We start from the raw sequence: 54,636 nt of genomic DNA, 5'->3' as shown, positions 1-54,636 counted from the left end.
TGCACAATGACTTCCCAATATATCGTACTATTCTGGTTTTTTTCAAACAGAAGACGGACTAAGATGTTGAGGCCGGTCTTGCGGGCTCGGAGATGGGTATCAGAGACAGGCTCAGAATGTCACCCACGGACTTTACCGGCATGGCATGAAAGGCGCGGTCTATTCGCTCCACCTTGTCCCAGGCTCGTTGGTTATCGGCGCTGGCAGCGAGCCACCGGTGCCAGCGTTCCCGGTCCTCGTCACTGACATCGCCATCACCGAGAAGGGCGAACCAGCGGGCGGCGTGCTCCAACGCCTCCTCTGAGACTTCGGCGTTGCTCACGGCAGCAGCCCCGGATCCGCCTTCAAGCAGTGAAACATGGCCTGCTCGATGTAATTGCGCACCGTCCTTTCCGACACCACCAACCGCGCGGCGATATCGACATAGCGCATGCCATCCAGGCGGGACATCAGGAAAGCCCGCCGCACCCTGGAAGGCAAGGCATCCAGCAATACGTCAATGCGATAAAGGGTCTCGACCACCAGGTAGCAGGCTTCCGGCGATATCGCGACAGGCTCGGGCTGTTGCTGGAGCGTCTCCAGGTAGGCCTGCTCAATGGCTTTGCGGCGCCAGTAATTGGCCAGCAGTCCATTGGCGATACGGCCAAGAAAGGCCTTCGGTTCGCGGATAGCGGCAATGTCGTCTTCACGGCGCAGCAACCGCGCGAAGGTATCCTGGGCCAGGTCGGCGGCCAGCTCGGAGCAGCCCGAGCGCCGGTACAGCACCGCTCGCAGCCAGTTATGATGATGCCGGTAAAGCGTCTCCAGTGAAGGGTCGGACATAGGCAACCGGGCTGCCGCATGGGCAGAATGGGAAACTGGACGACGAATGGAAATGATAACCATCATCAATTATCGATAACAAGAGCTCCGATGTGTTTTTCTGTATACCGTGGCGGACTCAGTGCTCCGTAACAATCGCCGTCGCCGGGCATCCAATTCATGGAACCGATAAAGGAAGACAGCAATGAGAGACGAGGTTCAGGATTATTACGGCAAACACCTCTCCGGCAGCGACGATCTGCAAACCAACGCCTGCTGTGATCAGACGCCGCCGGAACATCTGAAACCGCTGCTGACACGGCTCCATGACGAAGTGATCAGTCGCTACTATGGTTGTGGCCTGGTGGCACCGGCCGCGCTGGAGGGGACCCGGGTGCTCGATCTGGGCTGCGGTTCCGGCCGTGACGCGTATCTGCTTTCCGCCCTGGTCGGCGAGCGGGGTTCGGTGGTGGGCGTGGACATGACCGAGGAACAATTGGCGGTAGCCCGCCGCCATCAGGATTTTCACCGTGACCAGTTCGGTCATGGCCACAGTAACGTTATGTTTCTTAAGGGCTTTATCGAGGAACTGGATCAACTGGATCTGGAACCCGGCGGGTTCGACGTGGTGGTTTCCAACTGCGTGATCAATCTCAGCACCGACAAGGCCAAGGTGCTGACCGACCTGAAACGGCTGCTGAAACCCGGCGGCGAGTTCTATTTCTCCGATGTGTACGCGGACCGGCGAGTGCCGGCGGCACTCACCCGGGACCCGGTACTCTACGGCGAATGTCTGTCGGGCGCACTGTACTGGAATGATTTCCTCAATCTGAGCAAGGACTGTGGTTTCGCCGATCCCAGATTGGTGGAATCGCGCCGCCTGACCATCGACAACCCGGCCATCGAAGCCAAACTGGGCGACATTCGCTTTTACTCGGCCACCTACCGGCTGTTCAATCTCGACGGCCTGGAACCGGCTTGCGAAGACTATGGCCAGGCGGTGGTCTACAAGGGCACGGTGGCGGAACAACCGCATGGCTTCCTGCTGGATGGCCATCACTATCTGCCCACCGGCAAGGTTTTCCCGGTATGCGGCAACAGTTGGCGCATGTTGGCGGAAAGCCGCTTCCGTTCCCATTTCGACTACATTGGCGATTTCAGCACTCATTACGGCATATTTCAGGATTGCGGCCTGAATCCGCCCTTCAACGACACAACCCCATCTTCCGGCGGCGGCTGTTGCTGAGGATCCCGACGAGGTGACGATGAACCTGAAAAAAGGACTCCTGCTGTTTCTGATCACGGCGCTGGTGGCGGCTTATTTTCTGCTGGATCTGGGCCAATATCTGAGCTTGGATTATGTGAAAGCCCAGCAGGCCGCCTTCCAACAATTGCTGCAGGATCATCCGGTAACGGTGCTTGGCGGGTTCTTTGTCTTGTATGTACTGGTCACGGCTCTCAGCTTACCGGGTGCCGCCATCCTGACGCTGGCGGCGGGGGCCTTGTTCGGGTTCTGGCGGGCGCTGATCCTGGTTTCCTTCGCTTCCAGCCTGGGGGCCACCCTGGCGTTCCTGGCTTCCCGTTTTCTGTTCCGCGATTCCGTGCAGGCCCGCTTCGGCGAGCGGCTGAAGAAGATCAACGCGGGCATGGAAAAGGACGGCCCCTTTTACCTGTTCACGCTGCGTCTGATCCCGGTCTTTCCGTTCTTCATCATTAACCTTCTGATGGGTTTGACAGGGATTCGCGCCGCCACTTTCTACTGGGTCAGCCAGCTGGGCATGCTGGCGGGCACCGCCGTGTATGTGAATGCTGGCACTCAGCTCGGCCAGCTGCAAAGCCTGTCTGGCCTGTTATCTCCGGGCCTGATCGGCGCCTTCGTTCTGCTTGGTCTGTTCCCCTGGCTGGCACGTGGACTGATCCAGCGCTGGCAGGCACGGCGGGTTTACCGGGACTACCGCAAACCCCGTCACTTCGACCGCAACCTGATCGTGATCGGTGGCGGCTCCGCCGGTCTGGTCAGTGCGTATATTGGCGCCACGGTGAAGGCCAAAGTCACCCTGGTGGAGAAACACCAGATGGGTGGCGACTGCCTCAACACGGGCTGCGTACCCTCAAAAGCGCTGCTGAAGAGCGCCCGGATCGCACATCTGGCCCGGCAGGCCGACCACTATGGCTTCGACCAGATTCAACCCCGCTTTGAGTTCGCCAGCATCATGGCGCGCATCCGGCGGGTGATTGGCGACATCGCACCGCACGACTCGGTGGAGCGGTACACCGGACTGGGGGTGGAGTGTCTGCGGGGAGAAGCCCGTCTGTTGACCCCGTGGGAAGTGGAGATACAGGGCGCGCAAGGCCGCCAGCGCCTCACCGCCCGCTCTATCATCATTGCCACCGGCGCCTCGCCCTTCATCCCACCCATCGCGGGCCTGGATCAAGTGGACGTGGTCACCTCGGACACACTTTGGCAACGTGACCACTTGCCCGAACGCCTGCTGGTCCTGGGCGGCGGCCCGATCGGCTGTGAACTGGCGCAGGCCTTCGCCCGGCTCGGCAGCCGCGTGACTCAGGTGGAGATGCTCCCGCGCCTGATGCCAAAGGAAGATGAAGACGCCGCCACCCTGGTGAAAGCCGCTCTGGAAGACAGCGGCGTCAAGGTGCTGACCGGCCACAAGGCGCTGCGCTTTGAAGTGGAAGACGGCCAGTCCATTTTGTATGCGGAACACGACGGGGAGGAAATCGCCCTGCCCTTCGACACCGTGCTGGTGGCCGTGGGGCGCCGGGCTCACACCGAGGGCCTGGGCCTGCCGGATCTGGGCATCCCCACCGGGGCCAACGGCACCGTCGCCGTGAATGAGTACCTGCAGGCCCGCTTCCCCAACATTTATGCCTGCGGAGACGTGGCCGGCCCTTATCAATTCACCCATACCGCCGCTCACCAGGCCTGGTACGCGGCGGTGAACGCGCTGTTCCGCGGCGTGAAGCGTTTCAAGGTGGATTACCGGGTGATCCCCTGGGCCACCTTCACCAGCCCGGAAGTGGCACGGGTGGGACTGAGCGAAGAGGAAGCCCGGCAACAGGGTATTGAATACGAAGTCACCCGCTACGGAATTGATGACCTGGACCGGGCCATCGCCGACGGCGTCGCCCAAGGTTTCGTCAAGGTACTCACGCCCCCGGGCAAGGATCATATTCTCGGCGTCACCATCGTCGGCGAGTCCGCTTCCGATCTGATCAGCGAATATGTACTGGCGATGAAGCACGGCCTTGGGTTGAACAAAATTCTTGGCACTATCCACATCTATCCGACCCTGTCGGAAGCCAACAAGTACGCCGCCGGAGAGTGGAAGAAAAACCACAAACCGGAGCGTCTTCTGCGTTGGGTGGAACGCTTTCATGACTGGCGGCGTTGACGGAGGTATTGATGCGACCGTTACTCACCATCGCCCTGGTTCTGTTCACTCATACCGCCATCGCCTTCGACCATGGCGACTGGGACACGCTGCTGAAAAAGCACGTGCACTGGGTACGTGGCGGCGTCGCCTCACGGGTGGATTATCAGGGCATGGCCGCCGACCGGCCCCGCCTGGATCGCTATCTGGATGATCTGAGCACAGTGTCCGAGCGCCAATTCCAGGACTTCGACCGCAATCAACAGCTGGCCTTTCTGATCAACGCCTACAATGCCTTTACCCTGCGACTGATCCTGGACCAGACGCCCCACCCCGATTCCATCCGCGATATCGGCGGCCTGTTTTCCGGGCCCTGGGATCAGCGCTTCTTCACCCTGCTGGGAGAGCGTCGCACCCTGGATGAGGTGGAGCACGGCCTGATTCGCGACAATCCGGACCTCATGGATCCGCGCATTCATTTTGCCGTGAACTGCGCTTCGATAGGCTGTCCGGCACTGCGACCGGAGGCCTACACCAGCGAGCGGCTCGACTGGCAACTGGAGGACAGCACTCACCGCTTCCTCTCCGATCGCAGCCGCAATCAGTTCGATCAAGAAAGCCGACGCCTCTCGGTGTCCTCGATCTTCAAATGGTACCGCGACGACTTCGCCAATGCCGCCGGCGACCTGGGAGCCTGGCTTGCCGATTACTCCGGCCCTCTCGGGCTGACCACCAGGGATGCTGATCTGCTGCGTGACAATCGGCTGGCTATTCGGTTTCTACCGTACGACTGGTCACTAAACGGGCTTCCAACCGATCAGTAACCCGCCGCAGGCTGGACGGGCGTCAATCAAGCGGGGCACTCCCCCCCCTGCTTTGCTCTTGGAGCTTCATAGAGCGGCTTTAACCATTTCGCAATAGACAACGATTCTCATTTCTCTTAGTGTCGCCTCACCCTTACAAATCATACATAACGATTACCAACAAAATGGAGAACGCCCATGCGCCCTCCGCGCCTCGGCTTGCCTGCTGCCTTACTGTCACTGACCATGACCACCGTGGCCATGGCACAAAACGATCCTCACAAACTGGACGCCGTCACGGTCACCGCCAGCCGCTCCCAGGAAAAGGTCGGGGAAACACCTCAGAAAGTGACCATTATTACCCGTCAGCAACTTGATGAGCAGCTCGCCATCACCGGTGATCAAGCTCAGGTCCTCAGCAATCTGATCCCATCCTTCAGTCCCAGCCGGCAAAAGCTCAGCGGCGCTGGCCAGACGCTCCGTGGACGCGCCCCCCTTTATATGGTCGACGGCATTCCTCAGTCCAACCCTCTGAGGCCGGGGTCGCGGGACGGCTATACCCTGGACTTATCTCTGGTGGAGCGCATTGAGGTGATTCATGGCGCCACCGCGGAACATGGACTGGGGGCGACCGGCGGCATCATCAACTTCGTTACCCGTCGTCCGCAGGGCACTCAAACCCGGCAGCATGCCGGCGCCATGCTCACCTCCCCCGATGATTTCGATTCAGACGGGCTGGGTTACAAACTCAATTATCGTCTCGAAGGCCTTCACGACAACTGGGATTTCCTGGCGGGTGTCACCTATCAATCCAGGGGAATGTTCTACGACGCCGACGGCAAAACCATCGGTGTGGACAATGCCCAGGGCGATATCATGGATTCGCAAAGCCATGACGTGATGGTGAAGGTCGGTTACTGGATCGATGATAACCAGAATGTGGAACTGAGCATTAATCGCTTTTTCCTGGAAAGCAATCACGATTACCAGGAGGTCCCGGGGGACCGCGACATTGGCATTCCCACTACCTCCCGAAAGGCGGCAGGCCTCGGAGATCCGGTCAACAATGATGTATGGACCTCCAGCCTGTCGTACAAAAATATGAATTTTCTTGGCAACAACATTCAGGCTCGGCTCTACACCCAACGTTTCCGGGCTCGTTATGGAGCGGATACCACCTACCTGCAAGATCCGAACATTGCGCCAACTGGAACTCTGGTGGAGCAATCACAAAATGAGTCCGACAAAGTGGGCGCCAAATTCACGCTGATTCGGGACGGTTTGCTGGATGACCGGCTCAAGCTCACCACCGGTCTGGATCTGTTGCAAGACGAAACCCGTCAGCGCTTGATTCAGACTGATCGCGACTGGGTTCCGGAGACTCAATTCCGAAACATCGCACCTTTCCTGCAAGCGCAGTACAAGGCCACTGACCGTATTACGATTCATGGCGGCGCCCGTTACGAATACGCCAAACTGAATGTGGATGACTTCACCACCATTTATCAATACAACGCCACCAACCCTCCAGCAAGCAAGCCGGGAGTGGCCGTTGAGGGCGGCAACCCCAGCTTTGACGATACCCTTTATAATGCCGGCGTGACGTTCCAGATCACCGAAGCCGTTCAGCTCTTCGCCAATTATTCCGAAGGCTTCGGCATGCCAGATGTGGGACGGGTTCTGCGAGCCATTTCGGTGCCCGGTCAAAGCGTCGACACTTTCCTCGACCTTCGCCCTATCGTCACCGACAATAAGGAAGCGGGCATAAGGGTGGTTCAAGGGCCAGTGGACTTCGAAGCCAGTTATTTTCGCTCCGATGCTGATCTCGGCTCGCGCCTGTCCGAAAACCCGGCCACTGGCGTGTTTGAGGTGCAGCGACAGAAAACGGAAATTCACGGTGCCGAAGCCAGTCTGGGCTGGGCATTCCGTGAAGGCCATCGCCTCGGCGCCAGCTACGCCCACGTTAGTGGCAAGTATGACAGCGATGACGACAACCACGTCGACACGCGCATGGGAGCACGTGACATTCCCCCCGATCATCTCACTTTGAGCTGGCAGGCACGCTGGACAGACCGCTTCAGTACCTACCTTCAGGGCACCCGTTATTTCAGTCTCGATTTCAATGACCCGGAAAAAAAGTTCGACGGCTACAACCTGTTTGACCTGTCGCTGGCTTATCGTCTGCCCAAAGGGCAACTCAACGCCGGCATCGAGAACTTTCTTGACCAGGACTACTTCACCTACTTCTCGCAAAGTGCCACCACCCGGTCCGACCAATATTTCAAAGGCAGAGGGCGAGTCTTTACCATAGGCTACAATCTGGATTTCTAAGGGCCATAACCTGTTATGCGCAGGCTGATCTTTTCCCTGCATCTGTACGCCGGTCTGGGGTCGGGCCTGTTGCTCGCCCTGATCGGCATCACCGGCAGTCTGCTGGTGTTCTACCCGCAGTTGGACCAATGGCTGACGCCGGCACTGACCACGCCGGCCGGCCAGTCCTCTCTGCCCCTCAACCAGATACTCGCTAATGCCAGCGAGGCAGCGGACGGCGCCGAACCCCGTCGGCTCTATCTGCCCGGCACCAGTGGCGATTACCATATGGTCCGTTTCGATACCCCAATGGACGCGCCAGGACCGCTGCAAGTCAATGTGGATCCCTACACCGGCGAGGTCGCCACCGTGCGCGCCTGGGGTGCGTATCCGATGACCTGGATCTATCGGCTGCACTACACCCTGCTTGGCGGCACCACCGGCAAGTACGTGGTCGGTGCATGCGGCATTCTGCTGGCGCTGTTCGCGATTACAGGGGTGTATCTGCGCTGGCCCAAACGCGGCCGCTGGCGGCGCGCCCTCGCCATTGAACGTGGCAAGGGCCGTTTCCGCTTCTATTTCGACCTGCACGGCGCACTCGGTTTGTACCTGTTTCCAGTGCTGCTGGTGGTGGCGCTGTCCGGGGTGTTCATGGTGTTTCGCGCACCGATCACCGCTGCCGTCGCCGCGCTGGCCACGGTGACGCCGACACCTCAACCGCAATCGACGCCATCAGGCTCCGCTCCGGTGGACCTGGACCAGGCGGTTGCCGCCGCCGCCCCGGTCTTTCCCGGAGCCCGGTTGAGCCGGGTCTACCTGCCACGTTCCGAGCGAGACAGTTACCGGCTGGCCTATGTTCTGCCCGAATCCAACTGGCAGCGCTACGCGCCCAGCTCGGTCTGGGTGGATCAGTACAGCGGCGATGTTCTGGAGGTGTGGGACGAACGCAAACTGGGCGCCGCCGATACCGTGCTGGCCTGGCAGTTTCCACTGCACAACGGCGAGGCCCTGGGGCTGCCCGGGCGCTGGCTCGTGTTGGTATCCGGTGGGTTACCCGCCCTGCTGTTCGTCACCGGCGTTTATTTGTGGTGGCGTAAACGGCGGCTGAAGTGACGCTGAATCATTGGCCGTGCCGTTATATCAATTCGCCCAGTATTCGCTGCCAAGGCAGCTTCCCACAAAGCGTTATGGAACCGACCGCTTAGGGAAGCCAGCTTGCTGGCGAATACGGATGGGCAGAGAGCCTCATTAACCAATCTGCACATGGTCCTCGACGTAGCGCAATTTCGGTGTTTGTGGCCGTGCCAACGAGAACGCCAGAGCCAGTGGCCCAATGCGGCCCATGAACATCAGCAGCATAAGCACACACTGCGACGGCCAGGACAGTTCCCCGGTAATCCCCCGGGACAGCCCCACCGTGGAGAACGCCGAAAACGCCTCGAACAACACGTCCATCACTGGCAGCGCCGGCTCCAGCACCACCATCAGGAATCCGCTCAGCACCACCGCCAGCAAACTCAGCATGACCACGGTCTGGGCCCGAAACACCGACTCCACGGCAATGGCGCGCCGGAACACCGTGGGCCGTTGACGCCCACGCAAGAACGCCCGCGTGGCCAACAGCATCACCATGAAGGTGCTGACCTTGATACCGGAAGCGGTGGAGTTGCTGCCGCCGCCGATGAACATCAGGAACATGATCAGCAATACCGTGGGCGCCATCAGACTGCCCATGTCCACGGTATTGAAACCGGCGGTGCGGGGGGTCACCGCGGTGAACCAGGCGGCCCAGAGCCGGCCGGATTCCGGCAGTTCTCCAAAAGTGCGGGCGTTGTTCCATTCGAAACCGATTACCAGAAACCAGGCACCGAGGCACAACACCAGGGTACCGGCCAGAGTCAGTTTGCTGTGCAGGGAGAGCGTGCGCCATTGCCGCTTGCGCCACAGATCCAGTAACACGGTGAACCCCAGACCACCGATGATGAACAGCGCGGTGATCACCAGGTTGACCATGGGATTGGCGGCCCACCGTGACAGGCTGTCAGGCAGTAAGGCGAAACCGGCGTTGTTGAACGCGGAGACGCTGTGAAAAATGCTGAACCACAAGCCCCGCGCCACCCCCAGCTCCGGAATCCAGACCACGCTCAGCAATCCGGCGCCAATGGCCTCCATGATCAGCGCCAGCAACGCGGTATGCCTGACCAGCACCAGCATGTCCGCCGGCGACGTCTGGTCGGTGGCCTCGCGCACCAGGCGCTGCCCGCGCAGTCCCAACCGGCCGCCCAGCGCCATCAGCGTCAACGCGGCAAAGGTCATCAGGCCGAGGCCGCCCAATTGCATCAGGCCCAGCACCACCGATTGCCCGAACGGACTGAGATGCGAGCCGGTATCCACCACCACCAGACCGGTGACGGTGACCGCCGAGCAGGCGGTGAACAGAGCCTGGAAAAACGTCAACGGTGGCGTGCCGGAGACCGGCAGCCACAACAGGACGGTGCCGATCGCGATCAGCAACAGGAAACTGCCGGCCAGAATCGCCGGCGGACTGTAACGCCAGGGATGACGCAGGGACAGGACCGACTCGGTGCGGGCGCGCAGGCCGGGAAACCAGGTTCTCATAAACTCTCGGAGAATCGACGCAAGGCCGGTTCTTCACCCAGCAGTACCAGGTGATCGTTACGCTTGAGCCGTTGATGCGGACTCGGTTGCAAATCCACGTTCTGACCATGCTTGATGGCCAGCAGGCGCACACCGATCTCCTCGATCTTGAGGTCCGATAGCGGGCGGTCTTCCAGCACCTCGCCGGGACGGATCTCGATGACGAAGTAGTTATCGCCCAGGCTGATGTAATCGAGCATATTGGGATGCGCCATGGTCTGGGCGGCGCGCAACCCCATTTCGTATTCGGGATGCAGAACACGGTCGGCACCGAGCTTTTCGACGATGCGGTGGTGGACCGGCGTAATCGCCTTGACCCACACTTCCTTCGCCTCCAGGGATTTCACCGCCATGGTGCAAAGGATGCTGGCTTCGATGTTCTCGCCGATGGCCACCAACACGGCATCGAAACTTTCCAGGTCCAGTTCGCGCAGGGCGTCCTCGTCGGTGGCGTCAGCGATCACCGTCTGGGTCAGTTTGTCGACCAGGCGATTGGCCTGGGCTTCCCGATTATCGACTCCCAGGACCTGATGCCCCAGACGCATCAGTTCCAGCGCCACCGCCTCACCAAAGCTGCCCAATCCGAGCACGGCGAATTGCTTTTTCATAACGGCTCCCTTGTCGGACCGGACGCCGGAGCGCCGACGCCGGACGGCTCATTACAATTGTTCCAACGCTTCCGCCAGAGTGCTCACGGCGATCAGTTCCACCCCTTCCGGCAGGTTGCGCGGCTGATTGGATTTGGGGATCACGGCGCGGCGGAACCCATGTTTGACCGCTTCGTACAACCGCTCCTGGCCCTGCGGCACCGGGCGTATCTCGCCGGACAATCCGATTTCGCCGAAGACCACCAGATCCCGCCCCAAAGGCCGGTCACGGAAGCTGGAAACAATGGACAGCACCAAGGCCAGATCGGCGGACGTTTCTCCGATTTTGACGCCGCCCACCACATTGGCGAACACGTCCTGGTCACCGACCTGGATACCGCCGTGGCGGTGCAGCACCGCCAGCAGCATGGCCAGCCGGTTGGCCTCCAGACCGACACAAACGCGACGGGGATTGCCGAAGTGACTGGCGTCCACCAGCGCCTGCAATTCCACCAATAATGGCCGGGTGCCTTCCCACACCACCGTGACCAGAGAGCCGGGGGCGATCTCCTCCGCGCGGTTGAGGAAAATCGCCGACGGATTCTTCACTTCCTTGAGCCCCTCGCCAGTCATGGCGAACACGCCCAGCTCATTGACCGCGCCGAAACGGTTCTTCAGGCCACGCAAGGTACGGAAACGGGAATCGGAAGAGCCCTCCAGCATCAGCGAGCAGTCGATCATGTGCTCCAGCACTTTCGGGCCGGCCAGGGTGCCGTCCTTGGTGACGTGCCCCACCAGCAGCAGCACGGTGCCGGTTTGCTTGGCGAAGCGGGTCAGCGCCGCCGCGCACTCGCGCACCTGAGCCACGGAACCCGGCGCCGATTGCAGGCCGGCCAGATACATGACCTGAATGGAATCCACCACCAGCAGGCGCGGCTGCTCCTTGCGCGCCAGCTCGATGATGCGCTCCACATCGGTTTCCGCCGCCAGACGCAGTTTGTCCTTGGGCAGCTTCAAACGATCGGCGCGCATGGCCACCTGGGACAGCGACTCCTCGCCGGTGACATAAAGACAGGAATGAGCATGGGCGAGCCGGCACAGCGTCTGCAACAACAAGGTGGACTTGCCGGCACCGGGATGTCCGCCGATCAGGATGGCGGAACCGGGCACCAGCCCCCCGCCGAGCACCCGATCCAGCTCGCCCATGCCGGCGCTGATGCGCGGGGTTTCCTCGAGGACGATCTCATCCAGGTTGCGCACTTCCGCCAGTTGCCCGCTAAAGCCACCGCGGCCGGCGGAGCCACCGGCACGGGACGGGGCGCTGTCCACCACGAATTCCTGCAGGGTATTCCACTGACCACAGGCCGGGCACTGGCCCTGCCACTTGGGGAAATCCCCACCGCATTCGGTGCAGACAAAAGCGGTTTTCTTCTTCGCCAAAAGAGGCTCCTTTTCTTACCGGGCCAGACGCCGGACGCTTAACCCGGTGCGGAAACCGTCGCGGTGCTTCCTGCCGCCGGAGGGAAGACACTGACGGGAGGCAGGTAACACCACCCCATGCGGGTTAAGGGCTCCGCGCCTGGCGTCCGGCGTCCACCACCCGCTCCGGCCGGCTGGTGACCTGACAGAATAACTCGTAGCTGATGGTACCGCAGGCGGCGGCCACGTCATCCACGGAAACAGTGTCACCCCACAGCTCCACTTCATCGCCGACGCGAGCCTCGAGGCCATCCAGTCTCACCGTGATCATGTCCATGGAGACCCGGCCGACCAGCTCGGTGCGCCGGCCATTGACCGCCACCGGCGTGCCATTGGGAGCGTGGCGCGGGTAGCCGTCGCCGTAGCCCACCGCCACCACGCCGATGGTGCCGTTTTCCGGCGCGGTCCAGGTGGCGCCGTAGCCCACGGTCTGGCCAGCGTAAATGGGATTCACGGCGATCAGGCGGGCACTGAAACGCTGGGTCGGGCGCAGCCCCAATTCGCCGGCGGAGCGCCACGGGAACGGCGACGACCCGTACAGCATGATGCCGGGCCGGACCCGCTGCTGGCGCGCCGCCGGATAACGGATCAGAGCGGCGGAGTTGGCGGCGGTGACCGGCAATCCCAGCTCCCCGGACAGTGCCAGCACCGCCGCCAGTTGCTGCTCACTGAACGGATCGTCCTGCTGATCGGCGCAGGCAAAGTGGCTCATCAGGCCGAGCAGCCGCACACCAGGGATGGCCCGCAGTATCGCCGCCTGTTCCCGTGCCTGCTCCGGCACCATGCCCAGCCGATTCATGCCGGTATTGATTTTCAACCATACGCCCAGGGGCGCCGGCCGCTTGCGCAGCAGCGCCACCTGCCAGGGCGCATGCACCACCACTTCCACGTCCAGGCGGGAGGCTTCCGCGATCTCCTCCTGGTCGAAGAACCCTTCCGCCACCAGGACCGGCTCACGGACGCCGTGCTCACGCACTGCCCGGGCCTCGTCCAGCAACGCCACGCCCAGGCCATCCACCTGCCCGGCCAGGGCATCGGCGGCCAACGTCAGGCCATGGCCGTAGCCGTTGGCCTTGATCATGGCGAACACCTGGGCGCCGTCCGCCAGGGTCCGGGCCACGCCAGCGTTATGGGCCAGAGCCGCTGGCCGTATCTGTAACCGGGTACCGCGCATGGTGCTCTCTCCCGCCCCGGTTATTCGTTGTCCTGGTATTGCTGGTAGTACTCCGGCGCCAGATCGTCGAAGCGGGTGAATTCGCCGCGGAACGCCAGCCGCACGGTACCGATGGGCCCGTTCCGGTGCTTGCCGATGATGATCTCGGCGATGCCCTTCTCCGGCGTGTCCTTGTTGTAGACCTCGTCACGATAGAGGAACACGATCAAATCCGCGTCCTGCTCGATCGCCCCGGATTCCCGCAGGTCGGACATCACCGGCCTTTTGTTGGGGCGCTGTTCCAGGGAGCGGTTCAACTGCGACAGGGCGATCACCGGGCAATTCATTTCCTTGGCCAGTCCCTTGAGGTTCCGGGAGATTTCCGAGATTTCGTTGACCCGGTTGTCGGCGCCGGGGACCTGCATCAGCTGCAGATAGTCGACCATGATCAGGCCGATCTCTCCGCCACATTCCCGCGCCACCCGGCGGGCTCTGGCGCGCATTTCCAGCGGGCTGAGCGCGGCGGTATCGTCGATGAAGAATTTCTGCTCGCTGAGCATCTGGATCGCCGAGGTGATGCGCGGCCAGTCATCCTGCTCCAGGCGACCGGAGCGGATCGCGCCCTGGTTGATGCGCCCCAGGGAGGACAGCATCCGCATCACGATGGCGTCGGCGGGCATCTCCATGGAGAACACCAGCACCGGCTTGCCGGCTTTGATCGCCACGTTCTCGCACAGGTTCATGGCAAAGGTGGTCTTACCCATGGAGGGCCGCCCCGCCACCACCACCATGTCCGACGGTTGCAGCCCGGCGGTCATCTTGTCCATTTCCTCGAAACCGGTGGTGACCCCGGTCAGGGAATTCTTGGTGCGGTACAGCTCGTCGATACGGTCCACCGCTTTCTTCAACACCGACTTGATATTCTGCGGACCGGAACCCTTCTTCTGCTGTTCCGCGATCTCGAAAATCGACGACTCGGCGGTATCCAGAATTTCCAGGGAAGGCTTGCCCTTGGGATTGAACGCCAGATCCGACACCTTGTGCGACACCTGGATCAACTGCCGCAAAATACTGCGCTCGCGAACGATCTCCGCATAGGCGTTGATATTGGCGGTACTCGGCGTGTTGCGGGCCAGCTCCGAGAGATAGGTGGCTCCGCCCACGTCGTCCAATTCGCCGCGGTGCGTCAGAGCCTGGGAAACGGTCACCAGGTCACTGGGCTTTTCTTCCTCCACCAACTGACCGATAACCTGGAAGATCAGCCGGTGCTCTTTACGATAGAAGTCCTTCTCGCCGACCCGTTCGGCGACATCATCCCAGGCTTCATTGTTGAGCAGCAGTCCCCCCAATACCGCCTGTTCCGCTTCCACGGAATGGGGCGGGATACGCAGGCTGTCGGGAAGATGGTCGTCCAACGCAAGAGACTCGTTCATGGTGGGTCCGTCAGATGGTATGCAAAAAGGCCAGGAGGCGATCATAACAAAAAATCGCCAGGAACGATTAGTGCCCCACCATCCGCTGGCACGCAACACGCCTGCACGCCAAAGCCAAGGCCCGCTTGCCGGCCTTGGGGACACGAATTCAAAGCAACTCCGTCATGCCGGACTTGATCCAGCATCTCCTTCCACGAAGCCATGCGCCCTGTAGAGGGAGATCCTGGGCCACACAACGGTGCTTAGAGCACCGTTTGGACGCCCCGCAGGGCGCCCCGAAGGGGGAGTTCGATGGTCTTAAGCCAGGGAACTCTCTACCCCGGGATGCCCGAGTGTTTTCAAAGCGTGTTGGCGTGCCGGCGTGTTGCGTGTTAGCGGCCCGTTCCACAACGGTGGGACAGTAATGGCCAGGAACGATTTTCGACGTCGCTTTAGCGACGGCCTGCAGGGTGGCCGCCATGGACGGCGGCCACAAAAAAGGCACCGCCCGATGGTCGGACAGTGCCTTGATTGTGTCACCGCGCCCCGGGGAGGGGCAAACCGGTGCGGGATAGCGGCCGTGATTACTCGGCCGGTACCACCGCCAGCTTGATGGTCACGGTCACATCGGCGTGCAACGCCAGGTCGATTTCGTACTCACCGGTTTGACGCAGCGCGCCGTGCGGGAGTTTCACTTCGGCCTTGGACATTTCCACACCAGTTTGCTCGGTGATGGCGTCGGCGATGTCGCGGGTGCCGACGGAGCCAAACAGCTTACCTTCGTCACCGGACTTGGCGCCGATGGTCACGGACGCTTCGGCCAGCTTGTCGGCACGCTCCTGGGCAGCCGCCAGTTGCTCGGAGGCTTGTTTTTCCAGTTCCGCGCGACGGGCTTCCACTTCGGCCAGGTTGTCCTTGGTCGCCGGCAGGGCTTTGCCTTGCGGGATCAGGAAGTTACGGCCATAGCCGGGGCGAACGTCCACCACGGAGCCCAGATCACCCAGGTTCTTGATGGTTTCCAGCAGGATCACTTGCATGACGGTCCCCTCGGCTTAATTGTCGTGGCTGTCGGAGTACGGCAGCAGCGCCAGGAAGCGGGCCTGCTTGACCGCGGAGGCCAGCTGGCGCTGATAACGTGCTTTGGTGCCGGTGATACGGCTGGGCACGATCTTGCCGGTTTCGGTGATGTAGGCTTTCAGGGTGTCGAGATCCTTGAAATCAATGTACTCAACACCTTCCGCGGTGAAGCGGCAGAATTTGCGACGGCGATAAAAACGGGCCATGGTTTTCTCCTCGATTCCTAGTCCAGGGGCTCCAGTGTTTCCACGATCAACTGCAAACGGTCCCGGGCTTCGCCCTTGTAGCCCGCGCGGCTGAGAAAGCCGCCGACTCTGACCCGTTGTCCTTCTTTCAGGTGCTTCGCCAGGGCGGTCTTGCCGCCGGCGAGTACCAACCCGATGCGGGCCTGGACTTCACGGGGATGGCCGTCTTCAAGCTGCCGGGACCGGTGCTCCAGCCAGAGACGCTGGCGGGGCACGCCACCCGGCGTTACGGCCACCTTTTCAAGGGTGACGACGATGCCGGTGAGCTCGCAGTGATTACGCTCGGAAATCAGCTGGCGGCCTCCTCCTTCTCGTTGGTTTTCGCCAGCGGGGACGGCTCGGTGATGGCCTTTTCGCGACGAATCACGAGGTGACGGATTACGGCATCGTTGAACCGGAAGGTGTTTTCCAGCTCGGCGAGGGTTTCGCCGTCACATTCGATGTTCAGCATCACGTAGTGTGCTTTGTGGATCTTGTTGATCGGGTAAGCCAGTTGGCGGCGGCCCCAGTCTTCAAGACGGTGGATCGTGCCTTTGCCATCGGTAACGATCGCGCTGTAACGCTCGATCATGGCGGGCACTTGCTCGCTCTGGTCCGGGTGAACCAGGAACACGATTTCGTAGTGACGCATTGTCGGCTCCTTACGGATTGGGCAGCTTCCCGAATATCGGTGAAGCAAGGAGGTCCGCCCGCCACCGGACCGGCGACAGGCGAAGGGCGGGGATTCTAGCTCAGAAGGCGCGCGGGCTCAAGGCCAAAAGCCTTGGGGTCCATGGGCCACTGGTGTCCCGTAATTCGCTAGCACGCTGGCACGCCAACCCCAAAACCCTTGGAAACGTCATGCCGGACTTGATCCGGCATCTCCTTCCACGAAGCCATGCGCCCCGAAGCGGGAGTTCAATGGTCTTAAACCATGGCACTCTCTACCCCGGGATGCCCGAGTGTTTTCAAAGCGTGTTGGCGTGCCGGCGTGGTGCGCGTATGCGAGCCGCCCCAAATCAGCCCCCATCCCGGGCGCGGATATGAAACAGCATCACTCCGGTGGCCACCGACACGTTCAGACTCTGCACGTCACCGGCCATGGGGATCGACACCAGGTCATCGCAACGCTCCAGGGTCAAACGTCGCAGCCCCTCGCCTTCGGCGCCCATGACCACCGCCAGGCCCGGATCGGGCTGGTAGTCGAACAGCGACACACTGCGCCGGTCCAGCGCCGCCCCGGCCACACGGATGCCGCGCTCCCGGAGCGCTTCCAGCAACTGGGCCAGATTGCCCACTTCGAAGTAACGCAGCGACTCGGCGGCGCCGGCGGCACTGCGGCAGGCCACCGGCGTCAGGCCGGCGGCGTGGCGGCGTGGCACAATCACGGCATCGACACCGGCGGCGTCGGCGCTGCGCAGGCAGGCCCCCAGGTTATGAGGGTCCGTGACGCCTTCCAGGATCAGCAGCAACGGCGGCCGCCCGAGACCATCCAGCAAGGTCGCCAATTCGGCTTCCCCGCCCGGCACGCGCGGCCGGGCCCGGGCCACCACACCCTGATTCTGCGGCCCCGCCAGTTTCTCCAGCGATTCCCGGCGCGCCGACTGCACCGCGATGCCCTGCGCCAGCGCCTGTTGCATCAACGCCTCCAGGCGGGCCTCGCCACGTTCGGCCCGGCGGTCCAGGACAAACAGCTCCAGGACCGCTTCCGGCCGATGCCGCAGCAGCGACTCCACCGCGTGGATACCGGAGTACATCACCGGCTTGTCCATGGCACCTTTACGGGACCCCGATTTACCCCGGGGCGGGCCGGAGGGACGCTTGCTCATCCGCGGCGACGCCCCCGGCGAGCGGATTTGGACTTGGGCTTACGCTTGCCGTCCTTGGGAATCTCGCCCTTGGCCAGTTTTTCACGAGTGCCACCGCCCCTGGCGGCCGGCTCGGCGGCCTGTTTCGATGACTGGGCGGCCTTCTTGCCCTTGCCGGAACGGCCCTTCTTGCCCGGCCGGGCGGAACTGGAACTGATCAGTTCCAGGTCGATCTTGCGCTCCTCGGTGTGCACTCCGGCCACCTTCACGCAGACCGCGTCCCCCAGACCATAACGGCGCCCGGAGGATTCCCCCACCAGCACCATGTTGACGTCATCGAAGCGGTAGTAATCACTGTCCAGGTTGGCCACGTGCACCAGACCATCAATATGCAGATCGTTGATCTGGACAAACAGCCCGAACGCCGCCACGCCGCTGATCACCCCGTCGAATTCCTGCCCCAGATGCTCCTCCATATACTGGCACTTGAGCCACTGCACCACGTCACGGGTGGCATCATCGGCACGCCGCTCGGTCATCGAGCAGTGCTCGCCCATGGTCACCATGTCCGCCGGACTGTAAGGCAGGATGCGTTCGCGCGGAATCGCCGGCAGTTCGCCGGGATTGTCCACATGAGGGCTCTCGGCACCGGAGCGGATCAGATAACGGATGGCCCGGTGCACCAGCAGATCCGGGTAACGGCGGATCGGCGAGGTGAAGTGGGTGTAGGCGTTGTAGGCCAGACCAAAGTGCCCTTTGTTGCCGGCCTCGTATTTGGCCTGGCTCATGGAGCGCAACATCATGGTCTGAATCACCTGCCGGTCCGGCCGGTCGGCGATATCCTCGCCCAGCGCCTGGAACACGCTCGGCAGAATCGCCCCCTCGGACCAGGCCAGACTCAGCCCGAGTCCGCCGAGGAACTGCTGCAGGTTGCTCAGGCGCTCTTCCTTGGGCGGCTCGTGATTACGATAGAGGGTTGCCACCTCGGATTTCTCCAGCAGGCGGGCGGCACAGATATTGGCCGCCAACATCGCCTCCTCGATCATGATGTGCGCCACATTGCGCACCACCGGCACGATGGCGCGGATCTTCTGGTTCTCATCGTAGAGAATCCGGCTCTCGTCACTGTCGAAGTCGATGGCGCCCCGCAACTCCCGGCGGCTGCGCAGGGCCTGGAACATCTCATGGAAGGACCAGATCATGTCGATGGACTCGTCGTCCAGCGACGCCACCGTTTGCTGCGCCAGCTGGGATTCCGGCTCCTCGATCATCGCCCCGACCTTGGTATAGGTCAGTCGGTGACGGGAGCGCATCACCCCTTCACGGAACACGAAACGCGACACCCGGCCGTTGGCGGAGACCAGCATGTCACAGTAGAGACACAACCGGTCCACATGGGGGTTGAGTGAGCACAGTCCGTTGGACAGCGCTTCCGGCAGCATCGGCACCACCCGGTTGGGGAAGTACACCGAGTTGCCGCGCTTGTGGGCTTCGTTGTCCAGCGGGCTGTTGGGATGCACATAGTGGCTGACGTCGGCGATGGCGACGATCAGACGCCAGCCGCCGCGGCGGCGGCGGGCCACGTAAACGGCATCGTCGAAATCGCGGGCGTCCTCGCCATCGATGGTCACCAACGGCAGGTCGCGCAGATCCACCCGGTGGGCCTTCGCTTCATGGGGCACGTTCACACCGAAGCGGGAGGCGGCCTCCTCCACGCCTTCCGGCCACTGGTGAGGGATCTCAAAACGGCGCAGCGCCACTTCCACTTCCATTCCCGGTTGATCCGGGGTGGCGATGATCTCCTCCAGGCGCACCAGCACATGGTGGTCACGCGAGGGGTACTGGGTGATGACCCCGCGCACATGATCGCCCGGGCTCGGCTTGAGACCGTTATGGTCCTCCACCAGAACTTCCTTGGCGATACGCCGGTTCTCCGGCTCGATGAAACTGACTCCCGCCTCGCGGCGGAATCGGCCGACCACCTCGGTCACCGCCCGCTCGGCGATCTCGACGATGCGCGCCTCGCGCTTGCCAAAGCGGTTGAATCCGGCCTCGTTCACCAGCACCCGGTCGCCGTCCATGACCTTTTCCATCTGGCGCGGCGCCAGGAACAGATCGGACAGACCGCGGTCATCGGGGATCAGGAAACCGAAACCGTCGCGATGGCCCTGCACGGTGCCCGCGACCAGATTCATGCGGGAGACGATCCCCAGTTTACCGTTGCGGTTTTCCACCAGTTGGCCGTCACGGAGCATGGCCTTGAGGCGGCGCTCCAGACCGACCAGGCCGTCTTCACCCACCGCCAGCAGTTCCGCCAGTTGCCGCTGATCCAGCGGCTTGCCCTGGTCATTCAACACTTCAAGGATCAACTCTCGGCTGGGAACCGGATTCTCGTATTTCGCCGCTTCCCGATCCGCGTGGGGATCCGTGTAGCGTTTTTTTGATGACATTCAATACCCTCAAAAACAAATGTATGGGTTGGCCGGCGCCTGATGCGCCTCAATTTGGCTCGTGGGAAAAGCGTGACAAGCCGGTCTCCCTGGCAAGGCGTTGTGAACTCCGGAGATGAAACCGGCATGAAGAAAATGGGACGACTTTTTTGCAGAAACCGTTTGACATCGGGCCATCATATACTAGAATGCACGCGCTTTCGCGATGAACGGCCTGATTTTTTCAGCCTTTCACGCCAAGCCGAGGTGGTGAAATTGGTAGACACGCTAGCTTCAGGTGCTAGTGGGGGCAACCCCGTGGAGGTTCAAGTCCTCTCCTCGGCACCAATCCTGAAAAGGCTCCCAAACGGGAGCCTTTTTTCGTTAGGGCGAGGTTCGGACTCCCGGCCCCACGCGCGCATCACCCTCCCTTCCTGCCATATACAACAACCAACATAAAACCGTCATAGCCACTCATTAGCATCGCTCACACCCAATAACCTGACAGGGAAGAGCACTATGAGACGCCTGACACGCCGTGACTTTATTCGCGCCTCCGCACTGGGTATGGGTGCGGTGGTGGTTTCCAGCGGCCTGACCGGCTGCGGGGGATCATCCTCCAGCAATAATAATGACGACGGCCGCCAGGTGGCGTTCCACCACGGCGTCGCCAGCGGCGATCCGCAGACCCAGGGCGTCATCCTGTGGACCCGGGTCACTCCGGAGGACGGCAACACCGCACCGGTCCCGGTGAGCTGGGAGGTCGCCAGTGACGCGGACTTCACTCAACTGGTCAACGAGGACAGCGCCGAAGTCCGTGAGGCTTACGACTTCACGCTCAAAGTAGACGTACAGGGCCTGGAACCCGGCAACACCTACTATTACCGTTTCCGTGCCGCCGGCGTCACCTCTCCGGTGGGCGTTACCCGCACTCTGCCGGAAGGCAGCGTGGATCAGGTCACCTTCGCGGTGCTGTCCTGCTCCAACTACCCTGCCGGTTACTTTCATGTCTATGCCGAAGCCGCCAAGGAAGCGCAACTGGATGCGGTGCTGCATCTGGGTGACTACCTGTATGAATACAACACCACGGGCTACGACGGCGATCAGGCCGAGCAGATGGGCCGCGCCCTGCCGGAAAACAACGACCTGGAAATGATCAAGCTGGAGGACTACCGCCGCCGCCATGCGCTCTATCGCACCGACGCGGATCTGCAGGCCCTCCATGCCAAGGCGCCGTTCATCGCCGTCTGGGATGATCACGAAATCGCCAACGACGCCTGGATGGAAGGCGCCGAGAACCACGACAGCACCGAAGGCGATTATCTGATGCGCAAGCAGTGCGCCCTGCAGGCCTACTTCGAGTGGATGCCGATCCGGCCGTTCGACGACAACGATCGGGAAATCATCTACCGCAGCTTCCACTACGGCGACCTGGTCAGCCTGCACATGCTCGACACTCGCATCATCGGCCGGGACCAGCAGCTCAGCTACACCGACTTCCTGACCGAAACCGGCATCGACGCCGAGGCCTTCACCGCCGCGGTCACCGATCCCGAGCGGCATCTGCTTGGCACCACCCAATTGAACTGGCTCAGCGGGGCACTGGCGACTTCCAGCGCCACCTGGCAGGTGCTGGGCCAGCAAGTGCTGATGGGGCGCATGCTGATGCCGGCGGAAATGCTACAGGGGCTGCTGGCTCCGGGCCCCGAGCTGGTCGCCCTTATTGGTGAACTGACCACCCTGAAAGGACGCTATCTGCAAGGCGATCCAACGCTGACCGAAGAGGAAGTCGCCCGTCTGACCACTGTCCTGCCCTACAACCTGGACGCCTGGGACGGCTACATGGCCGAGCGTGAAATGCTGCTGCGGACGGCGAAGGAGCTGGGCAAGAACCTGGTGGTACTGGCCGGCGACACCCACAATGCCTGGGCCAGCCATCTCACCGTTGGCAGTGGCGAGGACAAGCAGAGCGTCGGCGTGGAACTGGCCACCGCCTCGGTGTCCTCGCCGGGCCTGGAGTCCTATCTGCAGTTACCGGCGGAGGCAGTTCCCCAGGCGGAGCAGGCCATCACTCTGCTGGTGGATGACCTGCAGTACCTCAACGCCAGCCAGCGCGGTTATCTGCGAGTCACCTTCACCGCCGAGAAAGCCCGGGCGGACTGGCGTTTTGTCTCCACGGTGAAAAGCAGCGACTATCAGGTGGACGAGGCACGCGGGCATTCGATGACGGTGCAGGCAGGGAGTCCGGCTCTGACCCAGGCGGACTGAAAACAGCGGGGGATGGTGAACTTGCATACGCCGCCGAAGTGGCCCAATATCCGGGCCGCACGCTGAACCGAGCGATAACGTGGTCCCTATGCAAAAGAATCAAGCCACCCCCGCCCCTCATGCCTCCCGGGGCCGCCGCCTGCCCGTATTGGCACTGGCCCTGTTTCTGGCCCTGCAGGCTCCGGCCTATCTGCCGGCAACCGCGCAGGCCGAGGTACACCCGGAAATCCAGAAGGCTAACGAACAGAGAGCCCGAGCCGAGCGACGTCAGAAATTTCTGCTACTGTTTCCCGCCGCCGCCCTCGGCATCACCATCGCGCTGATCATCATCAAACGCCGCTGAGACCGCCGATGGTCAATCAAGCAGATCCGAGTAATCCCGGTTCCTGTACCCCTCCAGGGCGGTCCAGGGCAGAGGGTTGGGGTCAGTGATTTCCTCTGCTTCGATGGTGCGGCCGGACAAACCGTGCTCGTCCCGGGCTCGGATCGATACCGCGTAACGCCGCTCGGGGTTCCACACCAGGGTAATATACTGAGAGCCGCGCTGGATCTGGTAGGTTTCGACACCATTCTCAGCCACCGAGGATGGTTCCAGAGCAGACAAGGTGGCCGGGTCCAACAGCGCCCAGGTCTCCACCCAGTGGCCGTCGTAGCCCACGTTGCCGTAATACGGTGGCGCGATATCAATGAGGCGCTGTTCGTAACGGTCCACCAGTTTGACGTCGACGTTACCGTCGCCGTCCCTCTGGATCCACAATGGCGCCCCCACCACATCCGCATGCTTGTGGCCCAGACCGCCGTGGTGATGATCGTCATGGTCCCGTTGCGCCGCTTCCGGGACCTCCCGTTCCACCCACAAGGCGTTTTCCTGGCGATACAGCTTTTCCGCGTAGGACAATTCCTGCCGCACGCCATCCTTGCCCACCTGCCACTGGTGATACTCCACGCGCAGCGCGGAGGCGGCGTCCGCCCAGGCGGTCACCGGCCAGGCCAGGGACACCATCGTCCCCAGCAGGCTCAGCCGGGCCAGACGCCCGATTCTTTCAACAACCATTGTTCCACTACCCATTAAGAATGGCCGGGAGCAATTTTTAACGTTGCTCCGCGACGGCCCAAAGAGTGACCGCCACGGACGGCGGCCATAAAAAAGGGTGGCCGAAGGGCCACCCATGAATACCCGAAAACTCAGAGGCCCATGGCTTCGTGGATCAAGCCGAATACTTCCACGTTATCCAGGGTGCCTTTGAACAGATCGCTGCCGGCACCACCCGCGGTCAGACGAATATCACCACCGCCGTGGGTTTCACTGCCGGGTCCGCCCAGTTTCACGCCCACTTCCTGCAGGTAATCATCCCGCAGCACTTCGTCTTCGATCAGCGTGGTCCGATCCGCCTCGCGGGGACCGCCACCATTACCGAACACCAGAGTGGTGAAGGGTTTGCCCTGAGCATCAAGCGCCAGCCCGCCGGTGCGGTATTCCTTCAGCAAGCCGAGTACCGGGTTACCGATCTTGGAGTAGCCATTGAACGCCATGACGTGATCGTGATCCGCGGTAACGATGATCAGAGTATTTTCCAGATTCACCTTGCCCACCGCGGCGGCGATGGCTTCGTCGAACGCCAGCGTGTCCTCCAGTGCGCGCTTGGCGTTGGTGCCATGCAGGGCGTGATCGATACGACCGCCTTCCACCATCAGGAAATAACCGTCCTGATTGCGGGACAGGATATCGATGGCGGCACTGGTCATCTCCGCCAGACTCGGTTCATCCAGATCGTTATTGACCCGATCCAGCTCGTAGTTCAAGTCGCTGTTATTGAACAGCCCGAACAGCTTATCGGTGCTGGCCAGGTCGACACCTGCCAGCTCGGAGCCGCTGCTCACATAGGTGTAACCGCTGTCCTGCATTTCCAGAATCAGATCACGATCATCACTGCGGCGCCCTTCCGGAGCTGGCAGGAAGTGGCGGCGGCCGCCACCGAGAATCACATCGAGACCGTCAGTCCCCAGCGCGTTGTTATAACCGTCGCCGTCCGGCACCATTTGCGTGGCAATGGTATTCTCAGCATTGCGGTTGCAGATGTGGGCGTAGGTGGTGGCGGGCGTGGCATGAGTAATGCGCGTGGTGGTCACCACGCCAGTGCCGTAGCCCTTGGCTTTGAGGATCTCGAGCAGAGTTTCCGCCGCTTCGCCATTACCGGTTTCCGGGCACAGGCTGTCACCATTGTTCTGGTACGGATTACCATCGTCATCGTTGGGGTTGGCATCCGGCGTCATCGAAATCACTTCGTTCTTGGATTTCATACCGGTCATGTAGCTGGCCATGCCGGGAGCGCTGTCGGTGGTCTGAGCATCCTCGGAGTAGGTTTTGATACGCGCGGCGTAGCCCAGCTTTTCCATCGCCAGCTTATGGGTCTCCGGCACTTCCAGACCGGCCTTTTCACCAGCGTAGATGCGAGCGGCGGTCTGAGTAACCGGGCCCATGCCATCGCCGAGGAAGAAAATAATATTCTTGGCCTGAGCGGCGTTGACCGGCTGGGTCATCAGAGTGGCGGCACAGCAGATCAGTGCACCGCCAATAACGGAACGTTTCATATTTCTCTCCTGCTTTAATTGGCGGTTCAATCCAGATCCAGAGCGGCCTTGATCTTGCCGAAGACTTCAGTGTTGTCGATGACACCGTGGAAAACGTCGGCCCCCATACCAACCGCCCCCAGGAATACGTCACCACCACCGTGGGTTTCACTGCTGAGCTGAATGACCGCTTCCTGCAGGTAGTCATCCGCGGCGGTTTGGGTCTCCGTCAACGCGACGCGGGTAGCGGGACGATTCGGGCCATTACCGAAACCGAGAATGGTGTAGGGGTTACCATCAACATCGGTGCGCGGCTCCCCTTTGTTCGGACCGTTGGCGTAGTTACGAACCATGCCCAGAACGCCCGCGTGGTCCTCGGTGGTCTTGCCGGTACGCTCGGCATAGCCATTGATCACCAGGGTGTGGTCATGGTCCGCGGTTACCACGATCAGCGTGTTTTCAAGCCCGGGATCGATCTCTTCCATTTTTTCGAGCGCGGTTTTTACCGCGTTATCGAACGCAATACCGTCGGTCAGCGCGCGCTTGCCGCTGGTGGCATGAAGAGCATGGTCAATACGGCCGCCTTCCACCATCAGGAAGAAGCCATTGTCACGAGTACTGAGCATGTCGATGGCTTTACCGGTCATCTCGGCCAGGCTCGGCTCTTGCGTGGGAATACGATCCAGCTCATAGCTCATGTCGCTGCTGGTGAAGATGCCGAGCAGCTTCGCGGTATCGTCGGTCACGCCCATCAAAGCGTCGATGCTGTCCACGTACTGATAGCCGGCGGTCCGCATTTCCTCGATCAGATTACGACCGTCGGTGCGACGACCACTCTGATCCGCGGGCAGGAAGTGACGACGGCCGCCACCGAGGACGACGTCAACGCCATCGCCAAGGGCGGCATTGAAGCCTTCTCCCCCCGGTACCATTTGCGCCGCGATGGTGTTTTCACCATTGCGATTACAGATATGGGCGTAGGTGGTTGCCGGAGTGGCGTGGGTAACCCGGGTGGTGGTAACCACGCCGGTGGCGAAGCCCTGCCCTTTCATCATTTCCAGCAGCGTTTCCACCGGAGCGCCATTACCTTGCTCACAGGTGCTGTTGCCGTCGGCATCCACGTACTGAGACCCGTCCGGTGCGTAGGCATTGGTTTCGGTGGTCATGGAGATGACTTCATTCTTCATCTTCACGCCGGTCATGTAAGCGGCCATGGAGGGCGCGCTGTCGGTCACCTGACCATCCGCGGAGTAGGTGCGAACGAAAGCGGTTTCCGGCAGCGTATCGATGGTGATACTGCCCGCCTCACCGGCTTCGAAGATGCGCATGGCGGTCAGCGTGGTGATACCCATGCCATCACCGAGGAAGAACAGCACGTTTTTCTTGGCGGCGGGCGGTGGCGCATCGTTATTGTCGCTGTCACTGCCGCAGCCAGTCAGCGTTACGGCGAGAGCGAGCCCCGCCATCTTGAGCATTTTCATCGGCACTTCCTGTCTCATCGTCATGTCTTCGAGCCCCACTGGGAGAGGGCCACCCCGGCATGGAGTATTCAAAATCTTTATGACAGTTTTGAGATACCCCCAGGAATGTGCCGCTAAATCGCGGACATCTTTCGCTAAATGTAACGATATAACGATGCAAGGCCGAGTTACACCAATTCCAACCTGAGACCTCCTTTCCTCACCCCAACCAACGGTGACCGCTCCGTTGCCGGCACCTCCCATCATGGCGAAATATTTTCGTCATTTTTCTCTCATTAAAACGCCATTTCCCCGCCTCACCCTGATCGCCACCCCAATTCCAAACAATAGTAGACGGAGCTATTCATGTCTCTGAGGAACGACGCTTTTAAACTGGGCGCGCTGGCTGTTGCCATCTCCATGGCACTGACCGGTTGCGGAAGCGATAGTGATAACGACGGCAACCCTGACCCGCAGCCGCGGATGGAGCGGCTGACCCGTATCGCCACCCTGCCGCTGGGTTCGGAAGCCACCGGTCTGTTCATGAAAGAGGACGGTGAGGTCTTCACCAACATCCAGCATCCGTCCGATGCCAACGTCACCGTTGATGGCGAAGGGCACGTCTATAAACACGCCACCGTGGGACTGATCGAAGGGGCGGACATCCATGAGCACTTCGAGTCGATTTCCGTTCCGGAAACCGATGAAGAGAAACAAATCATGCGCGTGGCGGTAGGCCGCTACAACGTGTTGGGACAGCAAGGCCAGTCCTGGGCCGGCACCCCTGGCACCGGTCTGGGCGCCATCGAAGTAAACGACGGCACCGCCCTGATCCGTGTTTCCAATGACCCCGATTTCAACGGCTGGGTCCAAGTCAGCGAGGACGAAGGCTATCTGTTCACCAACTGGGAAGACCGTCCCGGCGGAATGAGCCGTCTGCACCTGATCCGCACCGCGGAAGGCCGTTGGGTGGTGCACGGTAACGATGCGTCCATGGTGGACTTCTCCGCCGTGCACGGCACCTGGGTTAACTGCTTCGGAACGGTTTCTCCCTGGAACACTCCGCTGACCTCCGAAGAGCTCTACTTTGACGAAACCGCGAGCTGGAACGCACCCAGCGAAGGCGGAGTGCAGGATCTGGCGGATTATCTGGCCGGCAAAGCCAATTCCGACTACACCGCTGCCTACCCGAACCCGTATAACTACGGCTACATCGTCGAAATCACCGATCCCACCGGCACCCCCACCCCGGTGAAGCACTTCACTCTGGGACGTTACTCCCATGAAAACGCCGTGGTGATGCCGGACCAGAAAACGGTATACATGAGCGACGATGGCGGCGGTGTGATCATGTTCAAGTTCGTCGCCGACAACGCGGGCGACCTGAGCAGCGGCACCCTTTACGCCGCCAAGGTCACCTCCGACGCCATTCCCATGGACGCCGCCCAGGCCGGTTTCGATCTGGAGTGGGTTGAGCTGGCCCATGGCGGCAACGACCAGATCAAAGACTGGGTCGCCGATTACGACGACATCACCGCCGCCGACTACGTGGAAGGTGAGAACAGCTATATCAGCGATCAGCAGATCAACGACTGGGCGGAAAGCAAACTGAACCAGGACCTGGACGGCAGCGGTGACGTCGCCGCCAATCCGTTCGGCGACAACCGCGTGGCCTTCCTGGAGTCCCGTAAGGCGGCGGTGAAACTGGGCGCCACCGGCGAGTTCAACAAGATGGAAGGGATCAACATCAACCCGGCCCTGGCCAAGGCCAGCGTCGAGGGCGAGGGCCCTCAGGCCTACGTCTACGTGGCCATGTCCGACATCTCCGGCGCCATGCTGGACGAAGAAGGCGCCATTCAACTGACCAACGACGACGCCCGTTGCGGCGGCGTGTTCCGCATGCCTCTGGAAGCGGACTACAACGTATCCCGACTGGATATGGTGGAACTCGGCGGCCCCTATGATCCCACCGACGAAGCCAACACCTGCAGCGTGAATGGCCTGTCCGGCCCGGATAACGTGGCGGTCATGAATGACGGTCGCGTGCTGATCGGCGAAGACACCAACAAACACGAAAACAACATGGTCTGGCTGCTGGATCCGGAATCCTGATCGTCCCGGTTTCACCGTCCAAAGGGGGAGGAGCGCTCAGGCGCCCTCCCCCTTGTCGTCTCGCTGCAACAGGTTTATCCCGATGAAATACACCTTCGTGCCCTTGCTCGCCGGCCTGCTTCTGGCCGCCTGCGACCAGGCCGGCCAAGTGGAAAACCGCACGGTCGAGGCCGCCGGGAACGCTGGGCCCCAACGGCAAATTCCACCGGACCTCAACCGCATCTACAATCAGGAAGCGCCGATTCCGCCGCAGTGCTATACCCGCACCGAAGGCGACTTCAATCCCTGCTACACCTGTCATCAGACCTATCCGGACCGGACTCGTCCCAACACCATGTGGGATGGTTACCTACAGGGCAGCTACGATTTTTCCGAACTGGGGGAGACCAACCACTGGCTCAACCTGTTCGTGGATCGGCGTGACGCCGTGGCGAAGATGTCGGATCAGGACATCATTCGCTACATCAACCAGGACAATTACACGCCTTACATGAAGACACTGGCCGAGGACAGTGACTGGAAAGGACCGGTCCCTTATGTCCGTGATCTTCAGAACGGCGCCGACGCCTTCGACGAGCAGGGCTTCGCCCGCGACGGCAGCCACTGGGTGGCGTTCAACTACAAACCTCTTCCCAGCACCTTCTGGCCCACCAACGGCAGCACCGACGATGTCATGGTGCGACTGCCCGAGAAATTCCGCACCAGCACCTGCCAGGCCGGCGAGTCCCGGGACGTCTATCTGGCCAACCTCTCGCTGATGGAGATGGCGATCAAGGAGTTGGACAGCATCACCACGCCAGCCATCGATGAAACCATGGTCTGCGCGGATCTGGACGGCGACGGTACCGTGACCACCGCCCGCGAAATGCTGCGGCGGGATCATTATCTCGGCAATGCCAAGGACGTACCCGTCACCGATATGCTCTATCCCGCCGGCATCGAGTTTCTTCATACCGTGCGTTACGTCGGCGTGGACGATCAGGGCAACATCGGCATTCCCCGGCGCATGAAGGAAGTGCGCTACATGAACAAGATACGTTCTTTCAATAATGCCCAGTTGAAATCATTGTACGGCAACGAACACCAGGAAAAGGCCGAAGGCAACTTGCCGACCTATACCGACCACGGAGACCGTGGCATGGACAACGGCTTTGGCTGGATGGTGCTGGGCTTCATCGAAAAGGCGGACGGCACCCTGCGCCCTCAGAGCAACCAGGAGCAGCGTTTCTGCATGGGCTGTCACACCACCGTCGGTACCACCATCGATCAGACCTTCGCATTCCCGCGCAAAGTCACCGGGGCGGAAGGCTGGGGCTATATCAACCTGCACGGCATGCGCGATGCACCGGCAATGAATCAGCCCCTGGGCGAGATCGCCCAATACCTAGATCTGGTCGGCGGCGGCAATGAGTTCCGTGAAAATGACGAAATGCGGGCACGCTGGTTCAACGAGGACGGCGAGGTCGATCTGGAGAAAGTCGCCAAGGCCGATGTGCACGAGCTGATCACACCGAGCCGGGATCGTGCCCTGTCATTGAACAAGGCCTACAAGCTGATCGTCGAGGAGCAGAGCTTCCTGTACGGACGCGATGCGACCCTGGCGCCGGCGGAGAACGTCTTCCGCCATATCAACCCGGACGAGATCGCTCCTCTGAAACCGGAAAAGCGCATCGACGGCTACGAAATCCGTCTGGACTGGTCCACCGCCGAGGACTGAGTTACAAGCATGAAAAAGGCCGGCAATAGCCGGCCTTTTTATCAGCGGAATTCGAACTCAGGAGAACGGATTGCGCTTGATGATGGTTTCCACCCGGTCCGGGCCGGTGGAAATGATATCGATGGGCGCGCCGGTCACTTCCTCGATGCGTTTGAGGTAGGCCCGCGCGTTTTCCGGCAGGTCCTCGAGTTTCTTCACACCCAGGGTGGATTCCTTCCAGCCGGGCAGGGATTCGTACACCGGCGTTACTTCGGCGTAGCTGTCCGCATCCCAAGCGCATTCCAGCTTCTCGCCAGCGGCGTTTTCGTATCCCACGCAGATTCGCACTTCTTCCAGACCATCCAGCACGTCCAGTTTGGTCAGACACAGACCGCTGATGGAGTTGATCTGGATGGCCCGCTTCAGCGCAATGGCGTCAAACCAGCCACAACGGCGGGCACGACCGGTGGTGGCACCGAACTCATGACCTTTCTCGGCCAGGTAACGGCCGGTTTCATCGAACAGCTCGGTGGGGAAAGGACCGCTGCCCACCCGGGTGGTGTAGGCCTTGGTGATCCCCAGCACGTAATCCAGATACAGCGGGCCGAAACCGGAACCGGTGGCGGTGCCACCGGCAGTGGTATTGGAGCTGGTTACGTAGGGGTAGGTGCCGTGATCAATATCCAACAAAGTGCCCTGAGCCCCCTCGAACATGATGTTCTCGTCGCGCTCACGGGCCCCGTGCAGCTGGGCGGTGACATCGCACACCATGGGGCGCAATTCCTCTCCCATGGCCAGCATCTCGTCCAGGGTCTTCTGGAAGTCCACCGGCTCGGCATTGTAGAAGCCGCGCAGAATGAAGTTATGGTAATCCATCACTTCACCCAGCTTGGCGGCGAACCGTTCCCGGTGGAACAAGTCACCAAGGCGCACGCCACGGCGCGCCACTTTGTCTTCGTAAGCCGGACCGATACCGCGACCGGTGGTACCAATCTTCTGGGCACCGCGGGCCACTTCGCGGGCCTGATCCAGCGCCACGTGCACGGGCAGGATCAGCGGACAGGCGGCGGACAGACGCAAGCGCTCACGCACCGGCACGTCCTGCTCCTCAAGACCACGCATTTCCTTGAGCAGCGCATCCGGCGCCAGCACCACGCCGTTACCAATCAGGCACTGCACGCCGTCGCGGAGAATGCCGGATGGAATCAGATGCAGCACGGTCTTCTTGCCATCAATCACCAGGGTATGGCCGGCATTATGGCCACCCTGGAAACGGGCCACGTAGGCCGCCTGATCGGTGAGCAGATCGACGATCTTGCCCTTGCCTTCATCACCCCATTGGGTGCCGAGAATTACGACGTTCTTGCCCATGGCTATCGCTGCTTCGCTGTTCAGGAGGAAATGGGTTGAATGGTCCAGCCATCGTTGGCGGCCACCAGTTGCCGGTCACACCCCAGTTCGCCGGGGTCGTTATCGGCGCCGGGCAGAGCCAGCACCACGCGCTCGCCGTCCGCGCGCAACGCCGCCACTTCAGCGGCGAAGGAGGCATCGGACAACTCGCCCCGGGCGAGCACACCGCCCTTCCGGGTTACGGCGGCCAGGGCCGCCAGTTTCTTCAGATCGGCGCTGAAACCGGTGGCTGGCCGGGCCCGGCCAAACACCTCACCGATGTGGTCATAGCGACCGCCCTTGGCCAGCGGTTCGCTGTCACCAGGCAGATAAGCGGCGAGCACCACACCGGTATGGTAGTGATATCCGCGCAGCTCTCCGAGATCCAGGTGCAATCGCGCCGGGCTGTCAGCCAAGGCGCCGGCCAGCGCCTCAAGGGAGGCCAGCGCCGTCAGTGCCTCCGGGAAAGCCGCCAGCAACGCCCGGGCCTGCTCAAACACCGTGCTGTCGCCGTCCAGGAACGGCAATTCCGCCAGCGCCCGGCTGGCCGCCGCCGGCAGCGCCCGTTCGGCCAGAAACGCGTTCAGTTCGGTGCGCGCCTTGCGCAGATAGATGTCTTCCAGGCGCGCCTGGTCAGCGCCGGTCAGATCACAGGCCGCCACCAGGGAGCGGAAAATGCCCACATGGCCCAGATCCAGCACCACCTGATCCTGAATGCCGGCCAGCGCCATGGTTTCCAGCATCAGCAGGATGACTTCCAGGTCGCTTTCAGCGCCGTCATGGCCGAACAGTTCCACGCCCAACTGGTAAGGCACGCGGCTGCCGCCGGCCTGTGCCGGGCGGGCACGCAGCGCGGTGGAACAGTAACACAACCGCGTCGGGGCGCCTTGACGCAGGCTGTGAGCGTCCATGCGCGCCACCTGGGGGGTCATGTCCGCGCGCACGCCCATCAGGCGGCCACTGAGTTGATCTGTAATCTTGAAGGTTTCCCGCTCCAGGTCACGGCCGGCGCCGTTGAGCAGGGATTCCAGGAATTCGATGAGCGGCGGGAATACCAGCTCGTAACCCCAGGACTGGTACAGGTCCAGCGCCCGGCGCCGCAGGTGCTCGATGGCCCTGGCGCGTTCGGGAAGGACCTCTTCCACGCCATCGGGGAGCAACCACTGTTCTTCCTGATTCATTGTCACGCTCTTAAAGTTACATGCCCGGCCGCAGAAACAGCAGAATGCCGGCGCCCACGGCCATGGCCACCAGGCCACAAACGCGCAGTATCCGGCCATCCAGACGGGCCAGCTCGAGGGCGGCGCGGCGCATGCGCTCCGGCGCCAGCGCCAGGGGCACCCCCTCGATCACCAGTACCAGACATAACGCCTTGATCAGCAGAATCCAGTCCATCCGGAGCCTGTCCACAAAAAAACCGGGTGCCAGGCACCCGGTTACGGCATTCTACCATGGACCAAGGGCCGACGACTAACGGCCGCCCTCGGAGTCCTTCAGGTACCTGAAGAAGTCACTGTCCGGTTCCAGCAGCAGGATATCATTGGGTGACTTGAAGCTGTCCCGATAGGCCTGCAGGCTGCGGTAAAAGCGGAAGAACTCTTCATCCCGGGAGTAAGCCTGGGCATAAATGCCGGTGGCGCGGGCATCCCCTTCACCGCGGACTTTCTGCGCTTCCTCGTAGGCCTGGGCGACGATCTCGGTTTCTTCGCGATCGGCCGAGGCACGAATCCGCTCAGCTTCTTCCCGCCCTTCGGAACGGTGCTCGGCGGCATCACGGGCCCGTTCGGCGCGCATCCGGTCAAACACCCGCCCACGCACTTCATCCGGCCAGTCCACCTGCTTAACGCGGACGTCCACCACCTCGATACCGAGATCTTGAAGGGTGGCGGCATTCACTTCCTCGGCCACCGAGTTCATCAGTTTTTCGCGCTGATCGTGCTTGTCTTCCAGCAGGGCCTGAGTCGCGCCTTTTTCCTGCACCTTCTTGCGGAACTCCTCGTCCTCCTCGGTGACCAGTTGCTCCTCGCTCTTATCGAGCGTTTCGCCGCTGACCACCGCGTTTGGATCCAGTGCCTCGTCGGGCAGTTCCCCACCCCGACCCGCGACCACTTCCTGCACGGTACGGGCGGCGAACTGGTTCCGCAGCGCTTCGTTAACCCGTGGATCGAGCAGTTCCCGGGCCCGGCGTTCCATCACCAGACTGTTGTTGGAACCGGCGCCGACACTGACGATATAGCGCTGCACATCAGCAATGCGCCAGGTCACGAAGGCATCCACATTGAGCAGCTTCTTCTCACCAGTGAGAAACGCCTGGGTGGGCACGTCGTGGGTCAACAAACGGCCATCCACGCGAATCACCTCGTCGATCAGCGGCACCTTGGGATACAGCCCGGGTTTGATGTCCGTGCTTTCGATCCGGCTGAAGCGCTTGAGCACCGCCTTCTCGGTCTCATTGACGATATAGAATGAATCGAACGCCAGCAGCAACAGCACGCCCACCGCCACCAGCATCAGCCAACCTCGTGTACCCATCAGCGAATCTCCGTGCGGTTGGTGTTATACAGGCTGCGCGGCGCCTGACGACCGCTGCTTCCGCCGTCATCGGCACCGGCGTTGGTGGTACGCGGTGAGCCATTGGACGACCCGCCGGAGTCACTTCCGGCACCTTTTGCGGCCTCCCTGGGCTTCATCAGCTGATCCAGGGGCAGGTACATCAGGTTGTTGCCATTTTTCACGTCAACCAGGACCTTGCTGGAGGCCCCCAGCACTTCGGTGATGGTGTCCAGATAAAGGCGATGCCGGGTAACCGATGGCGCCTTTTCATACTCGGCCACCAGATCCTCGAAGCGCGCGGCATTACCCTGCGCCTCGGCCACCACCTTGGCTTTGTAGGCCTTGGCTTCCTCGGTGATCCGGGCGGCTTTACCGCGAGCCTGCGGAATGATCGCGTTATAGTAGGCTTCCGCTTCTTTCTTGAAGCGGTCCTCGTCCTCGCGCGCCTTGGCCACGTCGTCAAAGGCATCACGCACGGCATCCGGCGCCGCGGTACGGTCCAGCACCACCTGGTTGATCACCAGGCCGGTGTTGTAGCGGTCCAGGTACTCCTGCAGACGCTTGCGTACTTCCAGGCGAATATCTTCACGCTGGTCGCGCAAGACATCATCCATGGTGGAACTGCCCACCACGTGACGCAGGGCGGAACTGGTCGCGTGTTCGAGGATGGATTCAGGAGCGGACACCCGCAGCAGGAACGCCTGGGGATCCAGCACCTTGTACTGCACACCCAACGTCACGGACACGATGTTGGTGTCGCGGGTGAGCATTTCCTCACTCAGCTCGTAGCTGCGGTTCTGGCCGACGTCCACTTTCATCGCCTGCTCGATCACCGGCGCGCGCCAGTTCAGGCCCGGCTCCACCATGCGGTTGAACTTGCCGAAGCGCAGCACTACCGCCTGCTCCCGCTGGTCCACCTGGTAAAAGCCCATCATCACATAGCCGACCACCAGCACCAGAGCAAGAATGATCAGCAGCCCTTTTGGTACGCCGCCACCTCGCTTGCCGCCGCCACCGCTGCCGCCTTTACCGCCAAACAGGCCGTTGATGCGATCCTTCAGATTCTTCAGCGCTTCATCGAGATCGGGTGGACGTTGATCTCCGCCACCGCCCCCACCCCAGGGATCCCTGGGTTTGTTGCCGCCAGGTTCATTCCAGGCCATTGATTTCTCCGTTATCCCGCTTTGTGCGAGCGTTCTGGATTGTAGGAATGGGCCGAGCCCTCTGCAACCTGAGGCGCGGGCACCGATACATCCTTTTCGCTGAGACCCGCTTCTCGGAGCAGGCGTTCAAAGTGCACCCGGTTCAGATGCACCCTCAGCAACATGGCGCCGTCGGTGCCGGCCTCCTCCGCCAGCACCTCGCCCGCCTCATGCAAACGTGCTCTCAAGCGTCCGGCCTCCGGCGGCAGACGCAGCCACCGGTCAACCCAATGTTCGGCCAGACGTTCGGCGATCGCCTGGTGCAGCAATTCAAACCCTTGCTGCTCCCGGGCCGACAGCCATACCCTCCACGGCCGCCCCTGCTCATCCCGGTCCAGCCGGGGAGCGTCGCCGAGACGGTCCACCTTGTTGTAAACATGCAACACCGGCACCTGATCGGCGCCGATCTCCTCCAACACCTCGTTCACCGATGCCACGTTATCGTCGCGTTCTTCGGCGCTGCAATCCGTGATATGGAGCAGCAAAGAAGCATTGACGGTTTCCTCCAGGGTGGCCCGGAAGGCCTCCACCAGGCGGTGCGGCAAATGGCGGATGAAACCCACGGTATCCGCCAGAATCGCCGGCCCCACGCCGGGCACCCTCACCTTTCGCAGAGTCGGGTCCAGGGTGGCGAATAACTGGTCCGCCACGTAAACCTCTCCGGTGGTCAGAGCATTGAACAGGGTGGACTTGCCAGCGTTGGTATAGCCTACCAGGGAAATCAGCGGCGTTTCTGAACGGTCACGGGCACGACGTCCCTGCTCCCTCTGTTTGCGCACTTTTTCCAGGCGGGCCTCGATGGCACGGATACGGTCACGGATCAGACGACGGTCCGTTTCCAGCTGCGTTTCACCGGGGCCGCGCAGGCCAATACCGCCTTTTTGCCGCTCCAGGTGGGTCCAGCCGCGCACCAGCCTTGAGGCCAGGTGCCGCAATTGGGCCAGCTCCACCTGCAAGCGCCCCTCATGGGTACGGGCACGCTGGGCGAAGATGTCCAGAATCAGGCCGGTACGGTCCAGGACCCGGCATTTCGCCGCCCGTTCCAGATTGCGTTCCTGAGCCGGGCTGAGGGCATGGTTGAACAACACCACGTCGGCCTCTTCCTGGCGTACCAGTTGGGCCAGTTCCTCGCTCTTGCCACTGCCTATGAACAGCGCCGGATCAGGACGGTCACGCTTGCCCAGCAGCTCCGCCACGGGTACCACGCCACTGGACACCACCAGATGGTGGAATTCCTCCAGATCCTCCCGCCCGAAAGCGTCGGGCAGGTCCATGTGCACCAGAATGGCCCGTTCGCCAGCCCCGGTGCGTACCTGTTCAGTACGTTCGAATAAATCCATGGACCTCAGTGTACCCACAGTCTCCGGGAACGCCACAAATACGACGGTCCGAATGTCATTTCCGGCCTCACTACAGCAGCGTCCTGCGGGGTGTTCGACAAAACAAAGCCACGCCGCAAGGGCGTGGCTTTGCATAAGCCGGAACTGACGACGCGGTTATTGATTGCCGTATTCGTCACCTGCCCCTGCCTGGCCGCCGCCGGTACCGGAGGTACCGTGCATGGCCGGATTGCCACCGCCGGAGGCACGCGGGTTGCGGGCCGGTACCACGGTGGAAATGGCGTGTTTATACACCATTTGGCTTACCGCGTTTTTCAGCAGTACCACGTACTGATCGAAAGACTCGATTTGCCCCTGCAGTTTGATTCCGTTAACCAGAAAGATCGAAACCGGAATACGTTCCTTTCTCAGCGCATTGAGAAAAGGGTCTTGTAGCGAATGCCCTTTTGACATGGCAGTTCTCCTCAGCATCCAAATATAAAAAGTAGCGCCCAACGTTTCGGGCAATCAGCGCATTGAATCCGCGTCCCGCGGACGTTCAATTCAATGTTATAACCCGGTCATCCAAGACCCACTTCGAGACCGGCCATCCCTGACTCCGGGCCCTGAATCCGTTCATTGACTCATCCGGCAACATGACCTTGAAAAAGTTTCACCCCAGATCATTCTCACCGCTACTAAACACGGATTTACAAACCTGCGCAAGCCGCGCCGCGCACGCTATGCGCTGGTTCTCCCCGGTACTGTCGTACCACTGTAATCCGGGCCATTTTCGCAGCCAGGTGAGCTGCCGTTTCGCCAGCTGGCGTGTGGCAATGATACCTTTTTCGACCATGGTCGGGTAATCCCATTGGCCATCCAGATAAGCCCATACCTGTCGGTAGCCCACGGCTTTGATCGCCGGCAGGTTCTCGTGCAAGTCACCGCGGGCAAACAGTCTTTCCACCTCCTCCAGCAACCCTTCCCGCAACATGGCGTGGAACCGTTGCTCGATACGCCGGTGCAACTCCTGTCGCGGCGGCGCCACCGCCAGACTCAGCACCGGCGAAGCCAGGCCGCTGAAACGATAAAAACCCTGCTCCAGCGCTTCCGCGCGAGTCTCGTGCCGGGCGTGGAATGCCGACAGCGGCTCACCGGTGAGCCGGTACACTTCCAACGCGCGCTGCAGCCGTTGCCGGTCGCCGGGTTTGAGACGCCCGGCGGTGACCGGATCGACGCGCGCCAATTCCGCGTGCACCGCGGGCCAGCCCGCCTGTTCGGCCAGGGCGGCGATTTCCGCCCGCACTGCCGGGTCCGCCGGCGGCATCGGCGCCAATCCGTCCGCCAACGCCTTGAAATACAACATGGTGCCGCCTACCAGCAGCGGCACTTTACCGCGCCGCTGAATATCCTCGATCTCAGCCAGCGCGTCGGCACGAAAATCCGCCGCCGAATACGGTCGCGACGGATCCCGGAACCCCAATAATCGATGGGGCGCCTTCGCCAGTTCCTCCTTAGTGGGGCATGCGGCACCGATTTCCAACCCCCGATACACCAAAGCAGAGTCCACATTGATGATTTCCATCGGCAGCCGGCTTACGGCGTCCATGGCGAGAGCGGTTTTACCGGCCCCGGTTGGCCCCATCAGGAAGACAACGGGCCAGACGCCAGACGCCAGACGCCGGACGCTCAAAGGCCTGCTCTCTTTTTTTTCGCGTCCGGCGTCCGGCGTTTGGCGTCCGGCGTCCATTACTGCCCCCGCATGAACAGACGATCCAGGTCCTTGACGCTCATCTGGGTCCAGGTCGGGCGACCGTGGTTGCATTGCCCTGAACGCTCGGTGGCTTCCATGTCGCGCAGCAGGGCATTCATCTCCGGGATGGTCAGCTTGCGATTGGCGCGTACGCTGCCGTGGCAAGCCATGGAGGACAGCAGCGCATCCAGATGCTGCTCGATACGCTCACTGCTGCCGTGGGCGAGCAGATCGGAGAGCACGTCGCGGACCAGCGTCTCGCTGTCGGCGTTGCGCAGCAATACCGGCACTTCCCGCACCATCAGGGTTTCCGGCCCCGCCCGTTCGACAGCGAAACCGAGGCGCTGGAACACTTCCGGCTGCTGCTCGGCGAAATCCGCCTCCCGCGAGGACACCGCCATCGACACCGGCACCAGCAGGGGCTGCCCACGCACTTTCTCCTCGGCCCAGTCGCGCTTGAGCCGCTCGTAGGTGATGCGCTCATGGGCCGCGTGCATATCCACCAGCACCATGCCGTGCTCGTTCTCGGCGATGATGAAAATGCCGTGGATCTGCGCCACCGCGTAGCCCAACGGCGGCGTCTGGCCCGGCTCCGGCGCCGGCATCGGCGCGGCTTCCGGGCGGGGCGTCACCAGCGAACCGTAGGCACTGGCCTGACGGTCGCCGTCGGCAGTCGATAGCGGAGGACGCCAGGCCGGCGCCGCGCCCCCACCCTGGTACCCATTTCCACTGACACCCGCGCCGCTGTCACGGGCCTGAGTCAACGGCATGGCTCCCTGGGTCGGCGCGGACCAGTCCGGCATTGTCTGTGGCGACTCCTGCACATCGAGCCGGTCCGCCGGACGCACCTCGGCGATCGCCCGGTGCAGGGTCCGATAGAGGAAGTCATGGACCATGCGCTGCTCGCGGAAACGCACTTCGTGCTTGGTAGGGTGCACGTTCACATCCACCAGTGCCGGATCCAGTTCCAGGAACAGCACGAACGCCGGATGCCGGCCATGATAGAGCACATCGGAGTAGGCCTGCCGCACCGCGTGGCTGACCACTTTGTCGCGGATCACCCGGCCATTGACGTAAAAGTACTGCAGATCCGCCTGGGAACGGGAGAAGGTCGGCAACCCGAGCCAGCCATGCAGGCGCAGGCCGGCGTGGGACACTTCCACCGGCATCGATTGCTCCATGAAAGCACTGCCGCACAAGCGCGCTACCCGGGCGGCCCGCAGCGCCTCGTTGTCGCCGCTGGGCAGTTGATGCACTACTTTCTGGTTGTGGCTGAGCCGGAATCCGGTCTGAAATTCGCTCAGGGCAATGCGCCGGAACACCTCTTCCAGATGGTTGAATTCGGTTTTCTCGGTACGCAGGAAACGGCGCCGGGCCGGCGTATTGAAGAACAGGTCGCGCATGGTCACGGTGGTACCGCGCGGATGCCCCGCCGGCGTCACCGAAGGGGCCATGTCGCGACCTTCCACCACCACTTCCCAGCCTTCCGCCTGCTCACCGGTGTTGCTGGTCAGGCTCAGCCGCGACACCGAGCTGATCGCCGCCAGCGCCTCGCCGCGGAATCCCAGGGTGCCGATGGCTTCCAGGTCCTCGGCCACATGGATTTTGCTGGTGGCATGCCGGGACAACGCCAGAGGCAGTTCGTCCCGCTCGATGCCACCGCCATCGTCACGAACCCGGATCAGCTTGGTACCGCCCTGCTCCACATCCACGCTGATCTGCCGGGCACCGGCATCGAGGGCGTTTTCCAGCAGTTCCTTGAGTACCGATGCCGGCCGCTCCACCACCTCGCCGGCGGCGATCTGGTTGGCAAGGCGGGAATCCAGCAATTGAATCTTGGACAAAATGGTCTCCCGGGGTCGCGGCCCCTGCGTTATTTCCGCTTTCCGGGGTCAGGAGCCCGGAATGGTCAACAATTGCCCCACCACAATGCGGTCACCGTTGATATTGTTGGCGGCGCGCAGGGCGTCCTCGGACACCTGATGGGCACGGGCGATGGCGGACAGCGTATCACCAGGCTGGATGCGGTATTGGTCCCCCTGCTGCCGGCGCTGGGCGGCGAAATAGCTGTTCGGCGCCGGGTGGGTCTGGAAATAGCGTTTCACGCCATTGGTCACCGCCCGGGCGATACGGGCCTGGTGGGTACTGGAGCGCAGCAGCCCTTCTTCTTCCCGATTGGAGATAAACCCGGTCTCCACCAGCACCGAGACCATTTCCGGTTCCTTGAGCACGGCGAAACCGGCCTGCTCCACCGTGGTCCGGTTACCGTGCAACTTGGTGACGCCGTCAAACTCCTGCAGGATCTGCCGCCCCAGATAGAGGCTGTGGGCCATGGAGCCAGACATACGCATGTCCGCCAGCACGCTGAGCAGATTGGAGTCGTCCTTCTCTTCTTCGTAGACCCCGGCGACGCGGTCGGATTCGTTGGCGATCTTGGCCAGATAGCGGGCGCGGGCACTGGTGGCGCCGCTGTTCGAGAGCGCGAACACACTGGCACCCCGGGCACGGGCATCGGTAAAGGCATCGGCGTGGATCGAGATGAACACGTCGGCGTGGTTGTCCTCACGGGCGATACGCCGGCGCTCGGCCAGCGGCACATAGTAGTCGCCATCACGAACCAGCACCGCGCGCATGCCCGGCTCGTTGTTGATCATGTTGTACACCTTCTTGGCGATCTGCAGCACCACCACTTTTTCCTTGGTGCCGCGCGGCCCCCTGGCGCCGGGGTCCTCGCCGCCGTGGCCGGCATCCACGGCGATGATCATTTCACGGGGTTTTTCCGCCGAGTCCTTGGGTTTGGGAATGGTCTTCGCCGGCGGCGGATCCTTGTCGAAGAGATCCACCACCAGGCGCCAGCCGTGCGGCGCCACCGGCTTGAGCAGATTGGTGCGTGGGCGCACCGCCGCCTTGAGATCGAACACGATACGGGTTTTGTCCGCATGCTGTCCCACCCGGATATCGGCCACCGGCCCGTTACCCGCATCCAGCGTTTTGACGTCGAAGTCGAAGTCGGTGTCCATCAGATCCACCACCACCCGATCCGGACCGGTGAGAATGTCCACCTTGTGTTCCACCGGATCGGGCAGATCGAACACCACCCGGGTATGATCCGGGGCCCGGTGCATGCGCACGGAGTCCACTTTCACCGCCGCCTGCGCCGCCATCGTCAGAAGGCCGCCCAGCATACCGATGAGCAGACGCCATGCCATCGTTCCCCAGGCGGACTTTCGCTGATTTACACCCATAGTTCGGCTATGCCCACTCCAAATTCGCATTACGCCCCGGCGGCTGCACGGTCAGTGTCACGGTGAGATCCGGCGCCGGAATCACACCCTCGCCTTTTTGCGGCCATTCCAACACACACAGCCCATGGCCGTCGAAATAATCCCGAATGCCGATCAATTCCAGCTCCTCGGGGTCCGCCAGCCGGTACAAGTCAAAATGATAGATATGGACGCCATCGAGCTCATAGGGTTCCACCAGTGTATAAGTGGGGCTCTTCACCGCCCCCTGGTGGCCCAGCCCTCGCAGCAGCCCGCGCATCAGGGTTGTTTTGCCCGCCCCCAGGTCCCCCAGCAGGTAAACGCACTGGCCGGTTTTGAGCACGGCGGCCAATTCCGCGCCCAACGCCAGAGTGGCCGTCTCGTCCGCCAGATAGCGGGACCCGCTTGGTTTATTTTCCATTCAATTCCCATCGTAACGGCAGCAAAAGATCAGTGGCCAACAGCCCGCGCTCGCCGTGCTCGGCGGCGGCCCGGTCGGCGGCCCGGGCATGCGCCATGGCCCCAAGAGCCGCGGCCTGGTACGGCGGAAGGCCCTGGGCCAGCAGCGCGGCGATGACACCGGTAAGCACATCGCCCATACCGCCGCTGCCCATGCCGGGATTGCCATCGCTGACCAGGGCACAACCGTCTTTACCGCGCACCAGGGTACCGAGCCCCTTGAGCAGGGCGGTGCCGCCGTAACGGCTGGCCAGCGCTTCCACGGTGGCGAAGCGATCCTGTTGCACGGCGGCGCTGTCGCTGCCCAACAGCCGCCCGGCCTCGCCGGGATGGGGCGTCAACACCCAATGATCGCTGGCGTCCACCCCCCACTCGGCCAGCAAGTTCAGGGCATCGGCATCCAGCACCAGCGGCAGGTCCGTCATCAACACACGCTTCAGCAATGTTTGCCCCCACTCGGCGGTGCCCAGCCCCGGCCCCACCGCCACGACCGTGGCACGTTCCAGCAAGGGCTCCAGATCCGCGACGTCATCCACCGCCCGCGCCATGATCTCCGGCTGCCGGGCCAGCACCGCCGTCAGATTCTCGGCGCGGGTGGCGAGACTGACCAGACCGGCGCCGCAGCGGGCGGCGGCCTGGGCACTCATGGAGGGCGCGCCGGCGAAACCATGGTCGCCGCCGACCACCAGCACGTGACCGTAATGCCCCTTGTGCCCGTCACGGCGCCGAGGCGGCAGCCAGCGCCGCAGATCCAATGGCGTCGGCCGCCATACCGGATCCGGTATCGCCTGATACACGGCCTCGCCCACGTTGAGACTGGAGAACAGCAGATCACCGCTGTGGCATGGCCCCACCCCGGTGAGCAGCCCGCGGTTCACGCCGATGAAGGTAATGGTGCAATCCGCGCTCAACACGGCACCGGCGCTGGCCCCGGAGTCCGCCGACAAACCGGAGGGAACATCCAGAGCCAACACCGGTTTGCCCAGGGCATCAATGGCCTGCAGCAAGGCCCGCATGTCTTCGCGCAACGTCCCGCTGATACCGGTTCCCAGCAGGCCGTCCACCAACAGCGGCGCGGACCCCGGCAGGTTGTCCAGATTCAGCGGCAGCATCGGCACCCCGGCGTCGCGCGCCGCCTCCGCCATCACCAGGGCATCGCCGCCAAGCTGGTCCAGCGGACGCCATTGATAGACCACGGGGCGCAACCCGGCCTCCTGGGCCAGACGCGCCACCACGTAGCCGTCACCGCCATTATTACCGGCGCCGCACAGGATCGCCGGTTCACGCACCTCCGGCCAGCGCTGCAACATCAGATCAAAGGCAGCCTGACCCGCCCGGGCCATCAGGCTGGCACCGCTGACACCGCCGGCGATGGCGAGACGGTCCAACTCCCGGGTTTGGGCGGCGCTGTAGAGTCGATTGGGTAACGGTGCCAGGGTCATCGCTGCTATCCTGTGGCGAACATCGCCCATTATACGTTGACCGCGTACAGTTCTCGATCACTCCATGGATTTCACTCATTTCAAAACACAACTGGCCGAACAGGCCAGGCTGTTGGGTTTCCAGCAGCTGGGTGTGGCCGATATCGACCTCACGGAGGCCGAGACGAGACTGCGACGCTGGCTGGACGCCGGATACCACGGCGACATGAAGTGGATGGAGGCCCATGGGCACAAGCGCTCAAGACCGCAAGAGCTGGAACCCGGCGCCCTGCGGGTGATCTCCCTGCGGATGAATTATCTGCCGCCGGACACCCAGCCGGTGAAGCTGCTCAGGCAGGGCGAGAAAGCCTATGTGTCGCGCTACGCCCTGGGACGTGACTACCACAAACTGGTACGCAAGCGGTTGGCGACACTGGCGCGCTGGATCCGCGAACAGGTCAGCGACAGCGAACTGGCCCGGGCATTCGTCGACAGCGCGCCGGTGATGGAAAAGCCGCTGGCCGCCAAGGCCGGACTGGGCTGGCAGGGCAAACATACGCTGCTGCTCAACCGCGAGGCCGGCAGTTGGTTTTTTCTCGGCGAAATCTATACCGACCTGCCACTGCCGGTGGACCAGCCGGTGGAGGACCGCTGCGGCAAATGCTCCGCCTGTATGACGGTCTGTCCCACCGACGCCATCATCGCCCCCTATCAGTTGGATGCCCGGCGCTGCATCTCCTACCTGACCATCGAGCACCCGGGCGCCATTCCGGAGGACCTGCGCGCCGGCATCGGCAACCGCATCTTTGGCTGCGACGACTGCCAGCTCATGTGCCCCTGGAACCGGTTCGCGCGGTTCACCGACGAGAGCGACTTCCACCCTCGACATCAGTTGGAAAACAGCGATCTGGTTACTCTTTTTCTATGGGACGAAGCCACGTTTCTGCGTTGCACCGAAGGCTCGCCAATCCGCCGCGCCGGCTATCAGCGCTGGCTGCGCAATCTGGCGGTGGCGCTGGGTAATGGCCCGGCCAGCACGGCGCCCATCGCGGCCTTGCGCTCGCGGCAGGCGGATCCCAGCGAGCTGGTACGTGAGCATGTGAACTGGGCCCTGAATCGCCTGTTGATGGGGCACAACGTCGCCGAAGGGGATGCCGGATCAAGTCCCGCATGACGTTTTCAGAGGCTCCCGGGGCCGAACAGTCTCTGGATCGGGGAACCTTTTTCCTGTGTAAAGACCCTACGTTTTATCCGACAATCAAGTGACGTTCTGTCAGGGAGAGTCCAATGAGGAAAGTCAGTCTGTTGATCCCGGTGTTGGCCGCCGGCCTACTCAGTGCCTGTGGTAAGGGCCCAAACGAGGCGGCGGAATATCGTGAATCCGTATTCAAGGCCACGGCCTGGCACTTCGGCACTCTGGGGGCCATGGCCAAGGGCGAGCAGCCCTTCGATCAAGCGGTGTTCGAGGAAAAAGCCGACATCGTGGCGCAACTGTCAGGTCTGCCCTGGGAAGGCTTCGCGGACGCCGGCTCCGCCGATGGCAGCCACGCCAAACCGGCGATCTGGGAGAACCGCGCCGACTTTGATGGCAAAGCCCGGGACTTCCAGAACGCCGCCGCCGAACTGGCGGAGATGGCCGGAAGCGCCGATCAGCAGGCCCTGTTCGCGCAAGTGGGCAAGGTCGGAGAAACCTGCCGCGCCTGCCACACCGAATATCGCGAACGTTAGAGTCTGTGTGTGATCTTTGCGCCACCGGGCCGCCACTGGCGGCCCGGTCAGCTCACCAACCAGTAAATCGCCCCGGCCACCGGCAAGGCCACCAGCAATGCCCGCCACCAAGGCGCGAAAGCCTGGTCCGGGCCGGCCTTATCAGGCACCCGCTTACGCCCGGTCAGCATGGCCACCAGCAACGGCTCCCCCAATAGCCGATGCAGCAGCACCGCCGCCACATGCGCGACGATCAGAATCAACAGCAGATCGAAATTCAGAAAGTGCACATCGGTGAGCGCGCGGGCCGTGGCGCCGCCAACCTGGTTGCTCAACGGCCCCTCCAGTGAAATATCGTCGGTGGCGAACAGGCCGGTAACGGTCTGCACCAGCAAAGACAGCAACATCAGCATGACCATCCAGCCGCCCAGCGGATTGTGGCCGGTAAACACCGGGGCCCGCCCACGAACCAAGGCCTTGCTATATTCCAGGGTACGTCTGGGCCCGGCCAGAAACGCCGTGAAACGACTATGGCGGGAACCCCACAGCCCCCAGATAATCCGGAAAATCACCAGGCCCAGCACCAGATAGCCGGCGCGCATGTGCCAGACCATCAACTGCTCACCCTTGCCCCCGGAATACCAGAGGAAACCGATACCCGCCACCAGCAACCAATGAAACAGGCGGGTGGGCAGGTCCCAGACCCGAATGGTGTCCATATTTTCTCCTTTCGATCAGCGCACTCCGTGGCCGGCCAACACCCGGCTTAACAAGGGACGCTATTCGCGGATGAAATGTTCCCGGTAGTAGGCCAGCTCGGCGATCGATTCACGGATGTCATCCAGCGCCAGATGTTTGTTCTCTTTCTTGAAACCAGACAGTATCCCCGGTTTCCAGCGCGTGGCCAGTTCCTTCAAGGTTGAGACATCCAGATTACGGTAGTGGAAAAACGCTTCCAGGGCGGGCATGTAACGTGCCAGGAAACGGCGGTCCTGGCAGATGCTGTTGCCACACATCGGTGACATCTTTTCATCCACGTATTGCTCCAGGAACAACAGCGTCTGCCGCTCCGCCTCCGCCTCGTCCACGCGGCTGGCGCGCACCCGCTCGGTCAACCCGGAGTTACCATGGTGGCGGGTATTCCATTCGTCCATGGCCGCCAAACGTTCGTCGCTCTGATGCACCGCCAGCACCGGCCCCTCCTCCAGCACGTTCAGATTGGCGTCGGTAACGATAGTGGCAATCTCAATGATGCGATCCTGCTCGGGGCTCAGACCGGTCATTTCCAGGTCGATCCAGATCAGGTTGTCTTTCGATGGCATCTCACGGGTCCTGTATGGAGATAAATTTAAACGCCATGGTACCAGAATGACCCTGACGCTTGACGCCGAAAGCCTGGAGCGCTCACACGCAACACGCGGAAAATCAAAAGCAGCGAGGTCCACGGACAAACGCTTAAAGCCCTACTGCTGCCACAGAGAGCACCACGACGCTTCTGCTCCCAGGTTCTATCCTGGCGTGCAAGCGTGTTGCGTGCATGCGTGCAAGCGCACTCGCCTCTCAACCGTGCCATAATGGCGCCACCTCAACCGACCTCCTCGCGAACGCATGGCGAAACGCAATCTCAACCGGCGACAGCGCTGGCGCATTGAAAAGATCCAGGGCGAGCGCCGCGATCGCATGCAGCGCAAAGCGGAAAAAGAGCAGCCGGTGGCCACCAACCTCGGTGAGGAACAGTGGGGTACCGTGATCGCCCACTTCGGTGGCCAGGTATTGGTGGAAGCCCAGGACGGCACCCCGGCCCGCTGTCATTTCCGCGCCAATCTGGAACAACTGGTGGTCGGTGACCGGGTGCTCTGGCACCCGCCACGCAGCGAGGGCACCGGCGTGGTCACCGCCGTGGAGCCGCGCCATACGGTACTGAAACGCCCGGACAACTACGGCAACCTGAAGCCCGTGGCCGCCAACGTGGACCGCCTTCTGGTGGTGTTCGCCCCGCGCCCGGCGCCTTCCAGCGCCCTGCTCGACCGCTATCTGGTGGCGGCGGAGCTGTCCGGTATCGAACCGGTGCTGGTGCTGAACAAGACCGATCTGCTGGACGACGACAACCGCGATCAGGCCAAGCACATCTGCGCGCTCTACCGCCACCTCGGCTACCAGGTGATCACCTTGTCCGCCCATGGCGACGGCCAGCAGCTGGCCCCCCTGCGCGCCGCCCTGGCGGATGCCACCAGCGTCTTCGTCGGCCAGTCCGGGGTCGGCAAATCCTCCCTGGTGAATGCCATCCTGCCGGAGGCGGATCTGGCGGTGGGCGAGATATCGGAGATGTCGGGGCTGGGCCAGCACACCACCACCACCGCCCGTTTGTTCCATTTCCCCAAAGGCGGCCACCTGATCGATTCTCCGGGAATTCGCGAATTCGGCCTCTGGCACATCGATGAGCAGGAGCTGTTGCACGGCTATCGGGAACTGTCCGAGCAGGCTGGCCATTGTCGCTTCCGTAACTGCACTCACCGGCATGAACCCGGCTGCGCACTGCTCGCGGCCGCCCAGAACGATGCGTTCATACACGAACGCCTGCACAACTACTTCCAGATCGCCGACACCCTGGACGACGAGGCCCGCGCGCGCTACTGAGCGATGCCTCGAGATTCCCCCTCCTGGATAAAGGCCGGCGGATATTGGACAATGAAACCCTGTATGAGGCGGTGAAAATTTATTCACTCCTCCAAATTCCCGACCCACGACTGTTTGATTGACTTATGCCCCTGCCCCTGTTGCTGGAACCCGCCGAACTGGCCAATCACCTTGATGATGCCGGGCTGTTGATCGTTGATCTGAGTAAAGAGCAGGTTTACGCCCAGGCCCATGTGCCCGGTGCCGTGCACCTGGACTTCAAACGCCTGCAGAAGGGCACCCAGCCGGCCCCGGGGCTACTGCCCGACGACGATGCCTTGTCCGACCTGTTCTCCGAACTGGGGCTGACCCCGGACACCCAGGTGGTGGCCTACGATGACGAAGGCGGCGGCTGGGCCGGGCGATTGCTGTGGACCCTGGACTACCTTGGCCACGCCCACTACTCCTACCTCAACGGTGGGATCCACGCCTGGCTGGCGGCGGACCTGCCCACCAGCAGCGAACCCCATACCCCCACACCCAGCGATTATGAGGTCAGCCTGCACAAGGCCGGCGTCAACGTGGACCTGGAGACGGTGCTGGCCGAATACCAGAACCCCGACGTGGTGATCTGGGACGCCCGCTCCGAGGAGGAGTACGCGGGCATCCGCGCCTTTGCCCAGAAAGGCGGCCACATTCCTGGCGCGGTGCACTATGAGTGGACCGACGCCATGGACAAGAACGATCACCTGCGGGTGCGCGACCTGGATACCCTGCGCCGGGAACTGGCCGCCCAGGGTATCACCGCCGACCGCCGGGTGATCACCCACTGCCAGACCCACCACCGCTCCAGCTTTACCTGGCTGGTGGGCAAGCTGCTGGGGTTCCCTCATATCGCCGGCTACGCCGGTTCCTGGGCGGAATGGGGCAATCACCCCGACACCCCGTTCGAAAAGTCCGAATAACAACCGACCGCATTCCGAGGTGCTCTTGAAGGACTTATGGCAACGTCTGTTCGTCGCTCTGCAATATCTGCTGCCCCACCACGCCTTGTCACGATTGGTGGGCATTCTGGCCCGCAGTGAAACACCCTGGGTGAAGGACACTTTCATTGGTTTGTTCATCCGCCGTTTTCAGGTCGATCTGTCCGAGGCGGAGGTCACCGAAGCCGGGCGCTATCCCCATTTCAACGCGTTCTTTACCCGAGCCCTGCGCGACGGCGCCAGACCATTGCCGGAACAGGCCGATGCCATCGCCTGCCCGGCGGACGGCACCATCAGCCAACTTGGCGCCATCGAAGGCGACCGTATCTTCCAGGCCAAGGGACACAACTACAGCCTGTTCCAGCTACTGGGGGGCGACCATGACCTGGCCACGGAATTCCTCGGCGGCCAGTTCGCCACCGTTTATTTATCGCCAAAGGATTATCACCGGGTGCATATGCCCGCCACCGGCACCCTGCGGGAAACCCGCTATGTGCCGGGTCGACTGTTCTCGGTGAATCAGGCCACCACCGAACGGGTGCCCGGCCTGTTCGCCCGCAACGAACGGCTGGTGTGCGTTTTCGATACCGGGCAAGGCCCGATGGCGGTGATTCTGGTGGGTGCCATGATCGTCGCCGGCATCGAGACGGTGTTCTCCGGCCAGGTCACGCCCCTGCCCCGCCGGGTGACGCACGGCGACTACCGGAACCGTCAGCCGATCACGCTGCAACGCGGCGAGGAACTGGGTCGTTTCCTGCTGGGCTCCACCGCCATTGTGCTGTTCGCCCGTGGCCACGCGGAATTCGATGCCGCCCTGAGCGCCGAAAGCCCGGTGCGCATGGGACAGATGATGGGGACGCTGCGCTAGCGCCCCACGGCCCGGTTATTCCGCCAGCGGCAGGCGGATCACCAGGGTGAAGCCCTGCCCTTCGCCGGCGCTTTCCGCCCAGATCCGTCCGCCGCTCTGTTCGATCATCACCCGCGCCATCGCCAGAGACAGGCCAAACCCGTCCTCGTGATGGCGTGAACCCATGATGAAGAAGGGTTCGAACAGACTCTCCAACTGATCCGTGCCGACACCGCTTCCGTTATCACGCATGCGGATTTCGCCCACGCCTTCCAGGCGCTGACTACTGATATCGATGTCCTCTCCGGCGGGACTGAAACGGATGGCGTTGTCCAGCGCCATCGCCAGCACCTCTTGCAGCTCGCTCTCGTTGGCACGCACCCGCAGCCTCTCCGACACCCGGTTCCGCACCGTCAGTCCGCGCTGCTCGAGACACTCGACACGGCTGGTGGTGAGCGCTTCCACTAACCAGTAAGGGTCGCACACGGTGATCAGCGTGGGGCTCTCCCGGTCCGACAGGTCGAAATAGCGCAACGACGTGCTCACCAGTCCCATCAAACGCTGCTGCCCCTTGCGCACCAGATTCCAGGTATCACGGCGGTCATCCTCTTCGCTCAGAGTATCCGCCGCGCCCAGCCAGTTGATGGGGGTGTTCAATTCGTGGCTGACGTACTGCAGGAAGGTGGATTTGTCCCGGTTCACACGTTCCATTTCCGCCACATGGCGTTCCAGGTTGCGGCGGGATTCCTCGAACAGACTGTTGCGTTCACGTTCCAGGAAGCGAATGCGGTCCCCCAGCGCCAGCGACAGCATTACCACCACCCACAACGTGGCCAGATGCGGCAGGATGGTGATGAAGGAGGTATAGGGCAGCCAGCCGACGATACCGAGGATGAAAATAAACACCAGCAGCATGAACACCCACCAGGCCAGCACGAACAAGCGCGCCGCCCGGTATCCCTGGGATAGAACCATCCAGCCAAGCCAGCTGAACAACACCACGGTGACCCCCACCAGAGCGGTGGACAAATAATAGGACCAGGGCGGCGCGATCATCAGTTGCACCACCAGCAGCACCAGCGCGCCGATCAGATAGTGCCGCAACACACGGTCGTAGCGCGGAAAGCGCACGCGCAATTCCAGGAAGGCCCGGGAGTACATGGCCAGCGCCGGACAACTGATGTAAATGCCAAGCCAGTAATATTCATTGAGCTTGGGCCACATCGGCCAGACAAACTGCAAACCGAAGCCATTGATATTGAGGATGAAGATCACCATCCCCACCAGGAAAGCCACGAAATACAGATACACCGGCTCCCGCAGCGACAATGCCAATAGCGCGTTGTAGATCACCATGATCAGCAAACACCCATAGAACACTCCGTAGAGCAGGGTATCCCGATAGGTGTATTCCACCAGCCCGGTGCTGTTGTAGAGCACCGGCGACAGATTGATCGCTCCCTTGCCGCTGACTTTCACATAAAAGGTGCGCGGCCCGGTCTGGTCGGTGTCCAGTGGAAAGATAAAGGCCCGGTGATTCATCATCCGCATGTGGAACGGCAACGTGTCCCCCATGGCCACTTCATCGTAGCCACCATCCGGGCGCGGTGCGTACAGAGTGATGTGATCGAGAATCGGGTAGCGCTCCACCAAATACCAGCTCTGGTCCGTCACCTTGCTGGTGTCGAGCGTGAACCGCAGCCAGATCACGCTGCTGGTAAAACCGAAGTTGGGCTCCTCCGCCGTATTGACGGTAAAGCGGCTGGAAAAATCCTCACGCACTTGAGACAAATCCCACTGCCCCTCGGGATCCACCAGTACATCCATGGATTTGGCCACCGCCACCTCATTCCGGTGGCCATCCGGCACCACCACCGGCGCGGCCCAAAGCCGCGCGGCGCACAGAGCCAGCCCCAGGAACAGCAGGAAGTTACGGAACTTTACCAATCGTCGTTCCCCAAATGGTCATAAGAGCCTGGCCATTACGCCACCGCCTTGCCCGTATTGGAGGTAGAATACCGGCAGCGCGTCACCGCCGTCTTGTCCAATACCTCAAAAGTGCCGAAGGCGATTTTCTCAATGGCCCACGGCGGCCATCAGGCAAAAATCGCTCCACCGCGGCGGCACAAACGCCACGGCCCGGGCTCAAAAGGTTATCATCGTTATCATGGTGTCGAACGGGCCTGGGCTTCGTTACGATTACACCAACTCGTTATCATCGGGGCCCGAGGGCCCGGGCGCAAGGAGAGCACCGTCATGGGACGTGCAATCAAGATCATTGTCATCGTAATCCTGGCCGTCGTGGTACTGCTGGCCGCGGCGATTTTCGTCGTCACCCAGGTGATCGACCCCAACGATTTCAAGCCGCAGATCGAGGAGCAGGCGCGCCAGAACGCCAACCTGGACCTCGCCATTCCCGGCGATCTCTCCTGGCAGTTCTGGCCCTCCCTGGGCGTCAGCCTGGGCCGCACCGAGGCCCGCATCGCCGATGAGGAAGAACTGTTCGCGGCTCTCGACAATGCCAGTGTCAGCGTCGCCGTGTGGCCCCTGCTGCTCGGCAAGGTGGAGATGGACGGCGTACTGATCGACGGCCTGGAAGTGAATCTGCGCGAGGATCAGCAAGGCGGCAACTGGGAAAGGATCGGTCCCCGGGGCGAGGCCAGCCAGGATCAGGCCGGCGAGGAACAGGAAACCGCCAACGGCGGCGAGGAGAGCAGTACCCTCGATATTCCTCTGACGATTCCTTCCGTGGACATCACCAACGGCCGCATCAGCTATCGCAACGCCACCGATGGCACCGATATTCGCGTCGAGCATTTCAATTTCAACGCCCGCGATGTCAGCCTGGACGAGCCATTTCCGCTGGAAATGTCGCTTCGCTATCAGGACCAGAGCGACCTGCGCGTGGATCTGAACCTGAAAACCACGCTGGCCGCCGACCTGGATGCCAACCACTTCGTGCTGGCCCCCATGGTGCTGGACGCCAATATCGCCGGCGCCACCACCCAGCCCGTGGATGTGCACCTGGAACAAGCGTTGGACGTGAACCTGGAGGAGGACAGCGCCAGTCTCACCAACCTGGTGCTGCAGGCCGCCGGCACGCGCACCACCGGCGAAGCGCGAATTACCGGACTCACCGGCGACATGGTGGTGGCCGGCCAACTCGACACCGAGCCCTTCAACCTCAACACGGTATTGAAGGCGCTGGGCGAGCCGGCCATCGAGACCCGCGGCGACAGCGCCCTCAACAAAGTGGCGATGAGCGCCACCCTGTCGGGCCCGGCCAACAGCGTCGTCGCCAACCCTCTCACCGTTACTCTCGATGACAGCACGATTAACGGCAGCGCCGGACTGCGGAACCTGGAAACCGGCAAGATCGCCTTCGATCTGACCATGGACAAGATCGTGTTGGACCCGTATCTGCCGCCGGAAAGCCCCGCCGAGGACAAACCCGTCGCCGGAGGTGACGCCGGCAAGAGCGGCGGCGCCGCCAACCTCACCGAAGCGGAACTGATTCCGGTGGAGACCCTGCGCCCGTTACTGCTGGACGGCAAATTCCGCATCGGCCATCTGACCTTCGAACAAATCGAGGCCAGCGACCTGAGTTTCGCGGTGTCCGCCGCCAATGGTGTACTGAAACTGACCCAGGCCAGCGGCAAGACCCTGAACGGGGATTTCAACGCCAGCGGCACCCTCAACGTGGCCGGCAAAACCCCTCGGATCAGCGCGCGCACCAAGGTGAATCGCATGCAGATCCAGCCCATCGCCAAGATGGCCATGAAGGACGACCTGGCCACCGGGCTGTTCAGCATGGACGGCAGTTTCAACGCCAGCGGCAACAGCCAGAAGGCGCTGGTGGAATCCGCCAAGGGCAACGTCAGTCTGGGCCTGGCCGACGGTACCGTGCGCGGCCTGAATCTGTACAACACCCTGGTGGGCGGCATCAACGATACCCTTGGCGGGCTCAAGGGACTGACCGCGCTGATTCCCAACCAGGAATCCGGCAAGCTGCCCCCGGTGCTTTCCGAGGACACCAAGATCATCGACCTGACCAGTAAAACGCGGCTGGACAAACAGGTCGCCTATCTGGAAAGCCTGGACGCCACGCTGGAGAAAGGCACCCTCTCCGGTAATGGCTGGTTCAACATCCTGACCCAGCAGTTCGACATGCGCATTGGCATGAAGTCCCCTGAACTGGACGGCGGCAAGTATCTGGGCGACGCCACCTGGCCCCTGCGCTGCCAGGGCAGCCTGGAAAGCAGCCCGGCCAAATGGTGCGGCCCGGACAGAGACGGCTTCCGCAAGATCGCCCAGCAAGCCGCCACCAATGCCGCCAAGGGCAAATTGAAGGACAAACTCGGCATCGATGCCGAAGGCGATACCACCGAGGAAGTGCTGAAAAACGCCGCCGGGCAAAAAGCCCGGGAGGAAATCGAGAAGCAGCGCGACAAACTCAACGAAAAACTGGGCGACAAACTCAAGGGGCTGTTCAACTGAGTACCGCGACCACCGCCTTCAGTGACGCCGTGCTGGCCTGGTACGACCAGCACGGCCGCAAGGATCTGCCCTGGCAGCATCCCCGCACCCCTTACCGGGTGTGGGTGTCGGAAATCATGCTGCAGCAGACCCAGGTGATCACCGTCATCGACTACTTCCAGCGTTTCATGGAGGTTTTCCCGGATGTGCATAGCCTGGCCACCGCCGAGGTGGATCACGTGCTGCATCTGTGGACCGGGCTGGGCTACTACGCCCGTGCCCGCAATCTGCACAAAGCGGCCCGGCAACTGGTCGATGACCATGGTGGCGAGTTCCCGCAAACCGTGGAGGACGTGGCCACCCTGCCCGGTATCGGCCGCTCCACCGCCGGCGCCATCCTGGCGCAAAGCC

The 54,636-nt window shown here is 62.0% G+C and carries 47 protein-coding genes and 1 tRNA gene (1 of these 48 running past the window's edge); 17 read left to right on the top strand and 31 right to left on the bottom strand.

Going from position 1 to position 54,636, the window contains the following annotated elements:
- Positions 1-58: 58 nt before the first annotated feature.
- Together E0L37_RS10930 and E0L37_RS10925 are read right to left on the bottom strand one after the other, a co-directional pair.
- Positions 59-322 (bottom strand): DUF4880 domain-containing protein, encoded by a 264-nt coding sequence (locus tag E0L37_RS10930; protein WP_166643041.1) that lies wholly within the window; start codon positions 320-322, stop codon positions 59-61.
- Positions 319-822: a sigma-70 family RNA polymerase sigma factor gene (locus E0L37_RS10925; RefSeq protein ID WP_133491764.1), complete on the bottom strand. Its 504-nt coding sequence runs from the start codon at positions 820-822 to the stop codon at positions 319-321. The genes E0L37_RS10930 and E0L37_RS10925 overlap by 4 nt, the downstream gene beginning before the upstream one ends.
- Before the next feature lie 184 nt (positions 823-1,006).
- On the opposite strand from E0L37_RS10925, the gene E0L37_RS10920 reads away from it, so the two are divergent.
- The 5 genes from E0L37_RS10920 (at position 1,007) to E0L37_RS10900 (ending at position 8,416) form a co-directional block, all read left to right on the top strand.
- Positions 1,007-2,047: a methyltransferase domain-containing protein gene (locus E0L37_RS10920; protein WP_133491763.1), complete on the top strand. Its 1,041-nt coding sequence runs from the start codon at positions 1,007-1,009 to the stop codon at positions 2,045-2,047.
- Between the two features lie 19 nt (positions 2,048-2,066).
- Positions 2,067-4,211 (top strand): FAD-dependent oxidoreductase, encoded by a 2,145-nt coding sequence (locus tag E0L37_RS10915; RefSeq protein ID WP_133491762.1) that lies wholly within the window; start codon positions 2,067-2,069, stop codon positions 4,209-4,211.
- 11 nt (positions 4,212-4,222) lie between these two features.
- Positions 4,223-5,014 (top strand): DUF547 domain-containing protein, encoded by a 792-nt coding sequence (locus tag E0L37_RS10910; RefSeq protein ID WP_133491761.1) that lies wholly within the window; start codon positions 4,223-4,225, stop codon positions 5,012-5,014.
- A 177-nt stretch (positions 5,015-5,191) separates the two neighbouring features.
- The gene (locus E0L37_RS10905) at positions 5,192-7,324 is read left to right on the top strand and encodes a TonB-dependent receptor (RefSeq protein ID WP_133491760.1); all 2,133 of its coding nucleotides are present in this window, start codon (positions 5,192-5,194) and stop codon (positions 7,322-7,324) included.
- 15 nt (positions 7,325-7,339) lie between these two features.
- Positions 7,340-8,416, top strand: coding sequence for a PepSY domain-containing protein (locus E0L37_RS10900; protein ID WP_133491759.1), 1,077 nt, complete (start codon positions 7,340-7,342; stop codon positions 8,414-8,416).
- Positions 8,417-8,551: 135 nt separating this feature from the next.
- Here the strand turns inward: E0L37_RS10900 and E0L37_RS10895 are convergent, their stop codons facing one another.
- From E0L37_RS10895 to rnr, 11 genes are all read right to left on the bottom strand, one after another.
- On the bottom strand, positions 8,552-9,922 hold the full coding sequence (locus E0L37_RS10895) for a TrkH family potassium uptake protein (RefSeq protein ID WP_133491758.1): 1,371 nt from the start codon (positions 9,920-9,922) through the stop codon (positions 8,552-8,554).
- Positions 9,919-10,569 carry a TrkA family potassium uptake protein gene (locus tag E0L37_RS10890; RefSeq protein WP_133491757.1) on the bottom strand — a complete coding sequence of 217 codons (651 nt, stop codon included), beginning with the start codon at positions 10,567-10,569 and terminating at the stop codon, positions 9,919-9,921. The genes E0L37_RS10895 and E0L37_RS10890 overlap by 4 nt, the downstream gene beginning before the upstream one ends.
- A gap of 51 nt (positions 10,570-10,620) precedes the next feature.
- The gene (gene radA / locus E0L37_RS10885; RefSeq protein ID WP_133491756.1) at positions 10,621-11,988 is read right to left on the bottom strand and encodes a DNA repair protein RadA; all 1,368 of its coding nucleotides are present in this window, start codon (positions 11,986-11,988) and stop codon (positions 10,621-10,623) included.
- A gap of 124 nt (positions 11,989-12,112) precedes the next feature.
- A complete protein-coding gene (gene alr / locus E0L37_RS10880) occupies positions 12,113-13,201 on the bottom strand; it encodes an alanine racemase (protein WP_133491755.1) in 1,089 nt (362 codons plus the stop codon).
- Between the two features lie 20 nt (positions 13,202-13,221).
- Entirely contained in the window at positions 13,222-14,613 is a 1,392-nt protein-coding gene (gene dnaB, locus E0L37_RS10875) for a replicative DNA helicase (RefSeq protein ID WP_022993838.1), read from the bottom strand.
- A gap of 563 nt (positions 14,614-15,176) precedes the next feature.
- Entirely contained in the window at positions 15,177-15,629 is a 453-nt protein-coding gene (gene rplI, locus E0L37_RS10870; protein WP_133491754.1) for a 50S ribosomal protein L9, read from the bottom strand.
- Between the two features lie 15 nt (positions 15,630-15,644).
- Positions 15,645-15,875 (bottom strand): 30S ribosomal protein S18, encoded by a 231-nt coding sequence (gene rpsR / locus E0L37_RS10865; RefSeq protein WP_014993157.1) that lies wholly within the window; start codon positions 15,873-15,875, stop codon positions 15,645-15,647.
- 17 nt (positions 15,876-15,892) lie between these two features.
- Positions 15,893-16,204 (bottom strand): primosomal replication protein N, encoded by a 312-nt coding sequence (gene priB / locus E0L37_RS10860; RefSeq protein ID WP_133491753.1) that lies wholly within the window; start codon positions 16,202-16,204, stop codon positions 15,893-15,895.
- Entirely contained in the window at positions 16,204-16,545 is a 342-nt protein-coding gene (gene rpsF, locus E0L37_RS10855) for a 30S ribosomal protein S6 (protein WP_133491752.1), read from the bottom strand. Before rpsF ends, priB begins: the two co-directional genes overlap by 1 nt.
- Before the next feature lie 367 nt (positions 16,546-16,912).
- Positions 16,913-17,665, bottom strand: coding sequence for a 23S rRNA (guanosine(2251)-2'-O)-methyltransferase RlmB (gene rlmB / locus E0L37_RS10850; protein WP_133491783.1), 753 nt, complete (start codon positions 17,663-17,665; stop codon positions 16,913-16,915).
- Positions 17,666-17,718: 53 nt separating this feature from the next.
- Positions 17,719-20,151 carry a ribonuclease R gene (rnr, locus tag E0L37_RS10845; protein WP_133491751.1) on the bottom strand — a complete coding sequence of 811 codons (2,433 nt, stop codon included), beginning with the start codon at positions 20,149-20,151 and terminating at the stop codon, positions 17,719-17,721.
- A 240-nt stretch (positions 20,152-20,391) separates the two neighbouring features.
- Here rnr and E0L37_RS10840 point away from each other — a divergent pair.
- The 3 genes from E0L37_RS10840 (at position 20,392) to E0L37_RS10830 (ending at position 22,741) form a co-directional block, all read left to right on the top strand.
- Positions 20,392-20,478 (top strand) — tRNA-Leu (locus tag E0L37_RS10840).
- A gap of 171 nt (positions 20,479-20,649) precedes the next feature.
- A complete protein-coding gene (locus E0L37_RS10835; protein WP_133491750.1) occupies positions 20,650-22,398 on the top strand; it encodes an alkaline phosphatase in 1,749 nt (582 codons plus the stop codon).
- A gap of 88 nt (positions 22,399-22,486) precedes the next feature.
- Complete coding sequence (locus E0L37_RS10830) at positions 22,487-22,741, top strand: hypothetical protein (RefSeq protein WP_133491749.1); 255 nt, start codon at positions 22,487-22,489, stop codon at positions 22,739-22,741.
- 12 nt (positions 22,742-22,753) lie between these two features.
- On the opposite strand, the gene E0L37_RS10825 is transcribed toward E0L37_RS10830, so the two are convergent.
- The 3 genes from E0L37_RS10825 to E0L37_RS10815 form a co-directional block, all read right to left on the bottom strand.
- Positions 22,754-23,452 (bottom strand): hypothetical protein, encoded by a 699-nt coding sequence (locus E0L37_RS10825; protein ID WP_133491748.1) that lies wholly within the window; start codon positions 23,450-23,452, stop codon positions 22,754-22,756.
- A gap of 131 nt (positions 23,453-23,583) precedes the next feature.
- Entirely contained in the window at positions 23,584-24,990 is a 1,407-nt protein-coding gene (locus tag E0L37_RS10820; protein WP_133491747.1) for an alkaline phosphatase, read from the bottom strand.
- 26 nt (positions 24,991-25,016) lie between these two features.
- A complete protein-coding gene (locus E0L37_RS10815; RefSeq protein ID WP_205655603.1) occupies positions 25,017-26,474 on the bottom strand; it encodes an alkaline phosphatase in 1,458 nt (485 codons plus the stop codon).
- Positions 26,475-26,795: 321 nt separating this feature from the next.
- On the opposite strand from E0L37_RS10815, the gene E0L37_RS10810 reads away from it, so the two are divergent.
- Both E0L37_RS10810 and E0L37_RS10805 read left to right on the top strand, forming a co-directional pair.
- Positions 26,796-28,541, top strand: coding sequence for a PhoX family phosphatase (locus E0L37_RS10810; RefSeq protein WP_133491746.1), 1,746 nt, complete (start codon positions 26,796-26,798; stop codon positions 28,539-28,541).
- Between the two features lie 82 nt (positions 28,542-28,623).
- The gene (locus E0L37_RS10805; protein WP_133491745.1) at positions 28,624-30,258 is read left to right on the top strand and encodes a hypothetical protein; all 1,635 of its coding nucleotides are present in this window, start codon (positions 28,624-28,626) and stop codon (positions 30,256-30,258) included.
- 57 nt (positions 30,259-30,315) lie between these two features.
- Here the strand turns inward: E0L37_RS10805 and E0L37_RS10800 are convergent, their stop codons facing one another.
- The 12 genes from E0L37_RS10800 to E0L37_RS10745 all read right to left on the bottom strand — a co-directional run bounded on the left by E0L37_RS10800 (position 30,316) and on the right by E0L37_RS10745 (position 43,617).
- Complete coding sequence (locus tag E0L37_RS10800; protein ID WP_133491744.1) at positions 30,316-31,608, bottom strand: adenylosuccinate synthase; 1,293 nt, start codon at positions 31,606-31,608, stop codon at positions 30,316-30,318.
- A gap of 20 nt (positions 31,609-31,628) precedes the next feature.
- A complete protein-coding gene (locus tag E0L37_RS10795; RefSeq protein WP_133491743.1) occupies positions 31,629-32,807 on the bottom strand; it encodes an ATP phosphoribosyltransferase regulatory subunit in 1,179 nt (392 codons plus the stop codon).
- 16 nt (positions 32,808-32,823) lie between these two features.
- Complete coding sequence (locus E0L37_RS10790) at positions 32,824-33,021, bottom strand: DUF2065 domain-containing protein (protein ID WP_133491742.1); 198 nt, start codon at positions 33,019-33,021, stop codon at positions 32,824-32,826.
- A 75-nt stretch (positions 33,022-33,096) separates the two neighbouring features.
- Positions 33,097-34,158 carry a protease modulator HflC gene (gene hflC / locus E0L37_RS10785; protein WP_133491741.1) on the bottom strand — a complete coding sequence of 354 codons (1,062 nt, stop codon included), beginning with the start codon at positions 34,156-34,158 and terminating at the stop codon, positions 33,097-33,099.
- On the bottom strand, positions 34,158-35,342 hold the full coding sequence (gene hflK / locus E0L37_RS10780) for an FtsH protease activity modulator HflK (RefSeq protein WP_133491740.1): 1,185 nt from the start codon (positions 35,340-35,342) through the stop codon (positions 34,158-34,160). Before hflK ends, hflC begins: the two co-directional genes overlap by 1 nt.
- An 11-nt stretch (positions 35,343-35,353) precedes the next feature.
- Positions 35,354-36,721 (bottom strand): ribosome rescue GTPase HflX, encoded by a 1,368-nt coding sequence (gene hflX / locus E0L37_RS10775; RefSeq protein ID WP_133491739.1) that lies wholly within the window; start codon positions 36,719-36,721, stop codon positions 35,354-35,356.
- Between the two features lie 156 nt (positions 36,722-36,877).
- Positions 36,878-37,174 carry an RNA chaperone Hfq gene (gene hfq / locus E0L37_RS10770; protein ID WP_133491738.1) on the bottom strand — a complete coding sequence of 99 codons (297 nt, stop codon included), beginning with the start codon at positions 37,172-37,174 and terminating at the stop codon, positions 36,878-36,880.
- 199 nt (positions 37,175-37,373) lie between these two features.
- Positions 37,374-38,345 (bottom strand): tRNA (adenosine(37)-N6)-dimethylallyltransferase MiaA, encoded by a 972-nt coding sequence (miaA, locus tag E0L37_RS10765; protein WP_133491781.1) that lies wholly within the window; start codon positions 38,343-38,345, stop codon positions 37,374-37,376.
- Positions 38,346-38,449: 104 nt separating this feature from the next.
- A complete protein-coding gene (gene mutL, locus E0L37_RS10760) occupies positions 38,450-40,297 on the bottom strand; it encodes a DNA mismatch repair endonuclease MutL (RefSeq protein WP_133491737.1) in 1,848 nt (615 codons plus the stop codon).
- A 48-nt stretch (positions 40,298-40,345) separates the two neighbouring features.
- The gene (locus E0L37_RS10755) at positions 40,346-41,662 is read right to left on the bottom strand and encodes an N-acetylmuramoyl-L-alanine amidase (RefSeq protein ID WP_370450525.1); all 1,317 of its coding nucleotides are present in this window, start codon (positions 41,660-41,662) and stop codon (positions 40,346-40,348) included.
- Positions 41,663-41,705: 43 nt separating this feature from the next.
- Positions 41,706-42,137: a tRNA (adenosine(37)-N6)-threonylcarbamoyltransferase complex ATPase subunit type 1 TsaE gene (gene tsaE, locus E0L37_RS10750; RefSeq protein ID WP_133491736.1), complete on the bottom strand. Its 432-nt coding sequence runs from the start codon at positions 42,135-42,137 to the stop codon at positions 41,706-41,708.
- A complete protein-coding gene (locus E0L37_RS10745; RefSeq protein WP_133491735.1) occupies positions 42,127-43,617 on the bottom strand; it encodes an NAD(P)H-hydrate dehydratase in 1,491 nt (496 codons plus the stop codon). The genes tsaE and E0L37_RS10745 overlap by 11 nt, the downstream gene beginning before the upstream one ends.
- Before the next feature lie 64 nt (positions 43,618-43,681).
- Here E0L37_RS10745 and queG point away from each other — a divergent pair, with 64 nt between their 5' ends.
- Positions 43,682-44,770 carry a tRNA epoxyqueuosine(34) reductase QueG gene (gene queG, locus E0L37_RS10740; RefSeq protein WP_133491734.1) on the top strand — a complete coding sequence of 363 codons (1,089 nt, stop codon included), beginning with the start codon at positions 43,682-43,684 and terminating at the stop codon, positions 44,768-44,770.
- 113 nt (positions 44,771-44,883) lie between these two features.
- A complete protein-coding gene (locus E0L37_RS10735; protein WP_133491733.1) occupies positions 44,884-45,324 on the top strand; it encodes a cytochrome c in 441 nt (146 codons plus the stop codon).
- Between the two features lie 47 nt (positions 45,325-45,371).
- Here E0L37_RS10735 and E0L37_RS10730 read toward each other — a convergent pair whose 3' ends face one another.
- Together E0L37_RS10730 and orn are read right to left on the bottom strand one after the other, a co-directional pair.
- The gene (locus E0L37_RS10730; protein ID WP_133491732.1) at positions 45,372-46,022 is read right to left on the bottom strand and encodes a cytochrome b/b6 domain-containing protein; all 651 of its coding nucleotides are present in this window, start codon (positions 46,020-46,022) and stop codon (positions 45,372-45,374) included.
- Between the two features lie 60 nt (positions 46,023-46,082).
- On the bottom strand, positions 46,083-46,625 hold the full coding sequence (gene orn / locus E0L37_RS10725; RefSeq protein WP_133491731.1) for an oligoribonuclease: 543 nt from the start codon (positions 46,623-46,625) through the stop codon (positions 46,083-46,085).
- A gap of 286 nt (positions 46,626-46,911) precedes the next feature.
- Here orn and rsgA point away from each other — a divergent pair, with 286 nt between their 5' ends.
- The 3 genes from rsgA to asd all read left to right on the top strand — a co-directional run bounded on the left by rsgA (position 46,912) and on the right by asd (position 49,770).
- Complete coding sequence (rsgA, locus tag E0L37_RS10720; RefSeq protein WP_133491730.1) at positions 46,912-47,940, top strand: small ribosomal subunit biogenesis GTPase RsgA; 1,029 nt, start codon at positions 46,912-46,914, stop codon at positions 47,938-47,940.
- A 125-nt stretch (positions 47,941-48,065) separates the two neighbouring features.
- On the top strand, positions 48,066-48,884 hold the full coding sequence (locus E0L37_RS10715) for a sulfurtransferase (RefSeq protein WP_133491729.1): 819 nt from the start codon (positions 48,066-48,068) through the stop codon (positions 48,882-48,884).
- Positions 48,885-48,909: 25 nt separating this feature from the next.
- The gene (gene asd, locus E0L37_RS10710; RefSeq protein ID WP_133491728.1) at positions 48,910-49,770 is read left to right on the top strand and encodes an archaetidylserine decarboxylase; all 861 of its coding nucleotides are present in this window, start codon (positions 48,910-48,912) and stop codon (positions 49,768-49,770) included.
- 15 nt (positions 49,771-49,785) lie between these two features.
- Here the strand turns inward: asd and E0L37_RS10705 are convergent, their stop codons facing one another.
- Positions 49,786-51,696: a sensor histidine kinase gene (locus E0L37_RS10705; RefSeq protein WP_133491727.1), complete on the bottom strand. Its 1,911-nt coding sequence runs from the start codon at positions 51,694-51,696 to the stop codon at positions 49,786-49,788.
- 309 nt (positions 51,697-52,005) lie between these two features.
- On the opposite strand from E0L37_RS10705, the gene E0L37_RS10700 reads away from it, so the two are divergent.
- Positions 52,006-54,246, top strand: coding sequence for an AsmA family protein (locus E0L37_RS10700; RefSeq protein ID WP_133491726.1), 2,241 nt, complete (start codon positions 52,006-52,008; stop codon positions 54,244-54,246).
- Positions 54,243-54,636 carry the beginning of an A/G-specific adenine glycosylase gene (gene mutY / locus E0L37_RS10695; protein ID WP_133491779.1) on the top strand. 677 nt of this gene lie beyond the right edge of the window, so only the first 394 of its 1,071 coding nucleotides appear in the window; the start codon lies at positions 54,243-54,245; its stop codon lies beyond the right edge, outside the window. The genes E0L37_RS10700 and mutY overlap by 4 nt, the downstream gene beginning before the upstream one ends.

Origin of the sequence: Alcanivorax sp. 24 (assembly GCF_004360225.1) — a bacterium.
Taxonomy (GTDB): domain Bacteria; phylum Pseudomonadota; class Gammaproteobacteria; order Pseudomonadales; family Alcanivoracaceae; genus Alloalcanivorax; species Alloalcanivorax xiamenensis.
Note: the sequence above shows the minus strand (reverse complement) of the source record. Positions and strands in the feature narration are given on the sequence as shown.

Bases quoted from the DNA above. Each gene is read 5' to 3' on its own strand.
- E0L37_RS10925 (WP_133491764.1), bottom strand. From the start codon at position 822: ATGTCCGACCCTTCACTGGAGACGCTTTACCGGCATCATCATAACTGG.
- E0L37_RS10920 (WP_133491763.1), top strand. From the start codon at position 1,007: ATGAGAGACGAGGTTCAGGATTATTACGGCAAACACCTCTCCGGCAGC.
- E0L37_RS10915 (WP_133491762.1), top strand. From the start codon at position 2,067: ATGAACCTGAAAAAAGGACTCCTGCTGTTTCTGATCACGGCGCTGGTG.
- E0L37_RS10910 (WP_133491761.1), top strand. From the start codon at position 4,223: ATGCGACCGTTACTCACCATCGCCCTGGTTCTGTTCACTCATACCGCC.
- E0L37_RS10905 (WP_133491760.1), top strand. From the start codon at position 5,192: ATGCGCCCTCCGCGCCTCGGCTTGCCTGCTGCCTTACTGTCACTGACC.
- E0L37_RS10900 (WP_133491759.1), top strand. From the start codon at position 7,340: ATGCGCAGGCTGATCTTTTCCCTGCATCTGTACGCCGGTCTGGGGTCG.
- E0L37_RS10895 (WP_133491758.1), bottom strand. From the start codon at position 9,922: ATGAGAACCTGGTTTCCCGGCCTGCGCGCCCGCACCGAGTCGGTCCTG.
- E0L37_RS10890 (WP_133491757.1), bottom strand. From the start codon at position 10,569: ATGAAAAAGCAATTCGCCGTGCTCGGATTGGGCAGCTTTGGTGAGGCG.
- alr (WP_133491755.1), bottom strand. From the start codon at position 13,201: ATGCGCGGTACCCGGTTACAGATACGGCCAGCGGCTCTGGCCCATAAC.
- dnaB (WP_022993838.1), bottom strand. From the start codon at position 14,613: ATGAACGAGTCTCTTGCGTTGGACGACCATCTTCCCGACAGCCTGCGT.
- rplI (WP_133491754.1), bottom strand. From the start codon at position 15,629: ATGCAAGTGATCCTGCTGGAAACCATCAAGAACCTGGGTGATCTGGGC.
- rpsR (WP_014993157.1), bottom strand. From the start codon at position 15,875: ATGGCCCGTTTTTATCGCCGTCGCAAATTCTGCCGCTTCACCGCGGAA.
- rpsF (WP_133491752.1), bottom strand. From the start codon at position 16,545: ATGCGTCACTACGAAATCGTGTTCCTGGTTCACCCGGACCAGAGCGAG.
- rlmB (WP_133491783.1), bottom strand. From the start codon at position 17,665: ATGGACAAGCCGGTGATGTACTCCGGTATCCACGCGGTGGAGTCGCTG.
- rnr (WP_133491751.1), bottom strand. From the start codon at position 20,151: ATGTCATCAAAAAAACGCTACACGGATCCCCACGCGGATCGGGAAGCG.
- E0L37_RS10835 (WP_133491750.1), top strand. From the start codon at position 20,650: ATGAGACGCCTGACACGCCGTGACTTTATTCGCGCCTCCGCACTGGGT.
- E0L37_RS10830 (WP_133491749.1), top strand. From the start codon at position 22,487: ATGCAAAAGAATCAAGCCACCCCCGCCCCTCATGCCTCCCGGGGCCGC.
- E0L37_RS10825 (WP_133491748.1), bottom strand. From the start codon at position 23,452: ATGGTTGTTGAAAGAATCGGGCGTCTGGCCCGGCTGAGCCTGCTGGGG.
- E0L37_RS10820 (WP_133491747.1), bottom strand. From the start codon at position 24,990: ATGAAACGTTCCGTTATTGGCGGTGCACTGATCTGCTGTGCCGCCACT.
- E0L37_RS10815 (WP_205655603.1), bottom strand. From the start codon at position 26,474: ATGACGATGAGACAGGAAGTGCCGATGAAAATGCTCAAGATGGCGGGG.
- E0L37_RS10810 (WP_133491746.1), top strand. From the start codon at position 26,796: ATGTCTCTGAGGAACGACGCTTTTAAACTGGGCGCGCTGGCTGTTGCC.
- E0L37_RS10805 (WP_133491745.1), top strand. From the start codon at position 28,624: ATGAAATACACCTTCGTGCCCTTGCTCGCCGGCCTGCTTCTGGCCGCC.
- E0L37_RS10800 (WP_133491744.1), bottom strand. From the start codon at position 31,608: ATGGGCAAGAACGTCGTAATTCTCGGCACCCAATGGGGTGATGAAGGC.
- E0L37_RS10795 (WP_133491743.1), bottom strand. From the start codon at position 32,807: ATGAATCAGGAAGAACAGTGGTTGCTCCCCGATGGCGTGGAAGAGGTC.
- E0L37_RS10790 (WP_133491742.1), bottom strand. From the start codon at position 33,021: ATGGACTGGATTCTGCTGATCAAGGCGTTATGTCTGGTACTGGTGATC.
- hflC (WP_133491741.1), bottom strand. From the start codon at position 34,158: ATGGGTACACGAGGTTGGCTGATGCTGGTGGCGGTGGGCGTGCTGTTG.
- hflK (WP_133491740.1), bottom strand. From the start codon at position 35,342: ATGGCCTGGAATGAACCTGGCGGCAACAAACCCAGGGATCCCTGGGGT.
- hflX (WP_133491739.1), bottom strand. From the start codon at position 36,721: ATGGATTTATTCGAACGTACTGAACAGGTACGCACCGGGGCTGGCGAA.
- hfq (WP_133491738.1), bottom strand. From the start codon at position 37,174: ATGTCAAAAGGGCATTCGCTACAAGACCCTTTTCTCAATGCGCTGAGA.
- miaA (WP_133491781.1), bottom strand. From the start codon at position 38,345: ATGGGGCCAACCGGGGCCGGTAAAACCGCTCTCGCCATGGACGCCGTA.
- E0L37_RS10755 (WP_370450525.1), bottom strand. From the start codon at position 41,662: ATGGCATGGCGTCTGCTCATCGGTATGCTGGGCGGCCTTCTGACGATG.
- tsaE (WP_133491736.1), bottom strand. From the start codon at position 42,137: ATGGAAAATAAACCAAGCGGGTCCCGCTATCTGGCGGACGAGACGGCC.
- E0L37_RS10745 (WP_133491735.1), bottom strand. From the start codon at position 43,617: ATGACCCTGGCACCGTTACCCAATCGACTCTACAGCGCCGCCCAAACC.
- queG (WP_133491734.1), top strand. From the start codon at position 43,682: ATGGATTTCACTCATTTCAAAACACAACTGGCCGAACAGGCCAGGCTG.
- E0L37_RS10735 (WP_133491733.1), top strand. From the start codon at position 44,884: ATGAGGAAAGTCAGTCTGTTGATCCCGGTGTTGGCCGCCGGCCTACTC.
- E0L37_RS10730 (WP_133491732.1), bottom strand. From the start codon at position 46,022: ATGGACACCATTCGGGTCTGGGACCTGCCCACCCGCCTGTTTCATTGG.
- orn (WP_133491731.1), bottom strand. From the start codon at position 46,625: ATGCCATCGAAAGACAACCTGATCTGGATCGACCTGGAAATGACCGGT.
- rsgA (WP_133491730.1), top strand. From the start codon at position 46,912: ATGGCGAAACGCAATCTCAACCGGCGACAGCGCTGGCGCATTGAAAAG.
- E0L37_RS10715 (WP_133491729.1), top strand. From the start codon at position 48,066: ATGCCCCTGCCCCTGTTGCTGGAACCCGCCGAACTGGCCAATCACCTT.
- E0L37_RS10700 (WP_133491726.1), top strand. From the start codon at position 52,006: ATGGGACGTGCAATCAAGATCATTGTCATCGTAATCCTGGCCGTCGTG.